The organism is Flavobacterium koreense (assembly GCF_054776075.1).
This window is the reverse complement of the sequence record NZ_BAAHCF010000003.1, coordinates 1-57,671: the sequence shown is the minus strand read 5'-3', so window position 1 is coordinate 57,671 and position 57,671 is coordinate 1. Positions and strand designations below refer to the sequence as shown.

General features: G+C 30.8%; 57 protein-coding genes and 1 tRNA gene (1 of these 58 running past the window's edge). 30 read left to right on the top strand and 28 right to left on the bottom strand.

Annotation, left to right across the window (positions count from 1 at the left end):
• The 6 genes in view from ACYU7A_RS02765 to ACYU7A_RS02740 are tightly spaced (at most 53 nt apart) and all read left to right on the top strand, a layout consistent with a single transcriptional unit that may run on beyond the window.
• Nucleotides 1-79: the final stretch of a glycosyltransferase gene (locus ACYU7A_RS02765; RefSeq protein WP_460574083.1), read on the top strand. 1,043 nt of this gene lie to the left of the window's left edge; the window shows 79 of its 1,122 coding nt (coding positions 1,044-1,122); the start codon falls outside the window, past its left edge; it ends in the stop codon at nucleotides 77-79.
• The gene (locus tag ACYU7A_RS02760) at nucleotides 79-1,119 is read left to right on the top strand and encodes an exostosin domain-containing protein (protein WP_460574082.1); all 1,041 of its coding nucleotides are present in this window, start codon (nucleotides 79-81) and stop codon (nucleotides 1,117-1,119) included. The genes ACYU7A_RS02765 and ACYU7A_RS02760 overlap by 1 nt, the downstream gene beginning before the upstream one ends.
• Nucleotides 1,116-2,189 (top strand): glycosyltransferase, encoded by a 1,074-nt coding sequence (locus ACYU7A_RS02755; RefSeq protein ID WP_460574081.1) that lies wholly within the window; start codon nucleotides 1,116-1,118, stop codon nucleotides 2,187-2,189. The genes ACYU7A_RS02760 and ACYU7A_RS02755 overlap by 4 nt, the downstream gene beginning before the upstream one ends.
• A complete protein-coding gene (locus tag ACYU7A_RS02750) occupies nucleotides 2,189-3,538 on the top strand; it encodes an O-antigen ligase family protein (protein ID WP_460574080.1) in 1,350 nt (449 codons plus the stop codon). The genes ACYU7A_RS02755 and ACYU7A_RS02750 overlap by 1 nt, the downstream gene beginning before the upstream one ends.
• Nucleotides 3,507-4,520, top strand: a complete 1,014-nt coding sequence (locus ACYU7A_RS02745) for a glycosyltransferase family 4 protein (RefSeq protein WP_460574079.1) — start codon at nucleotides 3,507-3,509, stop codon at nucleotides 4,518-4,520. The genes ACYU7A_RS02750 and ACYU7A_RS02745 overlap by 32 nt, the downstream gene beginning before the upstream one ends.
• A 53-nt stretch (nucleotides 4,521-4,573) precedes the next feature.
• A complete protein-coding gene (locus tag ACYU7A_RS02740; RefSeq protein ID WP_460574078.1) occupies nucleotides 4,574-5,968 on the top strand; it encodes a sugar transferase in 1,395 nt (464 codons plus the stop codon).
• 5 nt (nucleotides 5,969-5,973) lie between these two features.
• Here the strand turns inward: ACYU7A_RS02740 and ACYU7A_RS02735 are convergent, their stop codons facing one another.
• Nucleotides 5,974-7,089: a lipoprotein N-acyltransferase Lnb domain-containing protein gene (locus ACYU7A_RS02735; RefSeq protein ID WP_460574077.1), complete on the bottom strand. Its 1,116-nt coding sequence runs from the start codon at nucleotides 7,087-7,089 to the stop codon at nucleotides 5,974-5,976.
• Between the two features lie 5 nt (nucleotides 7,090-7,094).
• Entirely contained in the window at nucleotides 7,095-8,162 is a 1,068-nt protein-coding gene (locus ACYU7A_RS02730) for a putative type IX sorting system protein PorV2 (protein WP_460574076.1), read from the bottom strand.
• 145 nt (nucleotides 8,163-8,307) lie between these two features.
• Here ACYU7A_RS02730 and ACYU7A_RS02725 point away from each other — a divergent pair, with 145 nt between their 5' ends.
• Both ACYU7A_RS02725 and ACYU7A_RS02720 read left to right on the top strand, forming a co-directional pair.
• A complete protein-coding gene (locus ACYU7A_RS02725) occupies nucleotides 8,308-9,033 on the top strand; it encodes a CDP-alcohol phosphatidyltransferase family protein (RefSeq protein WP_460574075.1) in 726 nt (241 codons plus the stop codon).
• Between the two features lie 42 nt (nucleotides 9,034-9,075).
• Nucleotides 9,076-9,918 (top strand): GH25 family lysozyme, encoded by an 843-nt coding sequence (locus ACYU7A_RS02720; RefSeq protein WP_460574074.1) that lies wholly within the window; start codon nucleotides 9,076-9,078, stop codon nucleotides 9,916-9,918.
• Here ACYU7A_RS02720 and ACYU7A_RS02715 read toward each other — a convergent pair.
• The 5 genes from ACYU7A_RS02715 to ACYU7A_RS02695 form a co-directional block, all read right to left on the bottom strand.
• On the bottom strand, nucleotides 9,915-10,145 hold the full coding sequence (locus tag ACYU7A_RS02715) for a DUF5808 domain-containing protein (protein WP_460574073.1): 231 nt from the start codon (nucleotides 10,143-10,145) through the stop codon (nucleotides 9,915-9,917). The two genes, ACYU7A_RS02720 and ACYU7A_RS02715, sit on opposite strands and share 4 nt — an antisense overlap.
• A gap of 4 nt (nucleotides 10,146-10,149) precedes the next feature.
• The gene (gene lptB / locus ACYU7A_RS02710) at nucleotides 10,150-10,917 is read right to left on the bottom strand and encodes an LPS export ABC transporter ATP-binding protein (RefSeq protein WP_298304389.1); all 768 of its coding nucleotides are present in this window, start codon (nucleotides 10,915-10,917) and stop codon (nucleotides 10,150-10,152) included.
• An 82-nt stretch (nucleotides 10,918-10,999) separates the two neighbouring features.
• A complete protein-coding gene (locus ACYU7A_RS02705; protein WP_460574072.1) occupies nucleotides 11,000-11,350 on the bottom strand; it encodes a carboxymuconolactone decarboxylase family protein in 351 nt (116 codons plus the stop codon).
• The gene (gene tatC / locus ACYU7A_RS02700) at nucleotides 11,334-12,158 is read right to left on the bottom strand and encodes a twin-arginine translocase subunit TatC (RefSeq protein WP_460574071.1); all 825 of its coding nucleotides are present in this window, start codon (nucleotides 12,156-12,158) and stop codon (nucleotides 11,334-11,336) included. The genes ACYU7A_RS02705 and tatC overlap by 17 nt, the downstream gene beginning before the upstream one ends.
• Nucleotides 12,158-13,123 carry a KpsF/GutQ family sugar-phosphate isomerase gene (locus ACYU7A_RS02695; RefSeq protein WP_460574070.1) on the bottom strand — a complete coding sequence of 322 codons (966 nt, stop codon included), beginning with the start codon at nucleotides 13,121-13,123 and terminating at the stop codon, nucleotides 12,158-12,160. Before ACYU7A_RS02695 ends, tatC begins: the two co-directional genes overlap by 1 nt.
• 86 nt (nucleotides 13,124-13,209) lie before the next feature.
• On the opposite strand from ACYU7A_RS02695, the gene recQ reads away from it, so the two are divergent.
• Entirely contained in the window at nucleotides 13,210-15,405 is a 2,196-nt protein-coding gene (recQ, locus tag ACYU7A_RS02690) for a DNA helicase RecQ (protein WP_298304381.1), read from the top strand.
• 54 nt (nucleotides 15,406-15,459) lie between these two features.
• Here recQ and ACYU7A_RS02685 read toward each other — a convergent pair whose 3' ends face one another.
• Nucleotides 15,460-15,696 (bottom strand): hypothetical protein, encoded by a 237-nt coding sequence (locus ACYU7A_RS02685; RefSeq protein ID WP_460574069.1) that lies wholly within the window; start codon nucleotides 15,694-15,696, stop codon nucleotides 15,460-15,462.
• A gap of 119 nt (nucleotides 15,697-15,815) precedes the next feature.
• Between ACYU7A_RS02685 and ACYU7A_RS02680 the strand changes: the two genes are divergently transcribed.
• The 3 genes from ACYU7A_RS02680 to ACYU7A_RS02670 all read left to right on the top strand — a co-directional run bounded on the left by ACYU7A_RS02680 (nucleotide 15,816) and on the right by ACYU7A_RS02670 (nucleotide 20,848).
• Nucleotides 15,816-17,333, top strand: coding sequence for a T9SS type A sorting domain-containing protein (locus tag ACYU7A_RS02680; protein WP_460574068.1), 1,518 nt, complete (start codon nucleotides 15,816-15,818; stop codon nucleotides 17,331-17,333).
• A gap of 103 nt (nucleotides 17,334-17,436) precedes the next feature.
• A complete protein-coding gene (locus ACYU7A_RS02675) occupies nucleotides 17,437-18,999 on the top strand; it encodes an NAD(P)/FAD-dependent oxidoreductase (RefSeq protein WP_460574067.1) in 1,563 nt (520 codons plus the stop codon).
• Nucleotides 19,000-19,003: 4 nt separating this feature from the next.
• Entirely contained in the window at nucleotides 19,004-20,848 is a 1,845-nt protein-coding gene (locus tag ACYU7A_RS02670; RefSeq protein ID WP_460574066.1) for a toxin-antitoxin system YwqK family antitoxin, read from the top strand.
• Between the two features lie 41 nt (nucleotides 20,849-20,889).
• Here the strand turns inward: ACYU7A_RS02670 and ACYU7A_RS02665 are convergent, their stop codons facing one another.
• The 3 genes from ACYU7A_RS02665 to ACYU7A_RS02655 form a co-directional block, all read right to left on the bottom strand.
• On the bottom strand, nucleotides 20,890-21,984 hold the full coding sequence (locus ACYU7A_RS02665; RefSeq protein ID WP_460574065.1) for a bifunctional methionine sulfoxide reductase B/A protein: 1,095 nt from the start codon (nucleotides 21,982-21,984) through the stop codon (nucleotides 20,890-20,892).
• Between the two features lie 128 nt (nucleotides 21,985-22,112).
• Nucleotides 22,113-22,895 (bottom strand): DUF1828 domain-containing protein, encoded by a 783-nt coding sequence (locus ACYU7A_RS02660; protein WP_460574064.1) that lies wholly within the window; start codon nucleotides 22,893-22,895, stop codon nucleotides 22,113-22,115.
• Complete coding sequence (locus tag ACYU7A_RS02655) at nucleotides 22,892-23,392, bottom strand: DUF6978 family protein (RefSeq protein ID WP_460574063.1); 501 nt, start codon at nucleotides 23,390-23,392, stop codon at nucleotides 22,892-22,894. Before ACYU7A_RS02655 ends, ACYU7A_RS02660 begins: the two co-directional genes overlap by 4 nt.
• A gap of 132 nt (nucleotides 23,393-23,524) precedes the next feature.
• On the opposite strand from ACYU7A_RS02655, the gene idi reads away from it, so the two are divergent.
• From idi to ACYU7A_RS02625, 6 genes are all read left to right on the top strand, one after another.
• Nucleotides 23,525-24,052: an isopentenyl-diphosphate Delta-isomerase gene (idi, locus tag ACYU7A_RS02650; protein WP_460574062.1), complete on the top strand. Its 528-nt coding sequence runs from the start codon at nucleotides 23,525-23,527 to the stop codon at nucleotides 24,050-24,052.
• 12 nt (nucleotides 24,053-24,064) lie between these two features.
• Nucleotides 24,065-24,475: a 6-pyruvoyl trahydropterin synthase family protein gene (locus ACYU7A_RS02645; RefSeq protein ID WP_298304368.1), complete on the top strand. Its 411-nt coding sequence runs from the start codon at nucleotides 24,065-24,067 to the stop codon at nucleotides 24,473-24,475.
• A 1-nt stretch (nucleotide 24,476) separates the two neighbouring features.
• Complete coding sequence (locus tag ACYU7A_RS02640) at nucleotides 24,477-24,932, top strand: peroxiredoxin (RefSeq protein WP_460574061.1); 456 nt, start codon at nucleotides 24,477-24,479, stop codon at nucleotides 24,930-24,932.
• 111 nt (nucleotides 24,933-25,043) lie between these two features.
• Nucleotides 25,044-26,006, top strand: coding sequence for a type I phosphomannose isomerase catalytic subunit (locus ACYU7A_RS02635; RefSeq protein ID WP_460574060.1), 963 nt, complete (start codon nucleotides 25,044-25,046; stop codon nucleotides 26,004-26,006).
• Nucleotides 26,007-26,061: 55 nt separating this feature from the next.
• Nucleotides 26,062-26,328 (top strand): hypothetical protein, encoded by a 267-nt coding sequence (locus ACYU7A_RS02630; protein WP_345089034.1) that lies wholly within the window; start codon nucleotides 26,062-26,064, stop codon nucleotides 26,326-26,328.
• An 80-nt stretch (nucleotides 26,329-26,408) separates the two neighbouring features.
• Nucleotides 26,409-26,482: transfer RNA gene (locus ACYU7A_RS02625), tRNA-Thr, on the top strand.
• 107 nt (nucleotides 26,483-26,589) lie between these two features.
• Here ACYU7A_RS02625 and ACYU7A_RS02620 read toward each other — a convergent pair.
• Together ACYU7A_RS02620 and ACYU7A_RS02615 are read right to left on the bottom strand one after the other, a co-directional pair.
• Nucleotides 26,590-27,543: a transketolase family protein gene (locus ACYU7A_RS02620; RefSeq protein WP_460574059.1), complete on the bottom strand. Its 954-nt coding sequence runs from the start codon at nucleotides 27,541-27,543 to the stop codon at nucleotides 26,590-26,592.
• A gap of 4 nt (nucleotides 27,544-27,547) precedes the next feature.
• Nucleotides 27,548-28,393, bottom strand: coding sequence for a transketolase (locus tag ACYU7A_RS02615; protein WP_460574058.1), 846 nt, complete (start codon nucleotides 28,391-28,393; stop codon nucleotides 27,548-27,550).
• Nucleotides 28,394-28,554: 161 nt separating this feature from the next.
• Here ACYU7A_RS02615 and tgt point away from each other — a divergent pair, with 161 nt between their 5' ends.
• The 9 genes from tgt (at nucleotide 28,555) to ACYU7A_RS02570 (ending at nucleotide 37,074) form a co-directional block, all read left to right on the top strand.
• Nucleotides 28,555-29,685, top strand: coding sequence for a tRNA guanosine(34) transglycosylase Tgt (tgt, locus tag ACYU7A_RS02610; protein ID WP_460574057.1), 1,131 nt, complete (start codon nucleotides 28,555-28,557; stop codon nucleotides 29,683-29,685).
• 9 nt (nucleotides 29,686-29,694) lie between these two features.
• Nucleotides 29,695-30,780: an LptF/LptG family permease gene (locus ACYU7A_RS02605; RefSeq protein WP_460574056.1), complete on the top strand. Its 1,086-nt coding sequence runs from the start codon at nucleotides 29,695-29,697 to the stop codon at nucleotides 30,778-30,780.
• Nucleotides 30,767-31,648 carry a DMT family transporter gene (locus ACYU7A_RS02600; protein ID WP_460574055.1) on the top strand — a complete coding sequence of 294 codons (882 nt, stop codon included), beginning with the start codon at nucleotides 30,767-30,769 and terminating at the stop codon, nucleotides 31,646-31,648. Before ACYU7A_RS02605 ends, ACYU7A_RS02600 begins: the two co-directional genes overlap by 14 nt.
• Nucleotides 31,649-31,742: 94 nt before the next feature.
• The gene (locus ACYU7A_RS02595; RefSeq protein WP_298304349.1) at nucleotides 31,743-32,696 is read left to right on the top strand and encodes an acetyl-CoA carboxylase carboxyltransferase subunit alpha; all 954 of its coding nucleotides are present in this window, start codon (nucleotides 31,743-31,745) and stop codon (nucleotides 32,694-32,696) included.
• Between the two features lie 151 nt (nucleotides 32,697-32,847).
• Nucleotides 32,848-34,395 carry a replicative DNA helicase gene (gene dnaB, locus ACYU7A_RS02590; RefSeq protein ID WP_298304347.1) on the top strand — a complete coding sequence of 516 codons (1,548 nt, stop codon included), beginning with the start codon at nucleotides 32,848-32,850 and terminating at the stop codon, nucleotides 34,393-34,395.
• Nucleotides 34,396-34,661: 266 nt separating this feature from the next.
• A complete protein-coding gene (locus ACYU7A_RS02585) occupies nucleotides 34,662-34,973 on the top strand; it encodes a hypothetical protein (protein WP_460574054.1) in 312 nt (103 codons plus the stop codon).
• A gap of 3 nt (nucleotides 34,974-34,976) precedes the next feature.
• Complete coding sequence (locus tag ACYU7A_RS02580; RefSeq protein WP_460574053.1) at nucleotides 34,977-35,609, top strand: hypothetical protein; 633 nt, start codon at nucleotides 34,977-34,979, stop codon at nucleotides 35,607-35,609.
• Complete coding sequence (locus ACYU7A_RS02575; protein ID WP_460574052.1) at nucleotides 35,599-36,399, top strand: sensor histidine kinase; 801 nt, start codon at nucleotides 35,599-35,601, stop codon at nucleotides 36,397-36,399. The genes ACYU7A_RS02580 and ACYU7A_RS02575 overlap by 11 nt, the downstream gene beginning before the upstream one ends.
• 3 nt (nucleotides 36,400-36,402) lie before the next feature.
• Entirely contained in the window at nucleotides 36,403-37,074 is a 672-nt protein-coding gene (locus ACYU7A_RS02570) for a response regulator transcription factor (protein ID WP_460574051.1), read from the top strand.
• Here ACYU7A_RS02570 and ACYU7A_RS02565 read toward each other — a convergent pair.
• Nucleotides 37,071-37,652: a ribosome-inactivating family protein gene (locus tag ACYU7A_RS02565; protein ID WP_460574050.1), complete on the bottom strand. Its 582-nt coding sequence runs from the start codon at nucleotides 37,650-37,652 to the stop codon at nucleotides 37,071-37,073. The genes ACYU7A_RS02570 and ACYU7A_RS02565 overlap by 4 nt on opposite strands.
• A gap of 7 nt (nucleotides 37,653-37,659) precedes the next feature.
• Entirely contained in the window at nucleotides 37,660-37,794 is a 135-nt protein-coding gene (locus ACYU7A_RS02560; RefSeq protein WP_460574049.1) for a hypothetical protein, read from the bottom strand.
• Between the two features lie 164 nt (nucleotides 37,795-37,958).
• Here ACYU7A_RS02560 and ACYU7A_RS02555 point away from each other — a divergent pair, with 164 nt between their 5' ends.
• Nucleotides 37,959-39,224 carry an asparagine synthetase B gene (locus tag ACYU7A_RS02555; protein WP_460574048.1) on the top strand — a complete coding sequence of 422 codons (1,266 nt, stop codon included), beginning with the start codon at nucleotides 37,959-37,961 and terminating at the stop codon, nucleotides 39,222-39,224.
• An 845-nt stretch (nucleotides 39,225-40,069) separates the two neighbouring features.
• Here ACYU7A_RS02555 and ACYU7A_RS02550 read toward each other — a convergent pair.
• From ACYU7A_RS02550 to cphA, 7 genes are all read right to left on the bottom strand, one after another.
• A complete protein-coding gene (locus ACYU7A_RS02550; RefSeq protein ID WP_460574047.1) occupies nucleotides 40,070-41,056 on the bottom strand; it encodes a CE1 family esterase in 987 nt (328 codons plus the stop codon).
• A gap of 231 nt (nucleotides 41,057-41,287) precedes the next feature.
• Complete coding sequence (locus tag ACYU7A_RS02545) at nucleotides 41,288-43,420, bottom strand: S9 family peptidase (RefSeq protein ID WP_460574046.1); 2,133 nt, start codon at nucleotides 43,418-43,420, stop codon at nucleotides 41,288-41,290.
• A gap of 73 nt (nucleotides 43,421-43,493) precedes the next feature.
• Nucleotides 43,494-43,976, bottom strand: a complete 483-nt coding sequence (locus ACYU7A_RS02540; protein WP_460574045.1) for a YqiA/YcfP family alpha/beta fold hydrolase — start codon at nucleotides 43,974-43,976, stop codon at nucleotides 43,494-43,496.
• Nucleotides 43,977-44,052: 76 nt separating this feature from the next.
• Nucleotides 44,053-45,915, bottom strand: a complete 1,863-nt coding sequence (locus tag ACYU7A_RS02535) for a peptidase U32 family protein (protein ID WP_460574044.1) — start codon at nucleotides 45,913-45,915, stop codon at nucleotides 44,053-44,055.
• Nucleotides 45,916-46,005: 90 nt separating this feature from the next.
• Entirely contained in the window at nucleotides 46,006-46,464 is a 459-nt protein-coding gene (locus ACYU7A_RS02530) for a DUF1569 domain-containing protein (protein ID WP_460574043.1), read from the bottom strand.
• A complete protein-coding gene (blaOXA, locus tag ACYU7A_RS02525; RefSeq protein ID WP_460574042.1) occupies nucleotides 46,465-47,286 on the bottom strand; it encodes a class D beta-lactamase in 822 nt (273 codons plus the stop codon).
• Between the two features lie 74 nt (nucleotides 47,287-47,360).
• Nucleotides 47,361-49,982, bottom strand: a complete 2,622-nt coding sequence (cphA, locus tag ACYU7A_RS02520; RefSeq protein WP_460574041.1) for a cyanophycin synthetase — start codon at nucleotides 49,980-49,982, stop codon at nucleotides 47,361-47,363.
• Between the two features lie 341 nt (nucleotides 49,983-50,323).
• Between cphA and ACYU7A_RS02515 the strand changes: the two genes are divergently transcribed.
• The gene (locus ACYU7A_RS02515) at nucleotides 50,324-51,196 is read left to right on the top strand and encodes a cyanophycinase (RefSeq protein WP_460574040.1); all 873 of its coding nucleotides are present in this window, start codon (nucleotides 50,324-50,326) and stop codon (nucleotides 51,194-51,196) included.
• Nucleotides 51,197-51,251: 55 nt separating this feature from the next.
• A complete protein-coding gene (locus tag ACYU7A_RS02510; protein ID WP_460574039.1) occupies nucleotides 51,252-52,094 on the top strand; it encodes an isoaspartyl peptidase/L-asparaginase in 843 nt (280 codons plus the stop codon).
• Nucleotides 52,095-52,151: 57 nt separating this feature from the next.
• Here the strand turns inward: ACYU7A_RS02510 and ACYU7A_RS02505 are convergent, their stop codons facing one another.
• The 6 genes from ACYU7A_RS02505 to thrS all read right to left on the bottom strand — a co-directional run bounded on the left by ACYU7A_RS02505 (nucleotide 52,152) and on the right by thrS (nucleotide 57,115).
• The gene (locus tag ACYU7A_RS02505; RefSeq protein WP_460574038.1) at nucleotides 52,152-52,745 is read right to left on the bottom strand and encodes a hypothetical protein; all 594 of its coding nucleotides are present in this window, start codon (nucleotides 52,743-52,745) and stop codon (nucleotides 52,152-52,154) included.
• Entirely contained in the window at nucleotides 52,742-53,671 is a 930-nt protein-coding gene (locus ACYU7A_RS02500) for a GlxA family transcriptional regulator (RefSeq protein ID WP_460574037.1), read from the bottom strand. Before ACYU7A_RS02500 ends, ACYU7A_RS02505 begins: the two co-directional genes overlap by 4 nt.
• Before the next feature lie 199 nt (nucleotides 53,672-53,870).
• Nucleotides 53,871-54,215: a 50S ribosomal protein L20 gene (rplT, locus tag ACYU7A_RS02495; RefSeq protein ID WP_298120274.1), complete on the bottom strand. Its 345-nt coding sequence runs from the start codon at nucleotides 54,213-54,215 to the stop codon at nucleotides 53,871-53,873.
• A 121-nt stretch (nucleotides 54,216-54,336) separates the two neighbouring features.
• Entirely contained in the window at nucleotides 54,337-54,534 is a 198-nt protein-coding gene (gene rpmI / locus ACYU7A_RS02490; RefSeq protein WP_298120276.1) for a 50S ribosomal protein L35, read from the bottom strand.
• A 63-nt stretch (nucleotides 54,535-54,597) separates the two neighbouring features.
• Nucleotides 54,598-55,146, bottom strand: a complete 549-nt coding sequence (gene infC / locus ACYU7A_RS02485) for a translation initiation factor IF-3 (protein ID WP_298120296.1) — start codon at nucleotides 55,144-55,146, stop codon at nucleotides 54,598-54,600.
• Nucleotides 55,147-55,168: 22 nt separating this feature from the next.
• Nucleotides 55,169-57,115 (bottom strand): threonine--tRNA ligase, encoded by a 1,947-nt coding sequence (gene thrS / locus ACYU7A_RS02480; protein ID WP_460574036.1) that lies wholly within the window; start codon nucleotides 57,113-57,115, stop codon nucleotides 55,169-55,171.
• Nucleotides 57,116-57,671: the final 556 nt, after the last annotated feature.

Below are 57,671 nucleotides of genomic sequence, written 5' to 3'. Positions count from 1 at the left end.
AGATGCTATGATTTGGTCACGAAAATATACAACCGATTTTTTTGAAAGTGAAATTAAAACACTATTACAAGTTTATTAATGATAAAAATTTATACTAAAACTGAATTTTTGCTTCCAGAAAAGGATAGGCTATTTTTTCCGCTTTTGGTTGAACTTTATTTGGATAAAACACCACAGATTTTAGAACATTATTGTTTGGTGGATTCACCCGAAGAATCTGATGTTCTAATATTACCATTGGCTATAAATTATTGTTTAGAGAATGGCAAAATCGATTTAGTTAATTACTTTAAATCTAAAGCAAAAGAATTAAAGAAGCACTTATGGGTTTATGCACCTGGTGATATGGGTTTGACCATGAATGAAGATAAAATATTAGTTTTTAGAATGTCCGATTTCAAAAGTTTTCAAAATCGTTCAACGGTAATAATGCCAGCTTTTTTTAGAAATCCGTATCCTACAATATACAATAATCAACCTATTGCTTATCTTTCAAAAACTCAAAATCCTATTGTAGGTTATGTAGGTCATGCAAAAGGAGGTGTTTTAAAATTTATTACCACTTATGTTAATTATTTGAAGGTAAATTTTGAGATATTCATAAAAAAATACCATTCAGACTATTTTATATTCTATCATTCTAGCTTTGAAAGATTAAAATGGTTGAAGAAAATCACTTCAAATAAAAATATTGAATCTCATTTTATTTATCGAGATAAATATAGGGCTGGAGCTATAACAAAAGAAGAGAAGCAAAAAACTACTTTAGAATTTTATGATAATATAAAAAATTCTCAATACACTTTTTGTATGCGTGGTGGGGGAAATTTCTCAATAAGATTATATGAAACCCTAGCATTTGGTAGAATTCCAATTTTTATTGATACCGATTGTATATTACCTTTGGAACAAATTATTGATTGGTCGAAACATTGTCTTATCATAAAAGAAAATGAATTGCCTCAAGTAACAACGAAAATTATTGATTTTCACAATTCTTTAAGCGAAGAGCAATTTATTGATATGCAAAAAAACAATTATCTTCTAAGAGAGAAATATTTAACGCGCTCTGGATTTTTCACCTATTTCCATGATGTTTTTTTAAATAATAAATTATGAGAATAATACAAATCATTGATTCGTTAGATATCGGAGGAGCAGAAAAAATGGCGGTTAATTATGCCAATGCTTTAGCTCAAAAAGTTGAATTCTCGGGTTTAGTTGCCACCAGAAAAGAAGGTTCATTAAAAGTACAAATCGCTGAAGATGTAAATTATCTTTTTCTTAATAGAAAGAGTAAAATTGATTTTGCTGCAACTTTGCGATTGAAAAAATTTTGTAAATCAAATAAAGTTGAATTTGTTCAAGCGCATAGCAGTTCATTTTTTACAGCTTTTTTATTAAAATTAGTTATGCCGAGTATCAAAATTATTTGGCACGATCATAACGGATTAAGTGAATTTAGTAATGCTCGAAAATCTTTTGCTTTAAAGTTGACTTCCTTTTTTTATTTTGGAATAATCGTTGTTAATTACAAATTAAAAAACTGGGCAGAAAAAGAATTGAATTGCAAGAATGTTATTTATCTTCCTAACTTTACCAAATTACAAGATGAAGATAAAAAAGAAACAAATTTGTTTGGGACATCAAATAAAAGAATCCTTTGTTTAGCAAATTTAAGATTTCAAAAGAATCATTTTTTATTAATTGATGTTGCTATAAAGTTGAAAAATTCACATCCCGAATGGACTTTTCATTTGGTAGGAAAAGATTTTGAAGACGAATATTCTAGAAAAGTAAAAAAGGCAATTGCTGAAAATATGTTAGAAAATAATGTTTTCATTTATGGTTCTAAAAGTGATACACAAAATATTATTTCTCAAGTTGATATTACTATTTTGACATCACAATCAGAAGGTTTGCCAGTTGCATTACTTGAATATGGTATGAACAGAAAACCAGTAATTTCAACTAAAGTTGGAGAGATTCCATTTATTATTAAAAATGATGAATCGGGTTTTATAGTTGAAAATTATGATGCTGATGGTTTTTACAATCGTTTAGTTCAGATAATTGAAGATGAGATAAAAAGAGCCGCAATTGCAGAAGGTTTGTATACTTTTGTAATGAAGAATCATTCTGAAAATAGTGTTGTTGAAAATTTCATGAATTGGATAAATAAAAAATAATGCAAAACAAGGATAAAAATTATATCTTATTGATTTTAATTCATGCTGTACTTGGATTTGTAATCTACCTTGCACCAATTTTGTCTAAATTGTATGGAGTTCTCATTTTTTTTGTTTGTATTTATTTTATAATAAAAACTAAAAATAGAAATAATGAAGTACTCTATGCTTCGGCCTATATTGTTGGTAGCGAAGTATTTCTGAGGATGACCGATGGAAATCCGAACCATGAGTTTTCAAAGTATAGCGTAATTATTTTTCTTTCTATTGGAATGATTTATAGCGGTTTTTCTAAAAATGCAATCCCTTATTGGATATATCTTTTTTTACTTATTCCAGGAGTTATTATTGCAACTCAAACATTAAATTTGACAACCGTAGATATCAGGAAAACAATTGCTTTTAATATTTCTGGACCTGTTTGTTTAGGATTTGCTGCTCTTTATTGTTACAACAGAAAGATACGAATTGAAGAAATTAATAATATTCTACTTGTCATGGGCTTGCCAATAATAGCTTGTGCGTCTTATCTAACTTTTTTTACTCCCGATTTGAGTGTTGCATTAACAGGAACGAGTTCTAACGTTGCAACATCGGGTAATTTTGGTCCTAATCAAGTTTCTACAATTTTGGGTTTGGGATTTTTTATCTTCTTTTCAAGATTAATACTTGCATCAAGATCAAAACTTATATTTTTTTTAAATCTTGCCATTACCTTTGTAATGTGTTTTAGAGGACTAATCACATTTTCTAGAGGTGGAATGATAACTGGGCTTGCCATGTTAGTCATACTACTTTTTTTTATTTACATCAATAGTAAAAAAGCGGTTCAGTTAAAATTGATTTATCTTTTTATTGTTTCTATAATTGTGATGGTTGTGATGCTTGCTTATACTGAGATTAGAACCGATGGATTGTTGAGTAAACGATATCAAAATAAAGATGCTTTAGGTAGGGAAAAAGTAAGTAAATTTTCGGGTAGAGAAGATGTAGCAGCATCAGAAATTGAAGCGTTTTTATCACATCCTTTTTTTGGAATTGGAGTAGCAAAAGGAACCGAATATCGACTTGAACAAACTGGTGATATTATTGCTTCCCACAATGAAATAACAAGGCTTATTGGTGAGCATGGTTCGGTTGGAATACTCATTTTGTTAATTCTTTTTTTCACACCAGTCATTTTATATTTAGATAATAAACAAAATATTTTTCTTTTTTGTTTTCTTACCTTTTGGCTTCTAACAATAAATCATGCGGCAATGCGAACGGCGGCACCCTCATTTATTTATGCATTATCACTTTTAAAAGTCTATTTTAATGAAGAAGAAATTTCTTTACATAGGGAATAAACTTTCCAAACACGGAAATACAGCTACTTCAATTGAAACTTTAGGCGGTTTTCTTGAGGACGAAGGTTTTAAGGTTTATTATGCTTCCTCCAAGAAAAATAAAATCTTTCGTTTGTTGGATATGCTGATAACAACCATAAGAGTTTCTTCTAAAGTGGATTATGTGCTAATTGATACTTATAGTACACAAAATTTTTGGTTTGCATTCTTTGTAAGTCAACTGTGCAGAGTTTTAAATTTAAAATATATTGCCAAATTGCATGGCGGTGATTTGCCTAATAGATTAAAAAAGAGTCCTTTTTTATGTGATTTAATATTTAATAATGCCTATAAAGTAACAGCTCCGTCACTTTACTTATTGGATGCTTTTAAGGATAAATATTCAAAAAACTTAATTTACATACCTAATACAATCGAACTTAAAAAATATGAGTATTTTGTCAGGGATTTTGATGTGCCAAAAATTTTATGGGTAAGGTCTTTTTCTAAAATTTATAATCCAAAAATGGCAATTCAAGTGGCTGCAGATTTAAAAAATGAGTTTCCGAATGTTACTCTTTGCATGGTTGGACCAGATAAAGAAAATCTCATTAATGGTTGTAAAGAATTAGCTAATAAACTTAATGTTCCTGTAACTTTTACAGGAAAATTATCAAAAGAAGAATGGGTTATTTTATCAAAAGATTTTAATGTTTTCATAAATACTACTCATTTCGACAATACTCCAATAAGTGTTATTGAAGCAATGGCTTTAGGTTTGCCTGTCGTTTCAACCAATGTTGGAGGAATTCCATTTCTAATATCTGATAAAGAAAATGGACTATTAATTACAGACAATGATACCGAAGGAATGACTAATGCAATTCTTGAAATTTTCAATAATGAAATTTTAAGAGAAAAAATTACTACAAATGCAAGAAATACAGTAGAATCCTTTGATTGGAATGTAATAAAGCAAAAATGGTTTGAAATATTGAAATAGTGTTTAAGTTTGTATAGATTTTACTAACTTGCGTCACAGTTGTAAACGTACTAATGAAAAGCAATAAGAAAATACATTTTGAGGTATCAGAACGAAAGGTTCTTCTGAAGATTTTTGATGTAATCTTTGTATTACTATCATTGTATGTTATAAGTTCTATTTTTGATTTTAAATATTTTACTTTTTCTACTACAAATTATTATTGGGCAATTGTATTAGCTATCTATGTTAATATTTTTGGATCTGTTTTTGAAATGTACAATTTGCAGGTTGCAAGTAATCAATTTCAAATTATAAAAAGTATAATACTTGCTTCTTCTACAACAGTATTAATTTATCTTTTAACTCCAATTTATACACCGGTTTTACCTTCTAATAGATTGCAAATTATTATATTTTTTGTAGCTATTTTCGGCTCCTTATTAGCTTGGAGAATTTTTTATGTAAAATTTTTAGCATCCCATCGATTTGTAAAAAAAGCCATTTTGGTTTGTGATAAGGAGCAATTGCAAGAACTTGTTACTGGTCTTGAAAATGCTGATCCACATTATAAAATAATAGCATTTGTTAATTCTGATGGAGAAGATTCTTTTAATTTTAAATACAAATCAATAAAGAATATTCATCCCAATGATTTAGAAAATTTTGTTAGAAATAACTCTATTTCTGAAATAGTTATTGCCTCTCAAAAAACAGAAGGAATAACTGTTAGTTTATATAATCAACTAATTCATTTATTAGAAAATGGTTTTATAATTAGAGAGTATACACAAGTATATGAGGCTATTACACAACGAATTCCTGTGCAGTATGTCTCACGAGATTTTTACAGATATTTTCCATTTAGTAGAAGTAATCAAAATCATTTGTATTTATTGGTATCTAGATTGATTGAAGTAATTTTTTCTGTAATTGGGTTGTCTATTGGGTTGTTGTTTTTTCCAATAATTTTAATTGGTAATCTCATTGGAAATAGAGGTGGCTTATTTTACACACAAGAGCGTGTTGGTAAAAATGGCGAAGTATTTAAAATTTTTAAATACAGAACTATGGTGAAAAATGCTGAGGCAAATGGAGCTGTATTTACAACCGCCAACGATAGTAGAATTACACCTTTTGGTAAGTTTATGCGTAAAACTAGATTAGATGAATTCCCTCAATTTATAAATATACTAAAAGGTGATATGGCAATTATAGGACCAAGACCAGAACGTCCTATCTTTGTTAATGAAATCGCAGAAATGATGCCATTCTACGAAACTAGGCATGTTGTAAAGCCAGGATTAACAGGTTGGGCACAAGTAAATTATGCTTATGGTGATTCTATTGAAGATAGTTTGGTGAAGCTACAATATGATTTATATTACATCAAGCACAGAAGTATTTTTCTTGATATCAATATTATTATCAAAACGTTTAGTACGGTATTGTTTTATAGAGGACAATAAGTTTCTTAAATGCTTTTAGGCTCTAATTTTTTATTTCGTTTTAGTAATTTCAACAAAATATAATTGTTGGCTAAAATAAATGGAATCATTAATGGTAAATGTGGTTTACCAATCATAATTGCTATATAAACTAAGGTCATTGCAAAACATACATTAGCCATTTTTCTAAACCAAGTGCTTCCCAAAAATCCTAAGATTATATATATTGGATTAAACAGCAAAGCATTATAATTCCACAAAACTTCTTTGTGTTCTGAGTATAATCCTACTAGGCAAAGAAAAACCCCTAATAATCCTGATAGGAATAGATAGGACAATGAAACATACTTATTATTGATTAAAGCTATTACTAGTAGAATAAGAGCTATGAAATAGATACTATTTATAAAAGAAAAGGAAGAAGTAAGCTCAGCTCCTTTAATTAAGGTTTCTTTTTTTGCTACCAAAGGTCTATTGTCAATTTTGGCTTTGTCTAAACTATTTAACAGCTCAATAGGAAGAAATAGTTTTTCAGCTTTTGCATCTGTTTTTGCTCCGAAAATTATGTTTATACCCAATTTATAATAAAAGTGATTATCAAAATAAGGATAAAGTAATTCTCTATATGAAATGGATTTATCATCCACTTTTTCGATTAATTTTTGACCTACAATGGCATTAATTTTATCCACAACCATTGTGGTGCAATTACGATCTATAAATTTGTAGGTATAATTTCTTTCTTCAGAATAAAGAGAAGCATTTAAAAGTTCAAATAGTTCTTGTTTTTTTATTAATGGAAATGATAAAGTCTGTTCGATAACTTCGCGATTATCACTTTGATATTCAAAAATGAAGTCTTCATAAGAAGTTGCATTTATAAAATATTGTAAGTCACCTTTTACAAATTTTAGATAAAAATTTTCAGTTCTAAAATCGAAAGCACCATAGTTATAAACTACATCTAAGTTATTTATGGAATCTTTTATTCGTATGGCTGTATGACCAAAAGTGGAGTAAAGTTCATTTCCTCTTCCACAAGTAAAAATACTTACAGAAGCATTTTCTGATAGCGCTGGATTTTGAGAAAAACCAATGGTTTGAAAAAATAAGATAAGTAGAAGAAGTAATTTTTTAATCATAACGGTTATCTAAAAACACTAAAATCAACTTTCACAGAAAAAATATTTGAATATAATGCAGCACTTTGATCACCTAAATCGGTCAAAGCATAATCAACTTGAATTCCTTTGTATTTAAAACCAAGTCCAATATTAGGTTGAAAACCTACTTTTTTGGAACCATCCAATTGTGTGATGTTTTGAAAATTTCCCACACCAGCTCTTAGAAATACTAAATCAGTATAATTGTATTCAAATCCTAAGGCAGGGTCGATACTTACAAAGCTCGTTGCCAATATGTCATTGGTTCTAGCAAATTGCATGTTCAAATTTCCAGAAGCTTTTAAATACGTTTCATTGTGAAAATCGAATGTTTTAGACATTCCAAGTTGTGCTTTTGGTAGTGTAATTTCTGAACTTTCAGGTAAATCTTGATTTTCACCCGGAATGGCATTTTTTATTTTAGCATATTCTTCCTCATTGATAGCCCATACATTATAAGTAGTAGTAATATCTCTCAACATTAAACCAAATTTCCAATCGTCTCTTTCAAATTGAAGACCTAAATCGAAACCAAATCCCCATGAATTTGCAAAATCTCCAATGACACGTCGAATCACTTTTGCATTAACTCCATATTGAAAACCAGGAATTTTAAGTCTTCTGGCATAAGATAAAGTCAATCCATAATCTGCAGTTGAAAATTTGCTGATTCTATTGTAATCAATATTTCCATCACCATCAATAAGTTGTGTGGTGTTTAATATGTCATCTACTCCAAATCGTATCAAAGAGATTCCCCAAGCACTGTCATCATCAATAGGTTTAGCATAAGCAGCATAATCATATTGAGCAATATTTGCAAAATAACTTGCATGCATCAACGACGCTTGACTATCTTCTAAACCTAGTAAACCTGCTGGATTCCAGTATCCAGAATTCACATCATTTGTATGCGCGACAACAGCATTAGACATTCCCAATGCAGCAGCATCTACACCTATGTTCATAAACTCGTTAGAATATTTTCTAACAGCTTGACTATGAGATAAAGTGCAGCCTAAAATGAAAGTTAAAAAAAGAATTTTCTTCAAAGCAAATATTTTTTCAAAAATAGAAATTTTTATTGAGCTAACTTCATATACAATTCATAATAATATCTCAAATAAAAACTCTAATTACAAACGTACTTATGTATAAACTTATTGTATTACATTTGTCTTTAGAAAAATTAAAAGCATGAACATCAAAAAACACATTCCTAATATACTTACTTTATTAAATTTATTATGTGGTTGTATCGCCATAGTTTTTGTCTCTAAATTGAGGTTTGACTTAGCTTTTTATTTTGTTTGCTTGGGAATATTTTTTGATTTTTTTGACGGTTTCTTCGCCAGAAAGTTTGGTGTAGCCGGACCTTTAGGTGTTCAGTTAGATTCCTTAGCAGATATGGTTACAAGTGGTGTAGTGCCTGGATATGTAATGTGTCAAATGTTGTCGTTTGATGGAAGTTTTATGCAAATTACAAATGATTTGTCTTTTTTTCAAGTCTCTTTTTTAGGTTTTATTATCACACTTGGCGCTTGTTATCGTTTGGCAAATTTCAATATCGATACAAGACAATCTGATTCATTTATTGGTTTGCCAACTCCAGCAAATGCACTTTTTATAATGAGTTTACCATTGGTTATTGAAGAGTGTCATTTTCTTACCTTAAGTGAACTTCTAAATATAAAATGGGTTCTTTTAGCCATAACTATGATAAGTGCTTACGTTATGAATGCTGAAATTCCGTTGTTTTCATTGAAAATAAAGAATTTTAGTTTTCAAAAATATAAATTGCAAATTGGATTTTTAGTTCTTTCAATAGTAATGATTGCTACTCTGCAATATCTTGCAATACCTTTAATCATAATGACTTATGTTTTATTGTCGGTTGCAAATAATATGTTGGCAAAAAAGTAGTTATTTAGTTTTAAGATTTTAGTAGTATGTATCAAGACTTTTATGGCAAAAGCTACCACGAGAAAAACACCAATTCGAAAAAGAGCTACCAAGAAAAAGCAAACTTTTTTTTCTTTAAAGTTTATTATTATATCGCTTTTGATTATTCTATTTTCTTTAGGAATATATCACTATCGTAATGCTATTCTATATTATTTTAGTTTCAAAACAGATAAAGTTTTAAAAGAAGATAAAGTGGCTCAAGCTAGAATTTATCAAATTTTGAAAGCTCATAAAGAATTGACTTTCGGGTTTGATGTTTCTCAATATCAAGGCGAAATAGATTGGGAACAAATAGATTCTGTTGAAAATAAATTTCCATTACATTTTGTACTTATTAGAGCAACAGCCGGAAATAATAAAGAGGATTCGGAGTTTGATGACAATTGGAAAGCAGCCAAAAAGCATAATTTTATTCGTGGAGCTTACCATTATTATCGTCCAAACGAAAATTCAATCGAACAAGCCGAAAATTTTATTAAGACAGTAACTTTGAAAAAAGGTGATTTGCCTCCAGTTTTAGATATAGAACAATTGCCAAAAGAACAATCTATTGATAGTTTGAAAGTAGGATTGAAACGGTGGTTGAAAAAAATTGACGCACATTATAAGGTGAAACCTATTATCTATACCGGCGAAAAATATTATGAAGATTTTCTAAAAGAGGAATTTAAAGGATATACTTTTTGGGTAGCCAATTATAATTTCTTTGTAGAAAATATAAAAGAAGATTGGCTTTTTTGGCAATTCACAGAAAAAGCAACAATAAAAGGAATCAACGAACGAGTTGATTTGAATATTTATAACGGTACGCCCAAGATGTTGGAATATTTGACTTTAAATTAATTTCCGTTTAATGAAATCATATAAATTATAAGTCCGAAAAAGCAAGCTATGCCTACTAAAAATAAATAGGATTTTGGATGAGCAAAATTTATAGTTGCACCAAGATTAGGATTTCGTTTGTCAACTAATAATCTGTTGTCTTCTTTGTTGTAATAAAACAAACCCCATTTCCAATTATTAGGATCTTTATGCCATTTATCTAATGTCTCTTTCGATGGTTTTTCCATTTTTTTAAACGTCTAAATCTACTTTTGGTGCGTTGAAGTCAATTTTGGTTTTACGTAATTCAAAATTCTGACCTAAATAAACTCTTCTAACCATTTCATCTTCAACTAATTCTTCAGGTTTTCCAGCTTTTAGAATTCCTCCTTCAAACATTAAGTAGGTTTTATCAGTAATAGCCAAAGTTTCTTGAACGTTGTGGTCAGTGATCAAAATTCCGATGTTTTTATTTTTTAACTGAGCCACAATTCTCTGAATATCTTCAACTGCAACAGGGTCAACTCCTGCAAAAGGTTCGTCAAGTAAGATAAATTTTGGATCAGTTGCTAAAGCTCTAGCAATCTCAGTTCTACGACGTTCACCTCCTGAAAGTAAATCACCACGATTGGTTCTAATGTGTTCTAAACTGAATTCATGAATTAAGCTTTCCATTTTTGCAATTTGCTCTTCTTTTGTGTGATTTGTCAATTGCAATACACTCAAGATATTATCTTCAATACTTAATTTTCTAAAAACAGAGGCTTCTTGAGCCAAATAACCAATACCATTTTGAGCACGTTTGTACATTGGAAACTCAGTAATATTCATATCATCAAGATAAATATTTCCAGAATTTGGTTTTACCAATCCAACAATCATATAGAAAGAAGTAGTTTTTCCAGCACCATTTGGTCCCAAAAGCCCAACGATTTCTCCTTGATTTACTTCAACAGAAATTCCTTTTACAACACTTCTACCTTTGTAGGTTTTGATTAAATTTTCGGCTCTTAGTTTCATATCTAGATTATTAGATTTTTAGAAAGTTAGATTTTTAGACAAATTAACGAATAAACATATAACCTAATTGATGATTTAACAATTATTTAGTTTCTTCCTCTAATGCTTCCCAAAATTCGTAAGCTCTTCTTAAATGAGGAATAACTATAGTTCCACCAACTAAAGTAGCAATTCCCATAGCTTCCATCATTTCTTCTTTTGTAATACCTTCTTTGTGTGAGGTTTCCAAATGGTATTTTATGCAATCATCACATCTAAGAACAGTTGAAGCTACTAAACCCAAAAGTTCTTTAGTTTTTACATCCAAAGCACCTTCTGCATAAGCATTAGTGTCTAAATTAAAAATACGCTTTACAATTTTATTATTGTCAGCCAATAACTTTTCGTTCATTTTAGAACGATATTCATTAAATTCTTTAACTTGATTGCTCATCTGCTTTTAAACGTCTTTTTACTACGAAAGCCGATATAAATATACTGACTTCATAAATTAATAACATTGGAATTGATACTATAATTTGGCTTACCACATCTGGTGGCGTAACTATTGCTGCTACAAAAAGAATAATTACGATGCCATATTTTCTGTATTTTCTAAGAAACTGTGGAGTAACTAAACCTAATTTTGTTAGGAAATAAATAATAATTGGTAATTCGAAAAACAAACCACATGCAATTACAGATGTTTTTATCATACCTATATAGGAGTCAACATTGAATTCATTTTTAATAACACTACTTACAGTAAATGTGGCAAAAAAGTTTACCGACATTGGAACAATTATGTAGTAACCAAATAAAACGCCTAGAAAGAATAAAATAGAGGCAATAAAAATAAAATATTTAGCATTTTTTCGTTCTTTTTCATAAAGCGCCGGACTAATAAAACTCCATAACAACCATAATATGTAAGGAAAAGCAAAAATAAATCCAGCCGTTATACAAGTCCAAATTAATATAGTGACTTGACCTTCCATATCTGTATTTTGAATCACAAAAGGTAATTCAGTAACACAAATACTTTCCTGAAATCCAACATAGTTTGATAACTCACAAAACAAACGATAAGTTATAAAATTTGGATTTGTTGGTCCGAAAATAATATTGTCAAATATAAAATCACTTATGAAAAAAGTTGCTGTTGCTCCAATTAGAACAGCAATTGTACTTCTTACCAACAACCATCTTAATTCTTCAAGATGTTCCATAAAGGACATTTCCTTCATTTCTTTTTTAGCCATTATACAATTCCTTCTTTTAAAATATCGTGTAAATGAATTACTCCTTTATATTCATTATTATCAACTACAACTAATTGTGTAATTGAAAAATCTTCCAATATGTTTAGTGCATCAACTACCATATCAGATGTTTTTATTGTTTTTGGATTTACCGTCATAATATCTTTTGCAGTTAATCCTGTAATGGTTTCTGTTTTATTTAGCATTCTTCTGATGTCGCCATCAGTTATAATACCAACTACTTTGTCATTTTCAATAACAGCTGCAACACCAAGTCTTTTCTCAGAAATTTCAACAATTACATTTTTGATACTTGAGTCTGGACTTACAAACGGTTTTCTGCTGGTATCCAACATATCTTGAACTCGCATTAATAATTTTTTCCCTAAAGCACCACCAGGATGATATTTTGCAAAATCTTCTGCTTTGAAATTTCTCATTTCCATTAAAGCAACTGCCATAGCATCACCCATAACTAACTGTGCTGTTGTGCTATTAGTTGGTGCCAAATTATTTGGACAAGCTTCACTTTCTACATAAGTATTTAAGGTAATATCAGATTCTTTTCCTAAAAATGAAGTTATATTACCAGTAATTCCAATTAGTTTATTACCAAATCTTTTTAATAACGGAACCAAAACTTTTATTTCTGGACTATTACCACTTTTTGAGATACAAATAACAACATCTCCATCTTGAACCATGCCTAAATCACCATGAATAGCTTCAGATGCATGTAAAAACATAGAAGGAGTTCCAGTTGAATTCATTGTAGCAACAATTTTTTGTGCAATAATGGCACTTTTTCCAATTCCTGTAACAATTAAACGTCCTTTGGTATTGTATATAATTTCAACGGCTTCTACAAAGCTATTGTCAATGAAATCAGTAAGTTTTGCAATTGATTGGCTCTCTGATAAGAGTGTTTTTTTAGCCGATTCAATGATATTTTCTTTAGTTATCAAAATAGATTTGTTATAAAATTTGTATGAATAAAAGAAAGTTGTATATTTATGGTTGCAAATTTATGTAAAAATACTATTAAGTAAGAATGAATTCAAACGAAATTGACATACACAAAGAATTAAAAAAATATTTTGGTTTTAACCATTTCAAAGGTTTACAAGAAAAGGTTATCAAAAGTATTTTGGCAAAAGAAAATACATTTGTAATTATGCCAACAGGTGGCGGAAAGTCATTGTGCTATCAACTGCCTTCGCTTGTTCAAGAAGGAACTGCAATTGTGGTTTCTCCTTTGATTGCACTTATGAAGAATCAAGTTGATGCTATTAGAAGTGTTTCAACAAATGATGGCATCGCGCATGTATTAAATTCGTCATTGACCAAAACCGAAATCAATCAGGTTAAAAAGGATATTACTTCTGGTATAACCAAACTATTATATGTAGCACCAGAATCATTAACAAAAGAGGAATATGTTGAGTTTTTACAATCTGTTCCAATCTCTTTTGTAGCTATTGATGAAGCGCATTGTATATCAGAATGGGGTCATGACTTTAGACCTGAATACAGAAATTTACGAACTATTATTAAGCAACTTGGGAATGTTCCTGTTATTGGATTAACCGCTACAGCAACTCCAAAAGTTCAAGAAGATATACTTAAGAATTTAGATATGTCTGATGCTACTACTTACAAAGCATCGTTCAATCGTCCGAATTTATTTTATGAAGTACGAACAAAAACCAAGAATATTGAAGCTGATATAATCCGATTTATAAAACAAAACAAAGGTAAATCAGGAATTATATATTGCTTAAGCCGAAAGAAAGTTGAAGCAATCGCTGAAGTTTTACAAGTAAACGGAATCAGTGCTGTTCCTTATCATGCAGGTTTGGATGCAAAAACTAGAGCAAAACATCAAGACATGTTCCTTATGGAGGATGTTGAAGTTGTTGTTGCAACAATCGCCTTCGGAATGGGAATTGACAAACCAGACGTTCGTTTTGTAATTCATCATGACATTCCTAAATCTTTAGAAAGTTATTATCAAGAAACAGGTCGTGCTGGTCGTGATGGAGGAGAAGGACATTGTTTAGCGTATTACTCTTATAAAGATGTAGAAAAGTTAGAAAAATTTATGTCAGGTAAACCAGTTGCTGAGCAAGAAATTGGTTATGCTCTTTTACAAGAAGTAGTTGCCTATGCAGAAACTTCTATGTCAAGACGTAAGTTTTTATTACATTATTTTGGTGAAGAGTTCGATAGTGAAACTGGTGAAGGTGCAGATATGGACGACAATGTTCGTAATCCAAAAGCTAAAGTTGAAGCTAAAGACAATGTCAAAAAATTATTAGAAGTTGTTCGCGATACCAAATATTTATATAAATCTAAAGAAGTTGTTTTTACCTTAATTGGAAGAGTAAATGCAACCATAAAAGCTCATAGAACTGATACTCAATCTTTTTTCGGTTGCGGAAAAGACCAAGAAGAACGTTATTGGATGGCTTTAATTCGTCAAGTTTTAGTAGATGGCATGCTTACAAAAGACATTGAAACCTACGGAATTTTGAAAGTTTCAGATAAAGGGCACGACTTCATTAAGAATCCTACATCGTTTATGATGTCAGAAGATCATGAATATAATGAAGCAGAAGATGATGCCATTGTAACTGCAGCTAAATCTTCAGGAACTGCTGATGAAGCTTTGATGGCGATGTTACGTGATTTACGTAAAAAAGTAGCTAAAAAATTGGGTGTTCCACCTTTCGTTGTTTTTCAAGATCCATCTTTAGAAGATATGGCTTTGAAATATCCAATTACTATGGATGAATTGATAAATATTCATGGAGTAGGTGAAGGTAAAGCGAAGAAGTATGGAAAAGAATTTGTTGAATTAATTAGCAGATATGTTGAAGATAACGATATCATTCGTCCAGATGATTTAGTTGTAAAATCTACAGGAGCTAATTCGGCAAATAAATTATATATCATTCAAAATATAGACAGAAAACTTTCTTTAGAAGATATTGCTTCTGCCAAAGGAATGAAAATGGATGATTTGCTAAAAGAAATGGAGCAAATTGTATATTCAGGAACAAAATTGAATATCAAATATTGGATTGATGAAATACTAGATGAAGATCAACAAGAAGAGATTCACGATTATTTCATGGATTCAGAAACTGATAAAATTGAAGATGCTCTAAAAGAATTCGACGGCGATTATGATATCGAAGAATTACGATTAATGAGAATCAAGTTTATTAGCGAAGTAGCTAATTAGTAAACAGTGTTCAGTGTTCAGTCGACAGAACTGATTACTGAACACTGATTACTGTTAACTGTAAATTTCTCCTCGATGCGGTTTCAAAGCATCACGAACTTGAATCATATTTTCGTCAGTAACTACCATAAATGCTATGGCATACATTTCATTTAAAACTTCAAATCCAGTGATGTTAATTGGTAGTTTTTCTATTGCAATATATTCTTTCAAATGAATTTCGTGATGTTCAGCTGTTTTTGCTGCAACTTCACCACGAAAATCCCATATAAGTTTTATTTTTCTTGACATAGTTTTGGTAAAATTGCAAATTTAGTTGGTTTTAGATTTATTAAGCAACCTTATTATTATATTTGTATCAAATTATTAATTAGGTATTTATAAATCAATCACTTCTAAACAATATAGCAATGAGAAAAAGCTACTTTCAAACTATTTTTTTACTTATAATTTCTCTTCAAACATTTGCACAAAGTAATTACACAGTTGCTTCAATTCCTTTTCAGCCCTATTCAGGATCATTACCAGTATTATCAACTTCTGATGATATGTGTTCAGGATTAATTAATCTGCCTTTTAGTTTTGATTTTTATGGCACAGCATACAATCAAGTTGTTGTAAGTACCAATGGTTATGTTGACTTTAGAAGTAGTTCTGCCAATTCTTTTTCTCCGTGGAGTTTTAATTTAACTATTCCTAATGCAAATTTTCCGGTTAAAAATTCAATTTTAGGATGCTATCATGATATGAATAATTCGGATGCTCAAGGAACAGTAAATTATGGTGTTTATGGAACTGCACCTTACAGAAAGTTTATTGTGAGTTTTTATAACAATTCGCATTTTTCATGTAATGCCGCTGCCAAAAGTAGTTTTCAAATGATTTTGCATGAAACATCCAATTTAATAGATGTTCAAGTAATAAATAAGCAAATTTGTGCCTCATGGAATAGTGGCAATGCTGTTATTGGTTTAATAAATTCAACAGGAACTTTGGGTATTACTGCTCCAGGAAGAAATACTGGCGCATGGACGACTTCCAATGAAGGATGGCGATTCTCAAGACCAGGTTATTTGAACGTGTATTCCTTTGTGAAATGTGATGCCAATACTGATGGAATTGAAGAATTTAATTTGCAAGTGGTTCAAAATGATTTATCACCATCAAACCCATCTGCAATAACATTTTATTTAACTCAAACAGATGCACAAACACAATCAAATCCTATTTCAAACTTAATGTATACTAATATATCTAATCCTCAAACTATCTATGCAAGTGGGAATGGAGTTATAAAACAAGTTATTTTAAGTGGAATTGATTGTTCAATAGATAATGATAACGATACTGTTAGCACTGATTTAGAAGATGTTAATGGTGATACTAATTTAGCATATGATGATACTGATGCTGATGGAATTCCAAATTACTTGGATAATGATGATGACGGTGATTTTGTTTTAACTAGTTTAGAATATGTTTTTAATAGAAGTGCTACCACTACAATTTTAGATACAGATTCTGATAGTATTCCAAACTATCTTGATAATGATGATGATGGAGATGGAGTTTTAACTATCCTTGAAGATTACAATGACGATGGAGATCCTTCAAACGACGACACTAATTCAAATGGAACACCCGATTATCTTGAATCTGCTGTAGCTCTTGGCTTGGAAGGAAATACAATAAATAATACTATTAATTTATTCCCTAATCCTGCATCAGATGTTTTAAATATTGATAATAAAACTAATGAAATTGTATCTAATGTTTCTATTTATTCTATAAGTGGTGCATTAATTAAAGAAGTGAAATCAACAAATAGTATCGAATCAATTTCTGTTTCAGATTTACAAACTGGAATTTATTTTGTGAAACTTTCCGTTAATGATGAGGTTAAAAATTATAAGTTTATAAAGAAATAATCGTTCATTTATTTCATAAAAAATTAGAGGTTTAGTTTATGCTAAACCTTTTTTATTATTAGACTTTGCTGAAATTATTTTAAGTTTGTCAAAAATTACCTTTATGCCTCGCGAAATTCAAACTCAAGTCTCACCAGAAGTAGCACACAATGAATCATTAATTAATGAGCATGTTGCAAGATTATTAAATACTTCTGTGAAGGAAATTCAAAAGGTTGTGGTTTTAAAACGTTCAATTGATGCTCGTCAAAAAGCTATCAAATTCAATATAAAAGCAACTGTTTATTTTAAAGGTGAAGATTTTATTGAACAAAAAATTGAACTTCCTGAGTACAAAAATGTATCTAATTCACAAGAAGTAATAATTGTTGGTGCTGGTCCAGCAGGACTTTTCGCGGCTTTACAGCTTGTAGAACTTGGTTTAAAACCTATTGTAATTGAAAGAGGAAAAGACGTTCGTGGCAGAAGAAGAGATTTGAAAGCCATAAACGTTGACCATATTGTAAATGAAGATTCCAACTATTGCTTTGGTGAAGGTGGCGCTGGAACTTATTCTGACGGAAAATTATATACGCGTTCCAAAAAACGTGGCGATGTTGACAGAATTTTGAGATTATTAGTAGGTTTTGGAGCTTCAGATGATATTTTGGTTGAAGCGCATCCACACATCGGAACTAATAAATTACCTCAAATTATTCAAGATATACGAGAGAAAATTATTGAATGTGGCGGACAAGTTTTGTTTGAAACTCGCGTAACTGATTTCATTATAAAAAACAATGAAGTGCAAGGAATAGTAACCCAAAATGGCGATACTATTTCGGCAAATAAAGTAATTCTTGCAACAGGACATTCAGCTAGAGATATTTTTGAATTATTAGATAAAAAGAAAATTTTCATTGAAGCTAAACCATTTGCATTAGGTGTTCGTGCAGAACATCCACAGGAATTGATTGATAAAATTCAATATTCGTGTGATTTCCGTGGTGAATTTTTACCGCCATCACCATATTCTATTGTAAAACAAGTCAATGGTCGCGGAATGTATTCATTTTGCATGTGTCCAGGTGGCGTAATTGCTCCTTGTGCTACAAGTCCTGGCGAAGTTGTTACTAATGGTTGGTCACCATCAAAACGTGATCAAGCTACTGCCAATTCGGGAATAGTTGTCGAATTGAAATTAGAAGATTTCAAACCCTTTGCTAAATTCGGAGCACTTGCCGGAATGGAATTTCAAAAAGCTATAGAACAAAAAGCATGGCATTTGGCTGGACAAACTCAAAAAGTTCCTGCGCAACGAATGGTTGATTTTACTCAAAATAAAGTTTCGAGTTCCATTCCAAAAACTTCTTACGTTCCTGGAACGACTTCTGTAGAAATGGGACAAGTTTTTCCAGGATTTCTATCTCAAATTATGAGGGAAGGATTTAACGAATTTGGAAAAACAATGCGCGGATATTTGACAAATGATGCCATTCTTCATGCACCTGAAAGCAGAACATCATCTCCAGTCAGAATTCCGAGAGATAATGAAACATTGGAACATGTTCAAATAAAAGGTTTGTATCCGTGTGGTGAAGGAGCAGGTTATGCCGGCGGAATTATTTCTGCTGCCATCGATGGCGAAAAATGTGCTTTAAAAATAGCAGAAGCTTTAAAAATTTAATATCATGAAGAAAATCATTTTCTTGTTTTTAATGGTTTTTTCTTTTCAAATTGCTTTTGCACAAGTGGAACATGTAAATCAATTGTACAGCAATGGCAAACCCAAAGAAGTTGGTACATATGTCGACGGAAAGAAAAATGGTGAATACATTACTTATTATGAAAATGGTAATATGAGATCTTATGCTAATTATATTTTTGGAAAACGACAAGGCATACAGAAAGACTATTTTTCTAATGGTCAATTGAGAAACGAGTTAGAATGTGTTAATGATGTTTGCCACGGAATAAGTCGAACCTATTATATAGACGGAAAATTAGAATCTTCTTCACGCAATAAAAATGGGGTTAAAGATGGAAAAGTTGTCGGTTACAACAAGGATGGGGTATTGACTGTGAAGGAAGAATGGGATAACGGTAAACTTGTAGGAGAGAGTGTTTATTATTACGATTCAGGTCAAATTAGAAGAAGAGTAGTTTTAGACAAAAAAGGAAATGTAAAAACAACAGAGTCTTACTACGAAAATGGGAAGAAAAACTTTTTTTCTGATGTTGATAAAAATGGAAATGGCGTTAATTATTCCATATATCCAAATGACACTATAAAGTCTAGAAATTATGTAAAAAACCATAAAATAGTTAAAGAAGAAACATTTACAGAGCAAGGAAAACGCAAGAAAATCATTGAATATAACGAAGATAATACTTATAAGAATATCAAAGATTTTGATGAATATGGAATCTTAAAAAGTGATTCAAATTACGAAAAACACAAAATGGTTAATTCCATAGTATATAATGGTGACATAATTGAAAAAGCGAAACATAAAAATGGCCATCGTGATGGCGATTTTGAGTCTTTTTATTTGAATGGTACTTTAGCAGAAAAAGGAACTTATTTTAAAAGCGAAAAAATAGGAAAGTGGAAATCCTATTATGAAGATGGTGCTATTAAATTTATTGGGAATTACGTAAAAACTAGTGATAGAGGCAATTTTAAAGATAGTATTCATACCTATTATTTCAATTCAGGTCAAATTGAAAAATTTGAAAATTATTACATCGCAAAGATTAATAGAAGTAGTACTAGACCGGATGATTTTTATGAAAGAACCTATAAAACTGGGCAATGGAAAACCTTTTATGAAAATGGTAAATTGAGTCAAATTGCCAATTATAATGAAGATAAATTGCACGGTGAATTTATTGAATATTTTAACGACGAAACCAATTCTGTAAAGTACAAATGCACTTATCGCAACGGACTGAAAATTGGTTTAGAACAAGAATATTATGAAAACGGAAAACTTTACAAGTCTAAAGAAAAAGACAGTAATGGTTATCAAATAGGAAAAGATGTTGTCTATTTTGAGAATGGTATTGTAAAAGAACTAATAGAATATTTAGAAAGCCAAAAACAAGGAAAATATCTTCAGAATTTTGAAAGCGGAAAGCCAAAAGTAGTAGGAAGTTATAACTCTGGACAAGAAATTGGCACATGGAATTATTACTACAACAACGGAAAATTGTTCAAGTCAATAAAGTATGATGAAGGTGTGAAAGAGAAAACATTCTTTTATAATGATGGAGTAAAATTTGCAAATATTTTGTACGATTATGACGAAGATAGCGCCAATGAAACGTTTACTTTTTACAATAAATTTGGAGCAACTATTTCTTTTCAAGAGTTATTCAATAAAGAGTGTGATAATTGTAAAATAATCGAATTTAATGTAACTATCAACATAGAAGAAGATGATATCTATTTTGTAAATTTAAGTGCATTGGATGAAGTTCAGAAAAGATCAATAAGTTCAAATTTTACTTTCAATTCAGTCAATCATAAATAAAAAAAACCGCTCATTTTCACAAGCGGTTCTTTAATTAACAATTAATTCTTTTTCAATCTATCTTTAAAAACCTTTTCAAACTTTTCAATTTTGGGTTGAATTACCATTTGGCAATAAGGTTTGTCTTTGTTATTTTCATAATATCCTTGGTGATATTCCTCGGCTTTGTAGAACTTTTTCAAAGGTTCTAAAGTCGTTACAATTTTATTTGCAAATACTTTTTCATTCAATTCAGCAATCAAATTTTGAGCCGCTTTTTTCTCGTTTTCGTTTTTATAAAAAATCACTGAACGGTATTGTGTTCCTGAATCAGCACCTTGACGATTTAGTGTTGTTGGGTCGTGAACGGTAAAAAACACTTGAAAGATTTCATCTAAGTTGGTTTTAGTTTTATCGTAAGTGATTTCTACAACTTCTGCTGCACCAGTTCTACCAGTACAAACTTGCTCATAACTTGGATCTTCTACCATGCCACCAGCATAACCAGAGTAAACACTTTTCACACCTTCAAGGTTTTGATAAACAGCTTCTACACACCAAAAACATCCACCACCAAGAACAATAGTTTCTAGATTTGCAGAATTTATAGCTACACCATCTGGAACAAAATCTAACGAAATAGCATTCATGCAATATCTTTTACCTGTTGGCTCCGGACCATCATCAAATAAATGTCCTAAGTGCGAATCACATCGTCCACAATTGGCTTCAATTCTTCTCATTCCATAAGAATTGTCATCTTTAAAAGTGATACTTTCTTTGTTTTCTTGTTCAAAAAAACTTGGCCATCCGCAACTACTTGTAAACTTTTGATTGGATTTAAAAAGCTTATAACCACAAGCAGCACAATAATAAGTTCCTTTGGTTTCATCTTTCCACATGGTTCCTGTAAAAGCTCTTTCGGTATCTGCTTCTCTCGCTACAGCATACAAATCAGGTGATAAAACTTTTTTCCATTCGGCATTTGAAACATTTAGTTTCTTAGTATCCGTATTTGAATAGTAAGGATTTTCGGGTTTACTAATTACATTTTCCATAGCTGAAGTATCTTTTTTTGAAATTTTTTTGTTTGATTGTCCACAAGCCGTTAGCGTAAGCAAAGGAATCAAAAACAAAATAGTGATTATTTTTTTCATAACAATTAAATTAATTGATGTACAAATTTACAATAGAAGTACGTTGCAAAATGTCATACAGTTTACAAATTGAGATGATTTAAGGAAAGTTTAACGGTTGTTCAGAATTGAAAATACTTGATATTTTTTTAAGCAACTAAAAGTTTTTTATTTTCATCAGAATCTTTTTCCGACCATAAAATAAAATTTGCATTTTTAGATTTTAAAGCATCAATAAACTCATTCTTGATTTCTTTATCAACATCATTTATTATTGCAATTGCTGTTACTTCTTTTTTTGTAATTTTCTCTCTAACTGGTTTAATATCTTCCCACGAAAATAAAAATGTTGGTAAGTTCGATTTATTAATAGTATTAAAGGATTTGATTACTATCTCTTTATTTTTTTGAGCAATTTGAAAATCAAAATTAAATTCTAATCCTGTAACGCCTTTTGAAATAAAATCAGGAGTATATATTATATCTTGATTATCTAAATAAGTTCTCACATCTTCTTTGAAAATTGAGGAAACATTATTTTTAGATAAAACGTACAAATCATTTATTTCTATTATTGCAGATAATAAATTATGTTTAGATTGTGAAAAATTTTCAAAATCAGCTTCAATTATCAATTCATCATTTGAAAATTTTACTCCATAATTTAAAAGAATGGTATCTAATATGTATCTTCTTCTTTTTGAACCTTGTATATGTAAACCTTGCAATTCCAAATTGGTTATTGTTTCGCCATTATCACTTAAAATAATTTTGTTTAATTTCTTTTGAGCATAAATTTCAATTGTATCATTAAAAGCACCTAGGAATGGTGTATTTATTAAAAACCAATCCGTAGTTTCTCCTTTCTGAATTACGGTTTTTTCTCGTAACCAGTCATAATAGCCATCAACATATGTATTTATCCAATTCAAAGTATTGTCTGTTGTATGTGTAATTTAGAATTTAGATTTATTTCTTTCGCAAAATTAACTATTAAATTTGTTAAATCACTAATTTCATTTATTTCAGTTGTTTCAAAATTAGTTTCTTTAATTGGTACAGCCCAAGACAATGGTTTATATCCTTCAACATAAACATGTAAATGAGGTTCGTCAATATTGAAAAATTTACCTTCATATTGTCTTAAATAAAGCGGTAATGTCTCACTTATACCAAAAGGATTTTGATGTCTACCATTAAAATCAACCCTAAGTAAACCAATAAAAGAGTTACTTTCCAAATGGTGAATTGAAGTTTTTAATATTATTTTTGAATTTGATGTTATTTCTAACCAAAATTTATAATCATTATCTTGATGTGAAATAAGATCTAATCTATTTTTTTTATTGCGAAGATCTATTACTTGATTTGGGTCAAATAATACTTTTTCTAACTTTAATAGATATTTTGCTTCCTCGTTTGTTAACATAATTAATTTTAAACTTGTTCAAATATAACAAAATAAACCATTCAACTTCAACACACGTTAAACTTTTCACAAACTCCAAAATCACTTTATTACCAATTCTTTTTTCGTATTTTTGACCATCATAAAAAATATATGAAAGAAGAACAAGTAATTTTAGTCAACGAAAAAGACGAACCAATAGGTTTAATGAATAAACTTGAAGCTCACGAAAAAGCAGTTTTGCATCGTGCGTTTTCGGTATTTGTTTTAAATGATAAAAATGAAGTCATGTTACAGCAACGTGCACATCACAAATATCATTCGCCTTTACTTTGGACAAACACTTGTTGCAGTCATCAACGTGCTGGTGAAACCAATATTGAAGCCGGAAAACGTCGTTTGTATGAAGAAATGGGATTTAAAACTGAATTGAAAGAGTTGTTTCATTTTATTTACAAAGCGCCTTTTGACAATGGTTTGACCGAACATGAACTCGATCATGTAATGATTGGTTATTCAAACGAAGAACCCAATATCAATTGTGATGAAGTTGAAAGTTGGAAATGGATGACCATTGAAGATATTAAAGAAGATATGATTCAAAATCCAGATATTTACACCGTTTGGTTCAAAATAATTTTTGATGAATTTTATCATTATCTAGAAGATCATAAATTATAAACTCATAACTAAATGAAAGTTACCGTTTCAAGAAAAGCACATTTCAACGCAGCACATCGATTGTATCGAAAAGATTGGTCTATGGAGCAAAACGATTTGGTTTTTGGAAAATGCAATAATCCCAATTTTCATGGACACAATTATGAATTAATTGTTTCTGTAACAGGAGAAATTGATCAAGAAACAGGTTTTGTAATTGATGTAAAAATTTTATCAGATTTGATAAAAGAACATATCGAAAATGCTTTTGATCATAAAAATTTGAATCTTGATGTTCCAGATTTTGCTGATTTAAATCCAACTGCTGAAAATATTGCTGTTGTGATTTGGAATAAATTAAGGAAATACATTGATACTAATAAAGAATTAGAAGTGGTTCTTTATGAAACACCAAGAAATTTTGTAACCTATAAAGGAAACTAATATGTCTTTAAAAATAGGAGATAAGCTTCCCAGTTTTTCAGCAAAAGATACTAATGGAAACATTTTTAATTCACAAGACTATATTGGAAAACAACCACTTGTAATTTACTTTTACCCAAAAGATGATACACCTGGATGCACAGCGCAAGCTTGTAGTTTTAGAGATAATTATCAAGAATTTAAAGATTTAGGAGCTGAGGTAATCGGAATTAGTGCTGATACAGTGACTTCTCATTTAAAATTCAAAAGCAAATTCAATCTTCCGTTTATTTTACTTTCAGATAATGATAAAAAAGTGCGAAAGCTTTTTGGTGTTCAAAACAGTTTGTTTATAATTCCAGGTCGTGAAACCTTTGTAATTGATAAACAAGGTGTGGTGATAATGGTTTTTAATAGTATGTCATCTGAAATTCATATTACAAAAGCACTAAAAGTTTTGAAAAAATTGACAAATTAGTTTTGGGTTAGCTATACTTTTTAACCATTCACCGAACTTGCTATGTAATTGATAGAAATTATTGATTCATTACGTTAAAAATATCCATCTTTGCATTCAAAATTATAACAAATGAAATTTTATCCCTTGCAATTTCAACCTATTCTTAAAGATAGAATTTGGGGCGGAACAAAACTGAAAGATTATTTAAACAAACCAATTTCATCAGAAATCACAGGTGAAAGTTGGGAAATTTCTACTGTAGAAAACGATGTCAGTGTTATTGCTAATGGAGTTTTTGCAGGAAAATCGTTAAACGAATTAATAAATGAATTTCCAGAACAAGTTTTAGGAACAAAAGTTTATGAAAAGTTCGGAAAACAATTCCCGCTACTTTTTAAATATCTTGATGCTCGCGAAGATTTGTCTATTCAAGTGCATCCAAATGATGAATTGGCGGCTAAACGACATAATTCATTTGGTAAAACCGAGATGTGGTATGTTATGCAAGCCGACCAAGATGCAAGATTAATTGTTGGTTTTAAAGAAAAATCCTCTCAAAAAGAATATTTAGAGAATCTTGAAAACAAAACTTTAATTGATATTCTGGATACCAAAAAGGTAAAAAAAGGAGATGTTTTCTTCTTAGAAACTGGAACGGTTCACGCCATTGGAGCAGGAACAGTAATTGCAGAAATCCAACAAACATCTGACATTACTTATAGATTATACGATTTTGATAGAGTAGATGCAAATGGAAATACACGCGAACTTCATGTTGATTTAGCTTTAGATGCCATAAATTATGATGTAGTTGATGCTGAAAAAAGCTATTCGAAAATTGAAAACGAAGCTAATGCAATAGTTGATTGTCCTTATTTCACAACAAATTTTATTCCTCTTGATGGAAGTTTAGAAGTTGTAAATGATGAAAATTCATTTTTAGTTTATATGTGTGTTGAAGGAAGTTTTGAATTAAAACATGATGATGTAACCTATTCTTATAAAACTGGTGATACGGTTTTAATTCCTGCAAAAATGAGCGAATTTGAAATTCACGGAAAAGCATCTATGTTAGAAATTTACATTTCTTAACTTGTATTCAAAAGATTATGTGTAATTTTGCACCTGAATTTAAAAAATAAAGAAAATGCCAAGCGTTAAAAATTTAAAAAAAGACATCAACTTCGTTTTAGGAGATATTATTGAAGCAGTTTATATTCACGAAATGACTAGCGAAGGAAAGCCAACAGCAGCTACCAATGCAGTTATAGATGAAGCAATTACATCTTTTGATGCTTTAATCGTTAAGGTTAATGCTAAAAAAGTAGAAAATAAAAAAGCGCATTTCAAACAAATCAATGCAGAATTAGAACAAACTGCTAATCAATTGATTGAAAAAATCAACGCACTTTAATTAAAAAAATCATCAAAAAAGTGTAAAAAAGTTTTGGAGATTTAAAAATCACTATTATATTTGCACCAGAAATGAGACCGGCCAGCGTAGCTCAGTTGGCTAGAGCAGCTGATTTGTAATCAGCAGGTCGTGGGTTCGAGTCCCTCCGCCGGCTCTTCGTAAAACCATCACAGCAATGTGGTGGTTTTTTTATTTGTATTATATTCATAAAAAAATCCGCCTTGTTTGTACAAGACGGATTTTGTATTTATATAAGAAAAATTACTTTCTTTTAATTACTCTTTCTACAGCTTCAACAATTGCTTCGTTGTTAAGTTTGTATTTATTCATTAATTGCTCTGGAGTTCCGCTTTCACCAAATGAATCTTGAACAGCAACAAATTCTTGTGGTTTTGGATTATTTAATGCTAATGTTCTAGCAACACTTTCTCCTAAACCACCAAGAATATTATGTTCTTCGGCAGTTACTACACAACCAGTTTTTGCAACAGATTTTAGAATTGCTTCTTCATCCAAAGGTTTAATAGTGTGAATGTTGATTACTTCAGCAGAAATTCCTTTCGCTTCTAATGCTTCTGCAGCTATTAAAGCTTCCCAAACTAAATGGCCTGTAGCGATAATAGTTACATCAGTTCCTTCGTTTAACATAATTGCTTTTCCAATTACGAAAGGTTCGTCAGCTGGCATAAAATTAGGCACCACTGGACGACCAAAACGCAAATAAGCCGGACCATGATGATCAGCTAAAGCAATTGTTGCAGCTTTGGTTTGATTGAAATCGCAAGTGTTGATTACAGTCATTCCTGGTAACATCTTCATCAAACCAATATCTTCTAATATTTGGTGTGTTGCTCCATCTTCACCAAGTGTCAAACCTGCGTGTGAAGCACAAATTTTCACATTTTTATCTGAATAAGCTACAGATTGACGAATTTGATCGTAAACTCTTCCTGTTGAAAAGTTAGCGAAAGTTCCTGTAAATGGTATTTTCCCACCAATAGTTAATCCAGCTGCAATTCCAATCATATTTGCTTCTGCAATTCCGATTTGGAAAAAGCGTTCTGGATGATTTTTTTTGAAATCGTCAAACTTTAATGAACCAATTAAATCGGCGCAAAGTGCAACAACATTTTCGTTTTTTTGTCCCAATTCGGTCATTCCAGCACCAAATCCTGAACGTGTATCTTTACTTCCTGTGTTTGTATATTTTTTCATAATTCTAGTAGTCTCCTAAAGTTGCTGCGTTTTGTCCTAAAGCATTTGCTAATTGTTCGTCACTTGGTGCTTTTCCGTGCCAAGCATGAGTATGCATCATGAAATCTACACCATTACCCATTTCGGTATGAAGAATTACGCAAACCGGTTTTCCTTTTCCAGTTCTTGATTTAGCTTCGTTCATTCCAGCGATAATTGCTTCAATATTGTTTCCTTCGGTAATCTCTAAAACATCCCAATCGAAAGCTTCAAATTTTGCTTTCAAGTTGCCCATGTTCAAAACGTCTTTGGTAGAACCATCAATTTGTTGTCCATTGTAATCAACAGTTGCAATTAAATTGTCTACATTTTTTGCAGAAGCGTACATAATAGCTTCCCAATTCTGACCTTCTTGTAATTCGCCATCACCAGTTAGAGCGTAAACTAAATGATTGTCGTTATTAAGTTTTTTGGCTTGAGCAGCGCCAATTGCAACAGATAAACCTTGTCCTAATGAACCAGAAGCCATTCTAATTCCAGGTAAACCTTCATGAGTTGTTGGATGACCTTGCAAACGCGTGTTTAATTTTCTGAACGTTGCTAATTCAGAAACAGGGAAATAGCCACTTCTTGCTAAAACGCTATAAAAAACTGGAGAAATATGACCGTTTGACAAGAAGAAAATATCTTCATTTGTTCCGTTCATTTCAAATCCTTCGTTGCGTTTCATTAGGTCTTGGTAAAGCGCTACTAAAAATTCTGCACAACCAAGAGAACCTCCTGGATGACCTGAATTTACGGCATGAACCATGCGAAGAATGTCTCTTCGTACTTGTGTTGTAAAATCTTGTAGTTGTTGAATGTTAGACATTTTATGTAGTTATAAATTATAATGGTGTAAAAGTAAATCTATTTTTTTGGTGAGGCAAAAGATTTTGTTACAAGTTATTAATAGTTTAGAATCACAAATAAATCTAAAATCTAAAATCTAAAATCTAAAATAATTTATCTTTGCCAACTGAAAATGCCTATATGAAATTCGATTTATTACAAAAAGATGCCCACTCTAAAGCTAGAGCTGGAAAAATTACAACAGACCATGGAGTTATTGAAACTCCTATTTTTATGCCAGTTGGAACTGTTGCCTCTGTAAAAGGAGTGCACCAACGCGAGTTAAAAGAAGAAATTAATCCTGATATTATTTTAGGGAATACTTATCATTTATACCTTCGTCCACAAACAGAAATTCTTGAAAAAGCTGGTGGTTTGCATAAATTTATGAATTGGGATAGAAATATCTTAACTGATTCTGGCGGATATCAAGTATATTCGCTTTCGGCAAACAGAAAAATTAAGGAAGAAGGCGTAAAGTTCAAATCGCATATTGATGGTTCATACCACTTTTTTACTCCAGAAAATGTGATGGAAATTCAACGTACTATTGGTGCTGATATTATCATGGCATTTGATGAATGTACACCTTATCCATGTGATTATCGTTATGCACAACGTTCCATGAAAATGACGCATCGTTGGTTGGATAGATGTATTAATCATTTGGAAAAAGTTCCAGTAAAGTATGGTTATGATCAAGCATTTTTTCCAATAGTTCAAGGAAGTACTTATAAAGATTTGAGAATGCAAAGTGCCGAATATATTGCCAATTCTAATCAAGTTGGAAATGCTATTGGTGGACTTTCAGTTGGTGAGCCAGCCGAAGAAATGTATGCAATGACAGAGGTTGTTTGTGATATTCTTCCAGAAGATAAACCACGTTACTTAATGGGCGTTGGAACTCCAATTAATATTTTAGAAAATATAGCACTTGGTGTAGATATGTTCGATTGTGTAATGCCAACGCGTAATGCAAGAAACGGAATGTTATTCACTGCAAACGGAACCATAAACATCAAAAATAAGAAGTGGGAAGATGATTTTTCTCCTTTAGATGAAATGGGAATCACTTTTGTTGATACCGAATACACAAAAGCTTATCTTCGACATTTATTTGCTGCCAATGAGTATCTTGGAAAACAAATTGCAACTATCCACAATTTAGGTTTTTATATGTGGTTGGTTCGTGAAGCAAGAAAACATATTATTGCTGGCGATTTTAGAGTTTGGAAAGAAATGATGGTTAAGCAAATGAGTCAACGATTATAAAATTTATTGATGCTTACAATATTAGATAAATACATATTAAAACGTTATTTAACCACATTTTCTGTAATGTTGTTGATGTTTATTCCTATTGGGATAACCATTGATGTATCTGAAAAGGTCAATAAAATGATTGAGAACAAAGTGCCTTTTAGTGCTATTGCTCAATATTATGTAGATTTTACTATCTATTTTGCTAATTTACTTTTTCCTATATTTTTATTTCTATCTATTATTTGGTTTACTTCAAAACTTGCTAATAATACTGAAATTATAGCCATATTAAGTTCAGGAATTTCATTTACAAGATTTTTGAGACCTTATATTATAGGAGCAACAATAGTTTCAATATTTGCTTTGTTGATGGGATTCTTTTTGGTTCCAAAAGCCAGTGAAGGATTTAAAAACTTTAGATACATGTACCTTATTGGAAACGGACAAAATGAGATGCGAGACAACTCAGATGTTTATCGTCAAATCAATAAAGAAGAATACATTTATGTAAGTAGTTTTAATTCGGTTTCTAAAATGGCGTTCAATTTTTCTATGGAAAAATTTGAAAAAGACAAATTAAAATACAAAGTATCTGCTAGTAGAATAAAATGGAATCCAAGAGATAGCTCCTATACTTTATTTGATTTCAAAAAAAGAAAAGTTGGTGAGTTAGGCGATGTTATTATTTCTGAACAAAGGAAAGATACGGTTCTTAATTTTGATTTAGAAGATTTAACACCTGTTGTTTACATTGCAGAAACATTGTCTTATTTTGATTTGATTAAATTTATTGAAAAAGAAAAAACTAGAGGTTCTACTAATATCAACACTTATTTAGTGGTTTTATATAAAAAATATAGCATACCTGTTTCTGCTTTTATTCTTACAATTATTGCTGTTGCCGTTTCTTCAATGAAGCGAAGAGGTGGAATGGGAATTAATCTTGCTATTGGTATTTTGCTTGCTTTTGCTTTTGTGTTTTTAGATAAAGTTTTTGGCGTTTTGGCAGAAAAATCATCAGCACCACCAATAATTGCTGTGTGGATTCCGAATATACTTTTTGGAATCTTAGCAATATATTTATTACGTAATGCTAAGCGATAACAACAAAAGTTATTTACACCTTCATTTGATAGTTTTCATTTGGGGTTTCACGGCAATTCTAGGAAGACTAATTACTCTTGATGCTTTACCATTGGTTTGGTATCGAATGTTGTTTGCTGTCGGATTTATTTTTATTTACATCAAATACAAAAGAATGCCTATAAAGATTCCTAAGCGAATTCTTTTGAAGTTTCTTGTTGCTGGATTAGTAATTGCGCTTCATTGGTTTACTTTTTTTAGAGCCATCAAAGTGTCAAATGTTTCTATTACGCTTGCTTGTTTATCAACAGGTGCATTTTTTACTTCACTTATCGAACCTATTTTCTTCGGAAAAAAAATTATTTGGTACGAAATTTTCTTCGGATTGATTGTAGTTTTCGGACTTTCAATCATATTTAATGTAGAAGGAAGATATGTTGAAGGAATTGTTTTAGCATTGACTTCTGCCTTTCTTTCTGCTTCTTTTGCAGTAATCAATAGTAAGTTTGTTAAAGACTATGATCCAACGGTAATTTCTTATTACGAATTGGGCGGAGGTGTTTTGTTTTTCTCAATATTCCTACTTTTTACCAATAGTTTTAATTCTGAATTTTTTCAACTGACTACTTCCGATTTTATTTATTTATTGATATTAAGTTCGGTTTGTACAGCATATGCTTTTATTGCCTCAACAGCGGTTATGAAATTTTTAAGTCCTTATACAGTGATGCTTACCATTAATTTAGAGCCTATTTACGGAATCATTCTTGCGGTTCTAATTTTTGAAGATAAAGAACAAATGAGTCCACAATTTTATGTTGGAGCTGTAATTATCTTATTAACTGTTATTTTAAACGGAATTATAAAAAGCAGATTAAAAGCAACTTAGCTTTTGTTTACAACTTATCGTGTAAAATTACTTTTACAAAAGATTTAAAATTTTATCTTTGTAGTTCGAATTTTAATTAAAACGCACAAATCCTATGGAATATTTAGATTTTGAGCTTCCTATTAAAGAGTTGGAAGACCAATTAGACAAATGTCAGATTATTGGTCTAGAATCAGATGTTGATGTAACCAATACTTGCAAACAAATCGAGAAAAAACTTGAAGAAACAAAGCGTAAAATATACAAAAATTTAACAGCTTGGCAACGTGTTCAACTTTCTCGTCATCCTAATAGACCTTATACTTTAGAGCATATTACAACTTTAACTAAAGGAACTTTTTTAGAGCTTTTTGGAGACAGAAATTTTAAAGATGATAAAGCCATGATTGGTGGTTTAGGTCAAATTGACGGACAATCATTCATGCTTATTGGTCAACAAAAAGGAATCAATACCAAAATGCGTCAGTATAGAAATTTTGGAATGGCAAATCCTGAAGGCTATAGAAAAGCACTTCGATTGATGAAAATGGCCGAAAAATTTGGAATTCCTGTAGTTACTTTTATTGATACTCCTGGAGCATATCCTGGTTTAGAAGCGGAAGAAAGAGGTCAAGGAGAAGCAATTGCAAGAAATATTTTTGAAATGTGCCGTCTGAAAGTGCCAATTATTTGTGTAATTGTTGGTGAAGGTGCTTCTGGTGGAGCTTTAGGAATTGGTGTTGGTGATAGAGTTTTAATGATGGAAAACACCTGGTATTCTGTAATTTCTCCTGAATCTTGTTCTTCTATTTTATGGAAAAGTTGGGAATATAAAGAGCAAGCTGCCGATGCATTGAAATTGACTTCAGCTGATATGAAAAAGCAAAAATTAGTCGACGATATTATTCCAGAACCACTTGGTGGTGCTCATTATGATAAAGAAACAACTTTCAAAACGGTAGAGCAATATATAATGAAAGCTTTTAATGAATTGAAAGATTTATCAACAACTGAATTAGTGTCACAGAGAATGGACAAATACAGCAAAATGGGCGAATATAAAGAGTAAAATCTTACAAAATTAATCAAAATCCGTCTCGTCCTAAAAGCTAGGATTAGACGGATTTTTTTTAGGTTGTTAACAAAAAATACTTAGTTATAAACAATAAATAGTAATAACTAAAGTTCATAAAAATTACAGAATTGGTTACTTTCGCTACATGGAAAATCTCAAAAATATAAACCCAATTAAAGTAGATAAAACTACTATAATCAATCTAGAAAAAGGGAAGTTACCTCCACAAGCATTAGACCTTGAGGAAGCAGTTCTTGGTGCGATGATGATTGATAAAAAAGGTGTTGATGAGGTTATTGATATTCTGCAATCAGATGCGTTTTATAAAGATGCTCACAAGCACATATTTGAAGCTATTTTTCAGTTATTCACAGATTCTCAGCCTATTGACTTGTTAACAGTTTCGGCTCAGTTAAAAAAGAATGCCAAACTAGAATTAGCTGGAGGCGATTTTTACCTTATTCAGCTTACACAAAAAATATCTTCTTCTGCACATATTGAATTTCACTCGAGAATTATTTTACAAAAATACATTCAAAGAAGTTTGATAAGAATATCTTCAGAAATCATTGAAGAATCTTACGATGAAACTACAGATGTATTCGATTTGCTTGACAAAGCCGAATCTAAATTATATGAAGTTACTCAAGGAAATATCAAACGAAGTTCAGAAACTGCTCAAAGTTTAGTAATTCAAGCTAAAAAACGAATTGAAGAAATAGCCAACAAAGAAGGTTTATCCGGAATTGCAACAGGTTTTGATAAATTAGATAAAGTAACTTCGGGTTGGCAACCATCAGATTTGGTTATTATTGCTGCTCGTCCTGGTATGGGTAAAACAGCATTTGTACTTTCAATGGCAAGAAATATGGCTATTGATTTCGGTCATCCTGTTGCATTGTTTTCTCTTGAGATGTCTTCTGTTCAGTTGATAACTCGTTTGATTTCATCAGAAACTGGTTTGTCTTCTGAAAAACTACGTACAGGAAAATTAGAAAAACATGAATGGGAGCAGCTTTCTGTAAAAGTAAAAGATTTAGAAAAAGCACCTTTATATATTGATGATACTCCATCGTTATCCATTTTTGATTTACGTGCCAAAGCAAGACGTTTATCTTCTCAACACGGAATAAAACTAATTATTGTTGATTACCTTCAATTGATGACAGCAGGAGGGAACGGAAAAGGTGGTGGAAATCGTGAGCAAGAAATTTCAACAATTTCAAGAAACTTAAAAGCTTTAGCAAAGGAATTGGAAGTTCCAGTAATTGCGTTATCACAATTATCTCGTGCGGTTGAAACTCGTGGTTCTAGTAAAAGACCATTGCTTTCTGACTTACGTGAATCTGGAGCAATTGAGCAAGATGCCGATATTGTATCGTTTATTTATCGTCCAGAATATTATAAAATTGAAGAATGGGATGATGATGAACAATCGCCAACTGCTGGTCAAGCCGAATTTATTATTGCAAAACACAGAAATGGTTCTTTAGAAAATGTTCGTTTAAAATTCATCGGAAATCTTGGAAAATTCGATAACCTTGAAGAATATGGTGGCGGATTTGACGATTTACCTTCTAAAATGAATCTTGGTGATGACAATCCATTTTTCACCAAGAACTTACCTTCTGCAAATGAAGCATTTGGAAGTAGTTCAAATTCAAATGACGACGATAGTGATGTTCCATTTTAAAATATTGAAAGTTCTGAGAAATCAGGACTTTTTTTTATATTAAAAAACACGTAGTTTTACGTGGTTTTAAACCAAAACATTATTATAATTTTATGCACTTCAAAGTAAGGCATAAATTATATGATTGATAATAATTTAAATGGTGAGCAATTTATTAATTTGATAAAGATTCTCTTTACGGTCTCTTTGTCAATGGCTCTTTTAATTATTATAATATTTCATTATTACAGAAATAAGTATTTAACCTTAACTAAATATAAATAATCATGGCAGAAAACACAATTACATTAGAGCAAGCTCAAAAATGGGCACAAAATTGGATCGATAATCCAAATAAAGATATTAGAGCTTTTTTAATTCCAGAAGTCGATTTAACTCAAGTAATGGCTGAAGAAAGTACAGTAAATGTTCGTTCTTATTTAGGTATAGATGATAATGGTAATTGTAAATTGATGATTGTTGGAGTAGATGTTGATGGTAAAGATTTAATTGACGATAATAATGGCCAGTATATCTATGATTTTACTACAGGATGTCCAAGTCTTTGTGATGTAGATAGTCCATTATTTAAATTGTAATTAATGTTCAAGATATTTGAAATTAGTGCCAATATACTTTTGTTTATAAATTTTATACTTTTTCTTCTTCGTTTCAACAAAGAAAATAAAGCTTACAGAATTTATACTATTTATTTGGGAGTAATTGTTACAATTCAAATAGCTTTAAAATCATTTATTTATTTTGGATATGAAAATTTAGTTTTATCACATGCTTATTTTTGTGGTCAGTTTATTATGTTGAGTTTGTTTTATTTAGAACTTCTCAAAGAAAAATATCAGCAACAAATAATTAAATGGAATTTAGGAATAACCATTAGTGTTGTAGTTTTAAGTTTTAGCTTAAATCCTTCTTCACTATTTAATTACAATCCAATTGAAATATTATTTACTTCAATATCATTGATAGTTTACAGTACTTTTCATTTCTATAATATGTTGTCAAATAAAAAAGAGTTTTACTACATAAATTGTGGAATTTTGATTTATTTATTTGGAAGTACTGTAACTTTTTTACCAAGAAATCTTCAATATAAATTTGATTTTCCTTTTGATAATATTTTACAATCGTTAAACATTGGTTTGTATATTACTTATTTGATTTTAGTTTTTATTGAATGGTATAAACTTAACTCTAAAAGGTTAGATGAAAAATAATATTTTTTTAGCATTTTATAATAATGATATGAATCTTGCAATTGGTTCAATCTTTATGGCATTTTTGCTAATGTCTTTCATCGTAATTTTGTTTTTTTATTTTTCTAGAAAGAAAATCATCCAAAAAGAAATTGAAAAAAAAAATCTAGAAATTAATCATCAAAAAGAACTTTTACGTTCAGTAATCCTTACTCAGGAAGCTGAAAGAAAAAGAATTGCTCAAGATTTACATGATGATATAAGCTCTAAATTGAATGTAGTTTCTTTAAATACTCATCTTCTTAAAACACCCAATTTATCTGAAGAAGAATTGTTAGGAATTACAAACAACATAACAGAATTAACTCAAAAGGCTTTAGAAAATTCAAGAAGAATAGCTCACGATTTATTACCTCCAGTGCTTGAGAAGTTTGGACTTCATGCTGGTGTTGAAGAGTTGGTTGTTGAATTTAATAGCTCTAAGGTCGTTCAAGTGAAATATACTAATGACTTGAATTTTAATATTGATGATATTGATAAGCACCTTCACATTTTTAGAATACTTCAAGAGTTGCTAAACAATTCAGTTAGACATGGAAAAGCTACTGAAATTTCAATAGCTTTTAAATCAATAAATAATCAAAATACTTGTGTTTATTCAGATAATGGAATTGGATTTGATAGTAATTCTGATTCTGCTCAAAAAGGATTAGGTATGAAAAACATTGAAAGTAGGATCAATTTTTTAAATGGAACTTTTTCTTTGAATTCATCTTTAAATAATGGTGTTAAAATCAATTTTACATTTTAATCTATGGATAATATTATCAAAATAGTTTTAGCTGATGATGAAGAATTATTCCGAAAAGGAATTTATTTTTTGTTACAAAGAGAAAAAAATATTGAAGTAGTTTTCGAAGCTTCTAATGGTGCTGAAATAATTGATTATTTAAAAGCATGCGAAACTCAACCCGATATTATTCTAATGGATTTAAAAATGCCTGGAATAAATGGAGTGGAAGCTACTAAAATTATTCATAAAGAGTTTTCGGATGTTAAAATTATCGCTTTAACTAGTTATAATACAAAATCATTTATAGCTAACATGATCAATGTTGGAGCTGTTTCTTATTTGGTAAAAAACGCTTCTCCATCCGAAATGGTTGAAACAATTAATGAGGTTTCAAAAAAAGGGTTTTATTATAATGATATAGTTTTGGAAGTAATTCAAGATGATATTTTATCAGGTAATAAATCTAATAAAAGTGCTTTTGATGATGAATTTTTGACTAATCGTGAACGAGAGGTTTTAACTTTAATTTGCCAACAATTGAGTACTAATGAAATTGCCGAAAAGTTATTTATAAGTTCAAGAACTGTAGAAGGGCATAGAACTAATTTGATGTTGAAAACAGAATCAAAGAATATTGCAGGTTTAGTTGTATATGCAATACAAAATAAATTATTATTAACAGACGAGCTTTAACTTGCTAAAGAGTGACCGCCCCAACCAATAATTTCAAACAAATTTGGGCTAAATGAATTTTCATTTCCAAGAACACTATTTATACCATTAGCAACTGAAGAAAATCTTGTTGCTTCACTTAAAGTAATAATTAATCTTGCAATCGAATCATATTCAGCTTGACCAATTTCTTCACTATTTTTAACATTATTCAGAATATTAATACTGTCAAATAGGTTTTTATCTGTTATTACAGGTAATTTCATTCCAAAGCCTAAACTTTTGTAAGTTCCATTAACAGCTAATTTTTCTGCTTTAATTGTAGTTTCTTCACACGGAAAAGGATTTATATTAAATATAAATTCTTGATTGTTTTTTGTTTTAAAACCTAAGATATTTAATGAAGCAATTATTGGAGGATTTTTCGAATTAGTTTCCAATCCAAAATTCATTAGAAGTGTAATTTCAGCACCATTGGGATGCGAAACATTGATTGAATCACATGTGACTTTATTACCATTTAATTTTATTGAATTAATAATGGTTTGAATATCAGAAATATAAATTCCTTTTGAATCAAGTCTTAGTCTATAATTCATTTAATGATTAGCTTAAAATGAATTTTATAGATAAAGCAAAATAAGCTAATAACATTACTAATAATAATGTAAGTCCTAATTTTTTAAAAATATTCATGCTTTTAAAAGAATTACTCATGGTTATTGTTTCGTTTATGTTCATGTTAAATTGTATTTAATTGTTAATCCAAAATTAGCTACAATAAATTTCTCTCATATACGTAGTTTTACGTGTTTTTAGTTTTAATGTAAAATATTTAACAAAACATTATATTTGACTATATAATCTAAAAATAGTATCTTCGAAGATAAATTTATTCATTCAATATGAAATTATTAAAGTCAGTTTGTCTAATGCTTCTTTTGGTTTGTGTAACCAAGGTTCACGCTAATTTTATATTATTACCAATGGATGATGTTTCTCAAAAAAATCATCTAAAAGCTTATGGTATAACTTATTGGTGTCTTGATAAACAATATAAAGCCAGTTGGTTGTTGAATTATAGAGGAGGTTCTTTTTTATTACCTGATGCTCCTGAAATAAGAAAAGAATGTCAAATTAGAGGTGTAAGTTTTGAAGTTCTTTCTGATGGTGAAGCCAATCAAATTCTTGACGAAATTTCTTCACCTTCTCAAAATATGGAAACTGTTGTTTTAGAAAAAGCACCAAAGATTGCAGTTTATACACCAAAAGGTAAGCAACCTTGGGACGATGCAGTAACTATGGTTTTGACTTACGCTGAAATTCCTTTTACACCAATTTATGATGAGGAAGTTCTTAGTGATCAATTGATATTATATGATTGGTTGCATTTACATCACGAAGATTTTTCTGGTCAATATGGTAAGTTTTATGGTATTTACAGAAATGCTCCATGGTATATAGATCAAAAAAAGGAAGCCGAAACTTTGGCAGCAAAACTAGGTTTCTCTAAAGTTTCTGAAGAGAAATTGGCTGTAGCAAAAAAGATTAGAGATTTTGTAATTGGTGGCGGTTTTATGTTTGCAATGTGTTCTGCAACAGATAGTTTTGATATAGCACTTGCAGCTGAAGGTGTTGATATCTGCGAACCAATGTTTGATGGCGACGATAGTGAAGCAAATTATCAATCGAAAATTGACTATGCTAAAACTTTTGCTTTCAAAAATTTTATTTTGGATAGAAAACCTGAGCATTATGAGTTTTCAGATATTGATATGACCGAAAAAAGAAGAATTCCAATGGAGAAAGACTATTTTACATTGATGGAATATTCTGCAAAATGGGATGTAATTCCTAGTATGTTATGTCAAAATCATACCCAATTAGTAAAAGGTTTTATGGGACAAACCACTTCATTTGAAAGAGAATTGATAAAATCTAATGTTTTAGTTTTAGGTCAGAATGAATTGAATGAAGAGGCAAGATATATTCATGGTCAAAAAGGTAAAGGATTTTTTACTTTCTTTGGAGGACATGATCCTGAAGATTATCAGCATAGAGTAGGCGATGCACCAACAGTTTTAGATTTGCATCCGAATTCTCCTGGTTTTCGATTGATATTAAACAATGTATTATTTCCTGCAGCGAAAAAGAAAAAACAGAAAACTTAAAAAAAATATGCTTTTTTCCTTTACAATTAGTTTAATTGGTCTCTTCCTTTTATTTATTAATAGTGTCTTGTTTTTTAAATCTAGAAAAGCTAAAGATATTATTTATAGATACATTATGTATTATTTAATCGTTCAATTTGTTGTTGAATTATGCTGTAATATAATAGGTGTTTTATATCCAAATAAAAACTTTTTCCTATCACATTATTATTTCGTGATACAGTTTATAGTGTTGAGTTTATTCTTCTATCAACTCTTTAAAAATAAATTATTAAAGCGATTAGTTTACATTAATTTAGGAATAGTGTTACTTCTTTTATGCTTTCAATATTATAAAACACCTTCATTATATTGGGAATTCAATAATTTTGAAATTGGGACAACATCAATTCTTTTAATTTTATATTCATTCGTTTACTTCTATGAAAATTTAAAAGAATCTTATAAGTATCATTTCTTTTGCTATGGATTGACATTCTATTTAATGAGCAGTTGTTTGATTTTTTTAACAGGAAACACACAATTAGTTTTTATGAACGAACCAGTTTATCTCGATATTTGGATTTTTAACTCGTTGTTTTTTATTCTATTTCAAATACTCATTTACAAGGAGTGGAAATTGTTAAAATCTAATGTTATTAAAATTTAATCATAAAAAATCCCAAACTCCATAAGTATTGAAATTTGGGATTTTATGGTAGTAGTTGAAAGTTATTTTCATTGATATATTTTGAAAATTTAGTTTTGAACGTTTTGGTATATTGTATAAGTAATTGATTTATAATTATTTATTTTTAATTTAGCACTAAACCCACTATTTTCCAAACTGCTATTGTGTGCTGTTTTTATTGAAGTCCTTTAAAAAAGTTCCAAACTTCTTCAGCATATTCTATATCTCTATTTTGAACTCCACTTGCAGGTGAAGAATTGGTATAAACGGTCTTACTTGGCACAGCATGACCAGCGTTATTTAGAACAAAATAAATCAATGGTTTTGCACCACTGTAAATTCTTTTTTCTATGTTGCCAGCATCTGTTGTGTTCAGGTTAAAAGTTGATATGGTTGGATTAATATTTTGTAAACCATTTCTTTGTAACCAATAATCTAAGGTTGCAGTTTGTGATATTACTTTTCCTCGATTACAATTGCCTCCAATATTAGCAACACAACCACCATTTGCAGGCATTGCAGGATCACTTGTTCCGTGAGTTATCAAGATTGGTAATGGTAGATTAGAGCCATTTGTACAAAGCCCGCTTTCAGGAAACTCTGGTAAATTCCCACTTGAAACAGCTATCGCTTTGATAGTTTCAGGAAATTGAAAAGCATAGGAATACGTCATTAAAGCACCATTACTTGTTCCTGTTAAATACATTTTGTTTGAATTAATATTTAACTCTGAGATTAATTTTGAATTTAACTGATACAAAAAGGAAATGTCGTCACCTTGACTTCCTGATATATCATCACTTCTACAATCATTCCATCCAGGATTTCCTTGAATGTCGAGTGAACCTTCTGGATAGACTACTAAAAACTTTTCATTGTCTGCAATTGTTCGAAAAACGGATAATGGGTGAGTACCAATTTCTGAAACTCCAACACCAAGACCACCGCCACCGTGCAAAACTGTTACAACAGCATTTACAGTTGTCATTCCTAGTGGTCTATAAACTAAATATTTTCTTGTAATGTTGTTAATTGTTATAAAATTTGTTGTCAAACCTTCTTGGTAAGGAATAACATTAGGATTTGAAGGATTTTGATTGTCGTCATCCTTGTTACAACCAAGGGTAAAAATCACGACAAATAATAAAAATGTTCTAATCATATTTTGTTTATTTTGATAGTCATACATGGTTAGATATTATTTTCATTAAAAGGTTTAATCTTGGTACGCTATTTTTTAATATAGTACATAACTTGAATATATGTATGATAAATTCAATTCATTTAACAAGTATATCAAAAAGCAATTACGACTTTATTTTAAATTTTTCAATAAAAAATCCCAAACTCCATAAGAATTGGAATTTGGGATTTTAAATTTTGGAATTTGAAATTACTTATTGTTTTCTATAATATAATTCAAAACTTTAGTCATCAAATGTACTCTGTCTTTTCCAATGACATTGTGTTTGTGCATTGGATAAGGGAAATAATCTACTTGTTTTCCTGCTTCAACAAATTTCTTTACTAATGATAAATTGTGTTGTTCTACAACTACATCATCATTAGTTCCATGAATTAAAAGTAGTTTTCCTTTCAAATCTTTAACATAAGTAAGCAAACTTGCTTCTTCAAAACCTTTAGCATTTTCTGTTGGTGTGTCCATATAGCGTTCGCCATACATTACTTCATACCATTTCCAATCTACAACTGGTCCACCAGCAACTCCAACTTTGAAAGCATCTGGTTTTCTTAGCATTAACGAATTGGTCATAAATCCACCATAACTCCAACCGTGAACTGCTAAACGATTTCCGTCAACATAAGGTAATGATTTTAAGTATTCTACACCTTTTATTTGATCTTCAATTTCGTTAGTTCCACATTTTCCATGAATCACACTTTCAAAAGCAAACCCACGATTGTCAGAACCACGATTGTCTACTGTAAATACTAAATAACCTTGTTCAGCCATCCAATACATCCACAAATTAGCACCATCTAAATAAGAATTCGTAATCATTTGCGCATGAGGTCCACCATAAACATAAACCATTACTGGATATTTTTTTGAGGCATCAAAATTACTTGGCTTGATTAATCTTGTATATAAATCAGTAGTTCCATCGGCAGCTTTTATTGTTTTAATTTCAGCTGTTCCCATTTCGTAACCTTCGTATTTATTTTTACTTTCTAAAAGAGTAATTGCCTTACCTTTTTTATCGTAAAGTAACGATTTTGAAGGTGTTGAATGATTAGAATATTCGTCAAAAATCCAATTGTAATCAGATGAAATGGAAACATTATGAACGCCTTCATCTTTAGTAATTAAAGTTTGTTTTCCTTTCAAATCAACTTTATAAACTAACATGTTCGTCGGATTCGGACCTGTTGCTTTAAAATAAATTTCAGTTCCAGCAGGATTTGCTCCTAAAATATCTCTTGTTACAAATTTGTTACTAGTCAATTGTTTAATCAATTTTCCATCGATTGTGTAATAGTATAAATTTTGAAAACCATCTTTTTCGCTATGCCAAACAAAATTATTGGATTTTTCACTTGGAAAAAAGGCATCGTGTTCTGGTTCAACCCATTTATCACTAATTTCGTTTAAAAGAGTTTTAATAAATGCACCTGAATTTGCATCATATAAATTCAAACACATATCATTTTGACCACGATTTAATTCAGCAATTAAGATAAATTTTTCGTCTGGAGTCCAAGAAAGATTGGTTAAATAATCGTCAGCATTATTTCTAGGTTTGATGAAAACAGTTTTTCCTGTTGAAAGATTATAAATTCCAACTCTAGGTTTTTCCGATTTTTGACCAATCATTGGATATTTTATAGAAACCAATTTTCCTGGAGTTTCATTAATATCTAATAAAGGATAGTCTGCAACATCCGTTTCATCTTTTTGATAAAAAGCTAAATAAGATGATTTTGGTGACCAAAAAATACCACCAGAAATTCCAAATTCGTTTCTAGAAATAGATTGTCCCGAAACAATATTTTTATCAGTATTATTAGTAACAGCTACTTTTTCTTTGTTTTTATTTATAAGAAATAAATTGTTAGCTTCTGTAAAAGCTAAATTTTGTTTTGATTTGTCAAAGGTTTGATTTTCGGCAGCTTCAGGAGTTTGTAATTGTTCCTTTCCTGATTTAGAAGTCAAAGAATAAGTGAAATACTTTCCGTTTTCTGAAACTAAAATTGTAGAAGCATCTATCCATTCAATACCAAAGAAGTTTCTCAATTTTGTTCCTAAAGCGGTGTTTACATCTGCTAAAGTTACTATTTCTGAGGCTTTTTTATCTATAGTATTTGCCGACATCATTTTAGTCCAAACATCGGTATAATACGCATATTTGTTTGTGTTTGGAATCCATTGAAAACCTGTCATTTTATCGGCTCCAAATTTTCTTCCTTGTTGCAAAACGCCGTCTTCTAATGTAATTTTCTTCAATTGCGCTTGAGAAACAATAGCAATAAATAAACTGAAGAATAGTATAATTTTTTTGTTCATAATGTAATTTGTTTGTTGTGGTAAAGGTATAAAAAAAGGATAATGTTAGTTAGACTAAAATCATTATCCTTTGTTACAATTTGTTCTTGATGTATTTAGTGATTTCTGACTGAAATAACGTTATTGATGTATCATGCCCGTGATTTAAAAGACTATAATTATCAGATGAATACCCTTCATTTGTTATGATTTCAATTGTTCTGAATGGATTAATGATTGAATCATTTTTACCTAAAATAAAATGCATGTATGGATTAAAATTTCCTTTTACATAACCATGCATATCAGGTTCAAAACTCCTTGAATGTAATGCTGGATTAAACAAAAGGGCTTTTATGTTTTGGGCTTTAGCAATTTCATAGCCAAAAAAACCACCCATTGAAGAACCAATAATTATATCTGGATTAAAATCTTTAATTCGAGATTTAATTTTTTGATAAATATTTTTTTCTCTGTAATCAATTAAAGGATCATAAACTTCAGAAATTTCTTTTAGCCATTCATTTTTTGGACCTAAATTTTTTGAATCTAATCCATGTAAATAAGCTATTTTCAAAATTTTAATTTATTAATTATTGTTGGTAAAATAATATTGCTTTTGATAGACAAACTTAATTTAAAAAATCTGAAAACTAATCTTCTTCAATCTCAAACTCGGCATCTTTTTCCCAAATTTCCATTTCACATGGTTTGCAGTTGAATTTCAGTTTGTATTCTAGCTCACCTTGTTTCAATACTAATGGTTCTTTTAGTTTACCATCCATAGTGTCTTTATGATATTTAGGACATTTTTCTAATTCGTATTTGATGCAATATTTGGTAGTCATAACTCGAGATTTCCCTGGATCCCATTGCAATTCAAAGGCTTGTTCTATTTCGGTTACACCATGTCTTTCGTAGAATTTACGTGCTGTTTTATTGGCAACATTGTACATGAAATCCAATTTACTTTCAGGATAGGGATGTGATGTTTTAACCATTTGATGTTCTTCACGAATGTAATTTGCCAAACGAATTTCAGTCAATTGCTCATAAACTGTTCTACGCATTTCATTAATTTTAGAAATAGGTAAAAACCAATTTTGAGAGAATTCAATTGTAATTTCATCTGCATTATAAGGTGTAAAACCTGTTTTAGCTAAATTGATTTTGAAATTTTCCTCAATCGATTCGTTATTTTTTGTTTGCTCTTTCGGATGAACTAAAGTTACAACGCTAACATTTCCGTCTTCATCAGTAGCTTTTAATTCAAAACCATTTTCATTTTCAGAAAGAAGTAAAGTAGTGCTAATTTTACGAACAGCACTGTCTTCACGCTCTACAATTTTGATAAAAGCAGCATCGTTATTTCTATAAATGAAAGTTCCGTCTTTAATTTCTTTAAGAACATTTGGATACACAAAACCATTCTCTGCGCGATTTACATAAATTCCGTCGGCTTCGTTGTTTTCGTTTATAAAACACAAACCATCACCATTATTAAGCAATTCGCCATTTTCAATTTGATACGAGTTTCCAACAGTTTTAATCAGTTTTCCTATGTATTGACCTTTTGATTTTGGACTTTCCCAAGAACCAATGGCTTGATGTCTTTCGTTTACAAAATAATCTGTATAACCACGATTAAAAGATTTATCTAATGAAGATTCAAAAGTATAAGTAGATTTCCCTGATGATGCTTTGATATATCGGTCACTATTTTGTTCTAGAAAAGCATCCAATTTTTGACGTAAATACGATACATTATTTTTTACATAAACGATATCTTTCAAACGTCCTTCAATCTTAAACGAACAAATTCCAGCTTCAATTAAATTTGGAATTTGATCTGAAACATCAAAATCTTTTATAGAAAGTAAATGGCTATTCTTAATTAAAGTATCGCTATTTCCATCAATTAAATTATAAGGTAATCGACAGTTTTGCGCACACGAACCACGATTAGCAGAACGTTCGCCATTGGCAACACTCATATAACAGTTTCCGCTAAACGAAACACAAAGTGCTCCAGTTACAAAGAATTCCAATTCAACATCACTAGCTTCACTGATTTCTTTTATTTGATGCAAATTCAACTCACGCGCTAAAACTACACGTTTCATTCCGGCATCTTTTAGGAACTTTATTTTATCTGCGTCACGATTATTGGCTTGCGTACTTGCGTGCAAAACTATTGGAGGCAAATCCATTTCCATGATTGCCATATCTTGAATGATTAAGGCATCAACACCTATGTCATATAATTTCCAAATTAATTGACGGCACGTTTCTAATTCATCATCATATAGTATCGTATTGATAACTACAAAAACTTGTGCATTAAAAAGGTGAGCATATTTCACTAACTCAGCAACATCTTCAATAGAATTGTGTGCGTTAGAACGAGCTCCAAATTGCGGTGCACCAATATAAACAGCATCGGCACCGGCATTTATAGCTGCCATTCCGTGAATTAAATCTTTTGCAGGAGCAAGAATTTCTATTTTCTTCTTCATATAATTCCTTAAATAAAAGTGTGCAAAGGTCTTACATTTATTGGAGAAATCTAAATTAAATTGATTTTTTAATCATTTTATGATTTGAAATTATGCTTTACAAATATCATTTACAATTTTCAAATGATGGTTGGTATGCAAATTCAAAAACCATTCTGTTGATTTTTTATTCAAATTCCCAAAAAATGGATGTGGAAAATAGGCGTTTTTATCAAACGAATCCCATTCTTGAAGTGCTGATTTTACTTTTTGCAAACTTAACAATAGTGATTCTTCGGAAATATTTTCATCAGGTAGAACTACTTTTGGAGCTTTGGCTTTGCCTCTTGGAATGAAACCAATGATTGAAATAAACAATTTACTTTTATTAAACTTCCATTGGTATTCTTGAGGATTGGAATTTTTAACAGCTAAAGCAATTTGATAAATGGTTTTCAAACTATGCTCAATCTGCCAACCAACTGTAGCATTTGAAATAGAAGGATTGGTCTTTTCGTGAAAAGGAATTTTAGATTCCAGTTGTGAAATGAGGTTTTGTAAGTTTTGCATTTAATTTAGAATATTTAATTTTTTAAAAGCTTCTTTAGTTGCGTTTAATCTAATTACAGGAAATTCATCCATATTTGTTTCTTCTTTTTCAATGTTTGTTGCAAAAAAGTACACAGAGTTATTGGTTTCCAAATATCCTACTAACCAACCATTGTTGACGTCATTTCTCATTCCCCAACCTGATTTGCCACTTAATGTGTATGCAGATGTTTCTTCGATTTTCATAATGTCTTTCATAATATTTTCCGTTCTTTTGGATATGGTTAGTTCTGAAAAATATAATCGTTTTAAAAAATCAATTTGTTGCATTTGTGAAATTCTTGATTTTCCTTCTAGCCAAAAATTATCTATTGTTAGTGTGTCGAAAACCATTCCTTTATAGTTTAGTTTTTTTAAATAAGATTTCATTCTTTTTACACCAACTTTTCTTGCAATCTCTTGATAGCAAGGAACACAAGAGACTTGAAAAGCTTTTTTTAGGGTTAAATCTTGTTCCCATTTTTTAAATCTTCTTTTTTCTCCATTCCATTTAAAAACAGTAGAGTCACTCTCAATAACTCCTGTCTCTAAAGCAATTATTGAATTTGGTATTTTAAACGTTGAAGCAGGAATAACTCCCATTTTTGCCCAAGAAAAATTATTAGAATAATAGATGTTATTTTTCAAATCGTAAATTAATACTGAACCTTTTACATTCAAACTATCTAAAATTTTATCAAATTCAGGTTTAATGATTTCGTTAGATTTAGTATCTTTTTTTTGACAAGAAGCATTTATAAACAATAAAAAGAGTAAGCAAAATGTAAATATTTGTTTTTTCATTTTTTCTTTCTTGATTTAAAAAAATCCCAAAAACCATTTGGAATTTGGGATTTTATGTATTAGAAATTTATCTATTAAACAGTTTCTTCTTGTTCTTTATCTAAATAGCTTTGAACAATTTCAATAGCATTAGTAACTACATCACTTAATGCTGTGATAAATGTTCCATCTTCGGCAGTGTCAATGGCGTGTTTGATAGCTTCGGTTTCTTTAGAAATTATTTCGTGAGTTATAGTTCTACCTGAAGCGGCAATTCCTTCCATGATTAAACCAATGATTTCTTCTTCGGTTCTTCCACGTAAATATTTTTCTTGACGAATGATGATGTGATCAAACATTCGAGCAGCAATTGTTGCACATTCTTTAATATCTTCGTCACGTCTATCACCAACTCCAGCAATAATTCCGATTTTTTTGGTAGCTTCAACACTACTTAAATATTCTTCAACACCTTTATATCCTGCAGGATTGTGAGCAAAATCAATCAATACTTTGAATTTTTTGAATTCGAAAATATTCATTCTTCCTGGAGTTTGAGCCGCACTTGGAATGAATGTTTGTAATGACAAACTAATATCTTCTGTTTTAAATCCTTGTAAATAAGCTGCTAAAGTAGCTGCCAAAACATTGGCAATCATAAATTTAGCTTTTCCGCCCATTGTTAACGGAACGTGAGTGGCTCTTTCTACACGGATTTTCCATTCACCTTTTTTGATGGTGATGAATCCGTTTTCATAAACGGCTACGATTTTTCCTTCCTTAGCAAATTGAACTACTTTTGGATTGTTTTCATCCATTGAAAAATAAGCAACATTGCAACTTAATTCGTTTGCAATTTTCAAACATTGGTCGTCTTCAGCATTTAGAATTGCCCAACCATCTTTTTTGATGCTACGAACAACCGTAGCTTTTACACGAGCTAAATCATCTAAAGTATGAATATCTGATAATCCTAAATGGTCTTCTTGAATGTTGGTAATAATTCCGATATCACAACGACTGAAACCTAAACCTGAACGAAGAATTCCTCCACGAGCTGTTTCTAGAACTGCAAATTCAACCGTTGGATCTTTCAAAATATATTCAGCAGAAATTGGTCCTGTGGTGTCACCTTTTTCCATCAAATGGTTTTGAACATAAATTCCATCAGAAGTTGTAAAACCAACACGATAACCATTGTTTTTTACAATGTGCGCTATCAAACGTGTTGTGGTTGTTTTTCCGTTAGTTCCTGTAACGGCAATAATCGGAATTCTACTAGGTTTTCCTGGAGGATATAGCATATCAATAACTGGAGCAGCTACGTTTCTAGGCAAACCTTCACTTGGTGCTAAATGCATTCTGAAACCAGGAGCAGCATTAACTTCAAGAATACAACCGCCTGTTTCCTTTAATGGTTGCGTTAAATTTTCTGCCATGATGTCAACTCCGCAAATATCTAATCCGATTACTCGAGAAATTCTTTCGCAAAGGAAAATATTTTCTGGATGCATCATGTCGGTAATATCTACAGAAGTTCCACCTGTACTCAAATTAGCAGTTGATTTTAAATAAACGACTTCATCTTTTCTTGGAACTGTTTCTAATGTATAACCCAGTTTTTCTAGTAAATCAGTGGTATCTCTATCAACATCGATTTGTGTTAAAACATTTTCATGGCCATAACCACGTCTTGGGTCAAGGTTGGTTTCTTCAATTAATTGTTGAATGGTTTGTTTTCCATCTCCTTTTACGTGAGCTGGTTCTCTTTTTGCTGCAGCAACTAATTTATTATCAATGATTAAAACTCTAAAGTCATAACCTGTGATGAATTTTTCTACAATAACTCTGTGACTGTATTTTTTAGCATAAGCCAAACCTTCTACAGCATCTTCCCAAGTTTTTACGTTTATTGATGCTCCTTTTCCGTGATTTCCGTCTAGTGGTTTTAGTACAATTGGGTAACCAATTTTCTTAACAACTGCTTCTAAATCTTCTTCATCAACACAGATTCCGCCACTTGCGACAGGAATAGATGCTGCGTCTAACATTTTTTTAGTTTGTTCTTTATTACAAGCAATGTCTACAGCGATGCTGCTTGTTTTACATGTAATCGTAGCTTGAAAACGCATTTGGTTTACACCATAACCTAATTGTACTAATGAATTTGTCCCAAGTCTAATCCAAGGAATATCTCTTGCAACAGCTTCTTCAACGATGCTTCCTGTAGAAGGTCCAAGACGAACACGTTCACGAATTTCACGCATTTTTTGAATGTCTTCTTCAGGATTGTAGTCTGTTCCATCTATTAAAGCTTCAGCAATTCTCACTGCCGCTTCTGCTGCGTATAAGCCTACATTTTCTTCTGTATAACTGAAAACTACATTATAAATTCCTGGAGTTTTAGTTTCACGAGTTCTTCCGAAACCGGTTTCCATTCCGGCAAGAGTTTGAATTTCTAAAGCAATGTGCTCAATAACGTGTCCCATCCAAGTTCCTCTGTCCACACGAGAGAAGAATCCACCACGACATCCTTCTGAGCAACGATGTTCAATCATTGTAGGAAACATGGCTTCAATTCGTTCACGAAAACCTTCAATTTTATTTGTAGGACGTTCTTCTAAATCTTCTAAATCTAATCGCATTTGGATTAGCTTTTTTCTTTGTACACTCCAAATATTTGGTCCACGTAACGCTTGAATTTTATCGATCTTCATATTCTATTGGTATTTTGTTTTGTATTGATTGTAATGGATTTGTTAAAAATAGAAAATATTTATTATTATGAAACATTTTTTATGAGAAAAAGTTTGATTTTTATTTGATTTATTATCGTTGTGTTGATTTTTAGGGATTTGCTTTGCCTTTTGAAAGCTTAATTAATAGAAATTCTTTTGAAAAAATGAATAGAAATGCAATACAAATGCCGTTTAGCCCTGATTGAAGCGGCACCTTGTAGAGCGTAAAGCAGGAACATGGTTGATAAGTAGTCAATAAGTTTCGCTTCAAAAAGCAATAAAACGTTTGCGAAATATTATGAAATAGTTATTTTTACCGCATGAAAATACAAGGAAAACTAATAATAATAGGTGGCGCTGTTGATAAAGGCAGTTTTACCGAAACAAATCTAGATAAAGACGCTCTAAAAAATTTAAACTTTTTTGAAGAGGGAATTTTGAAAAGAATCATAAAAGAATCCGCTAAGAAAGAGTTATCTAGGATTGAAGTTATCACTACGGCATCGAAAATTCCAAGAGAAATTGGTCCTGAATATGTAAAAGCTTTTAGCTATTTGGGTGCAAATAATGTTGATGTTTTATATATTGAAAAACGTGAACAAGCAAGCGAACCTGAAGTTTTAGAGCGTTTGAAAGCTGCAGATGTAGTTATGTTTACTGGTGGTGATCAATTGCGATTGACTTCTATTTTAGGTGGAACTCCTTTTGACGATATATTGATTGAAAAGTATAGAAATACTGATTTTATTTACGCTGGAACTTCTGCAGGAGCAGCAGCGGCAAGTAATAATATGATTTATCAAGGAAGTAGTCATGAAGCTTTGTTGAAAGGTGAGGTGAAAATTACTTCTGGTTTAGGATTAATTGATGATGTTGTAATTGATACGCATTTCGTTCAACGCGGTAGAATTGGAAGGTTATTTCAAGCTGTTGTTGGAAACCCAAAAGTTTTAGGTATTGGTCTTGGAGAAGATACAGGTTTGTTGATTTTGAACGGTCGACAAATGGAAGCTATCGGTTCTGGACTTGTAATTTTAGTAGATGGAAGAGAAGTGAAAGATACTAATTTGACTCAGGTTGAACTTGGTAAACCAATATCTATTAATCATTTAGTAACTCACGTGATGAGCAAAAATGATACTTTTGATTTGGATACTTTTAAAATGACTATTAATAGTTCGCAATACGTTTAATTCCATATTAAATATTAGATAGCTGATATCAAATATTTAAAATCTAATATCTAAAATGAAAATAATAATTCACGGCGGTTTTTTTTCTGAATCTTCAACAAGTCATGAGACTAAAGTTGCTAAACAAAATGCTTTATTGAGAATTGTAAAGGATTCTTATGAGTATTTGAAAACACATTCGGCTGTTGAAACGGTAGTTTATGCTGTTTCGTTATTAGAAGATGACGAATTGTTTAATGCCGGAATTGGTTCGCAGATTCAAAGTGATGGAAAAATTAGAATGAGCGCATCTTTGATGGATGGAACTACGCAGAAATTCAGTGGCGTTATTAATATTGAAGAAGTTAAGAATCCTATACATGTGGCTTTAGAATTGATGAAAGTTGATGATAGAGTTTTGGGTGGAAGTGGAGCAACCAACTTTGCAAGACAACACGGATTTGAAAAATTTTCTACTGAAATTACTCAGAGAAGAGCCGAATATGAAGCAAAATTAGCCGCAACAGGAACAGGAACTGTAGGTTGTGTGGCTTTAGACTCCAATGGAAATCTTGCTGCTGCAACTTCAACTGGAGGAAAAGGATTTGAAATTCCTGGAAGAATATCAGATAGTGCTACGGTTGCTGGAAATTATGTGAATGAATTTTGTGGTGTAAGTTTGACTGGAGTTGGAGAAGATATTGTAAGTAATGCAACTGCTGCCAAAATTGTTACACGTGTTACTGATGGATTTTCATTAGATAAAGCATTCGAAAAAACTTTCGCAGAATTGAAACCTTATGATGGTTTTGCTGGAGCAATTGCTATTGATAAAGACGGAAATATGTTTCATCAAGATTCGCATCCAAGTATGGTTTTTGCGAGTTATGATGGTGAGAAGGAAGAAGTTTTTGGTTAGAAATATTTATATGCATAAGAAATCCCAATCGAAAGGTTGGGATTTTTAATTTTATAATTATTCAATTTTTGATAGTGTCATATGCCAATTCCATTCCCATGACTTTCCATTATCTATTGAAAAGGCTTGTGACCATTTTGGATGGTTAATATTTGTTGCATCCCATTGATATAATACTAAAATTGGATTTTCGTTAAATGTATCTCTTGCATAAAATTTTCCAACACCATTTTCGAAAGAGCCTGTAACTGGATTTTCATCCATTGTACCATTATTACTATCCATCCAATAGACTTTCCACAACCTTGTTTTTGGATTAAATAATCTTACAGCCATTCCTTCAAATGGTTGGTTGTTAAATGTTGAATAATAATTTTCAACATTTCCGATGCCATTAATAGCTTTTCTCAAGTGTAATTCAGATTCAAATTCCATCCATTCATTGGAATTATTGAGACGTTCTTTTAACATTCTGTTTTCTACTTTCCATTTTCCGACTAAAAAATCAAAATCTTTTTCAGAAGAGGTGATTGATGGTTTTATTTCTAATTGATTGTTTGTTGTCATAATGTTTTCTTTTTTATTTTGACCATAATTACAGATAGAAATAGTAAATAACAGAAGTGCAATTAGTTTTTTTGAAGTATTCATAGTTTAGTTTTTTTATTGATTAATCGACTAAGTTGTCGTTCGCTTTGAAGTCCTATTTTGTTTGCAATCTCTAATCTAGTTTGGTCAGGGTTTTTTATTAATTCATTAATTTTTTCTTTTCTAATAAGTGTTATAAAATCATTTACGGTTATTTGAGTTTCTTTTTTAAAAGTTCGAGTAAAATTTCTTTCACTCATATTAGCAATTTCAGATAGTTCAAATAGGTTTGTTTTTAAATGAATATTCTCTATAATCCAATCCTGTGCTTTGTGAATTCCTGAGTGAATATGATTTCTAAATTGAAGTAGTTCACTTTCTTGTTTTGCATTTCCATTTCGACGCTTGTAAACAACTAATTCACGAGCAACTAAATGAGCAAAATGACTTCCCTTTAATTTTTCAATTATGTGTAACATTAAGTCAATACCAGAAGCTATTCCTGCACTTGTATAGATTCCATCAGTTTCAGTGAATAGTATATTTTCAATTACTTTAGTTTTTGGATACAATTCTTGAAGTTGTTTTGTTCTTTTAAAATGTGTTGTAGAAGATATGTTATCTAATAAGCCACATTCAGCCAATACAAATGCTCCTGCACAAATACTGCAAATATTTATTCCATCGAAATAATTTTTTTTAATCCAATTTAGTAAATCTGTTTGCTTTTTAAATCTTTCTGACAAAAGAAATGATGCATTAGAGCCCGGAATAATCAAATAGTCGTTCTTATTTATTTTTATATTTGTAAAATGATTAATATTACCAAAAGGCAGTCCAGATGAAGAATAAATATTTTCTTCTAAAACACAGTAATCAATTTCAAAATTTGCACCATAATCTATGGCCTCAAGAATAGCTTGGTCTGGTCCTGCAAGATCCATTAAATGAATTTCAGGTAATAGGAGGAAGACAAATTTAGTTTTCATGTTTCTAACTTAATAGATCAAATTTATATAATAATGTTTACAACCAACAGCCATATTGATGACATTTTCAGCCATTAAGATTCTAGAGATTGTATTTTGATTAATTTTTTATTCTGAGTTTTGTTTAAACAAAAAATCCCAACCTTTCGATTGGGATTTTCTATATGTAAGTAAGTTAAACGGGTTGTACAAACGTTTTTTATTTCACTTTTTTCACAACAGCTTTGAAAGCTTCTGGGTGATTCATTGCTAAATCTGCTAATACTTTACGGTTCAATTCGATACCGTTTTTCTTAACTAATCCCATGAATTGAGAGTAAGACATTCCTTCTAATCTAGCTCCAGCGTTAATACGTTGAATCCATAATGAACGGAAGTTTCTCTTGTTTTGTTTTCTATCGCGATAAGCGTAAACCATCGCTTTTTCAACTGCGTTTTTAGCTACAGTCCAAACGTTTTTACGACGACCAAAGAATCCTTTGGCTTGCTTCATTATCTTTTTTCTTCTTGCTCTTTTAGCAACTGAATTTACTGATCTTGGCATAATTTTCTTGTGTTTTTGTAGCAGGCGTCCTGAATTTAATCAAAGGAACTTTATAGCCATACTCCAAGGTTATTAAAATTGTTTTAACCTAAAGAATTATTCTTTAATTGACAAAAGTCGATTAGATAATTCTTAATTGTTGTTTAATGCTTTTTTCATCTACTTTAGCAACTAAAGCAGAGTGAGTTAAAGCTAATTTACGCTTCTTAGACTTTTTAGTCAAGATGTGGCTTTTGAAAGCGTGTTTTCTTTTAATTTTTCCAGAACCAGTAACTTTAAAACGTTTCTTAGCACTAGATTTTGTTTTCATTTTAGGCATAATTTCCCTAATTTATTTAAATTTAACTTACTTACTTATTTTTAATATCAGAATAAATTCTGTTTACTTTTTCTTCTTCGGAGCAATATACATTATCATTCTCTTTCCTTCAAGAACAGGTAAAGCTTCTACTTTTCCGTGTTCTTCTAAGTCTTGAGCTAAACGTAATAATAATATTTGTCCTTGCTCTTTATAAATGATTGATCGTCCTTTGAAGAATACAAATGCTTTTAATTTTGAACCTTCTTTAAGGAATTTTTCAGCATTTTTTCTTTTGAACTCATAATCATGTTCGTCTGTTTGAGGACCAAAACGAATTTCCTTAACCACAATTTGCGTTGATTTTGCTTTAAGCTCTTTTTCACGCTTTTTTTGCATGTAAACAAACTTTTTATAGTCGATAATTTTACATACTGGTGGTTCAGCATTTGGAGAAATCTCTACCAAATCTAATTCTAATTCATCCGCAAGACGCATAGCATCTGCAGTTTTAAAAATACCTGGTTCTACATTGTCTCCAACAAGACGTACTTCAGGTACACGAATAAAATTATTTATTCTGTGTTCATCTTTTTTTTCTACTCGAGGTTGATAACCTCTGTTGTTTCTAATTGCTATGGCTTTATTATTTTAGTTAAACTTCAAATGTTTTTAATGTTTTGGCAATTTCTTCGTTCACAATTTTAGCAAATTCTTCAATTGTAACCGTGATATTACCTTTTCCTTCTTGACCGTGACGTCGTACAGAAATGGTTCCGTTTTTTTCTTCTTCCTCACCAACTATCAACATATACGGCATTTTCTGAACCTCGGCATCTCTAATTTTCTTACCTATTGTCTCGTTGCGGTTGTCAATTAGGGCGCGAATTTCGTGATTTTCTAGCAATTCTAAAACTTTTTTCGCATAATTTTCATATTTCTCACTCAAAGACAAGATAATAGCTTGTTCTGGCATCAACCAAAGTGGGAAGTTTCCTGCGGTATGTTCTAGTAAAATTGCAATAAAACGCTCCATCGAACCAAATGGTGCACGGTGAATCATAACTGGACGGTGTAATTTATCATCTGCACCTTTATAAGTTAATTCAAAACGCTCTGGTAAGTTATAATCAACCTGAATTGTTCCAAGTTGCCAACTTCTTCCTAAAGCATCTTTTACCATAAAATCCAACTTAGGACCATAGAAAGCAGCTTCACCATATTCAACTACAGTATTCAAACCTTTATCAGCAGCAGCATTGATAATTGCATTTTCAGCTTTTTCCCAATTCTCATCACTTCCAATATATTTATCTCTGTTTTCTTGATCGCGTAATGAAATCTGAGCAGTAAAGTTTTCAAAACCTAATGAACCAAATACATATAATACAAGGTCAATTACTTTTTTAAACTCACTATCCAATTGATCTGGAGTACAGAAAATATGGGCATCATCTTGAGTAAATCCTCGCACACGTGTCAAACCATGTAATTCACCACTTTGCTCATATCTATATACAGTTCCAAATTCAGCATAACGTTTTGGTAAATCTTTATACGACCATGGTTTTGTATTGTAAATTTCACAGTGATGAGGACAGTTCATAGGTTTCAATAAAAACTCTTCGCCTTCAGCAGGAGTTGTTATTGGTTGGAAACTATCAGCTCCATATTTAGCATAATGTCCAGAAGTAACATAAAGTTCTTTTTGACCAATATGTGGAGTAACAACTTGTTCGTAACCTGCTTTTTTCTGTGCTTTTTTCAAAAACTGCTCTAATCTATCTCTCAAAGCAGCTCCTTTTGGTAACCATAAAGGTAAACCTTGACCTACTTTTTGTGAAAAAGCAAATAAGTCTAATTCTTTCCCAAGTTTTCTGTGGTCACGTCTTTTTGCTTCCTCAAGTAATTCAAGATAGTCAGTTAAATCTTTTTGTTTAGGAAATGAAACTCCATAAACACGTGTCAACTGTTTGTTTTTTTCGTCACCACGCCAATAAGCACCAGCAACACTCATAATCTTCATGGCTTTAATAATTCCGGTATTCGGAATATGCCCACCACGACACAAATCAAAGAAATTAGAATGATCACAAAATGTAATCGTTCCGTCTTCTAAGTTAGAAATCAACTCCGTTTTATATTCATTATCTTTATAGGTAGCCAATGCTTCTGCTTTAGAAACAGCACGCATCTTAAATTCATGCTTCTCTCTAGAAATTTCTAAAACTCTATCTTCAATGGCTTTAAAGTCAGCATCAGTTATTTTGTTATCACCAAAATCAACATCATAATAAAATCCATTATCAATAGCAGGTCCGAGAGTCAATTTAATACCATTGTATTTTTCCTCCAAAACTTGAGCCATAACATGTGATGTAGAATGCCAAAAAGCTTTTTTACCTTCTTTGTCATTCCATGTATATAATATAAGTGAACCATCGGTCGTTAATTCCGTAGAAGTTTCTATAGTTGTACCATTAAAAGCTGCCGAAATCACATTTCGCGCTAATCCTTCACTGATGCTTTTTGCAACATCCATTGGAGTTGTACCATTTGCAAACTCCTTAACCGAACCGTCAGGTAGAGTAATCTTTATCATTCCTTAAATTTTATGGACTGCAAATATAGGAGATTAACAAAACACATACAATATATATAGGTATAATATCTTAAAGTATTTTTTAGCAGCGAACCATCAGCGCTTTCTTGTGGTCGGTATACCCGCTTTCCACTATACAAGGTACCGTTCCAATCGGGGCTAGATTGTAGTCTGTATTGATTAGATGTAGTATTTCAAAAGATGTTTTTGTTTACTTCAGTTGTTTTCTTTAGAGATAAAAAAAACTTTCATTATCAACAATCACAAAACCAGTGTATTAAAAAATACTTTCAAAAAAGGGTGTAAATAAGTTTGCGAGATTCAAAAAGATGAGTACTTTTGCACCCGCAATACGGCAGACGTTCTTTAACAAATACTGAAAAAAACTTTAAAAAAGATTTGCATGGAATAGATAAAGGTTTTACTTTTGCCCTCCGCAAAACGATGAAGTTTTTTGAAAGAATGAGCAAGGGAAAAAAGAAAAAAAATATTTTTTTTCGATTTACTTGCGAGTTAAGAAAAAAGATGTACTTTTGCACCCGCTAAACGAGAGAAT

Excerpts from the sequence above, each read along its gene's own strand:
- ACYU7A_RS02760 (WP_460574082.1), top strand. The coding sequence starts at position 79 with ATGATAAAAATTTATACTAAAACTGAATTTTTGCTTCCAGAAAAGGAT.
- ACYU7A_RS02755 (WP_460574081.1), top strand. The coding sequence starts at position 1,116 with ATGAGAATAATACAAATCATTGATTCGTTAGATATCGGAGGAGCAGAA.
- ACYU7A_RS02750 (WP_460574080.1), top strand. The coding sequence starts at position 2,189 with ATGCAAAACAAGGATAAAAATTATATCTTATTGATTTTAATTCATGCT.
- ACYU7A_RS02745 (WP_460574079.1), top strand. The coding sequence starts at position 3,507 with ATGAAGAAGAAATTTCTTTACATAGGGAATAAACTTTCCAAACACGGA.
- ACYU7A_RS02740 (WP_460574078.1), top strand. The coding sequence starts at position 4,574 with ATGAAAAGCAATAAGAAAATACATTTTGAGGTATCAGAACGAAAGGTT.
- ACYU7A_RS02735 (WP_460574077.1), bottom strand. The coding sequence starts at position 7,089 with ATGATTAAAAAATTACTTCTTCTACTTATCTTATTTTTTCAAACCATT.
- ACYU7A_RS02725 (WP_460574075.1), top strand. The coding sequence starts at position 8,308 with ATGAACATCAAAAAACACATTCCTAATATACTTACTTTATTAAATTTA.
- ACYU7A_RS02720 (WP_460574074.1), top strand. The coding sequence starts at position 9,076 with ATGGCAAAAGCTACCACGAGAAAAACACCAATTCGAAAAAGAGCTACC.
- ACYU7A_RS02715 (WP_460574073.1), bottom strand. The coding sequence starts at position 10,145 with ATGGAAAAACCATCGAAAGAGACATTAGATAAATGGCATAAAGATCCT.
- lptB (WP_298304389.1), bottom strand. The coding sequence starts at position 10,917 with ATGAAACTAAGAGCCGAAAATTTAATCAAAACCTACAAAGGTAGAAGT.
- ACYU7A_RS02705 (WP_460574072.1), bottom strand. The coding sequence starts at position 11,350 with ATGAGCAATCAAGTTAAAGAATTTAATGAATATCGTTCTAAAATGAAC.
- tatC (WP_460574071.1), bottom strand. The coding sequence starts at position 12,158 with ATGGCTAAAAAAGAAATGAAGGAAATGTCCTTTATGGAACATCTTGAA.
- recQ (WP_298304381.1), top strand. The coding sequence starts at position 13,210 with ATGAATTCAAACGAAATTGACATACACAAAGAATTAAAAAAATATTTT.
- ACYU7A_RS02685 (WP_460574069.1), bottom strand. The coding sequence starts at position 15,696 with ATGTCAAGAAAAATAAAACTTATATGGGATTTTCGTGGTGAAGTTGCA.
- ACYU7A_RS02680 (WP_460574068.1), top strand. The coding sequence starts at position 15,816 with ATGAGAAAAAGCTACTTTCAAACTATTTTTTTACTTATAATTTCTCTT.
- ACYU7A_RS02675 (WP_460574067.1), top strand. The coding sequence starts at position 17,437 with ATGCCTCGCGAAATTCAAACTCAAGTCTCACCAGAAGTAGCACACAAT.
- ACYU7A_RS02670 (WP_460574066.1), top strand. The coding sequence starts at position 19,004 with ATGAAGAAAATCATTTTCTTGTTTTTAATGGTTTTTTCTTTTCAAATT.
- ACYU7A_RS02665 (WP_460574065.1), bottom strand. The coding sequence starts at position 21,984 with ATGAAAAAAATAATCACTATTTTGTTTTTGATTCCTTTGCTTACGCTA.
- ACYU7A_RS02655 (WP_460574063.1), bottom strand. The coding sequence starts at position 23,392 with ATGTTAACAAACGAGGAAGCAAAATATCTATTAAAGTTAGAAAAAGTA.
- idi (WP_460574062.1), top strand. The coding sequence starts at position 23,525 with ATGAAAGAAGAACAAGTAATTTTAGTCAACGAAAAAGACGAACCAATA.
- ACYU7A_RS02645 (WP_298304368.1), top strand. The coding sequence starts at position 24,065 with ATGAAAGTTACCGTTTCAAGAAAAGCACATTTCAACGCAGCACATCGA.
- ACYU7A_RS02640 (WP_460574061.1), top strand. The coding sequence starts at position 24,477 with ATGTCTTTAAAAATAGGAGATAAGCTTCCCAGTTTTTCAGCAAAAGAT.
- ACYU7A_RS02635 (WP_460574060.1), top strand. The coding sequence starts at position 25,044 with ATGAAATTTTATCCCTTGCAATTTCAACCTATTCTTAAAGATAGAATT.
- ACYU7A_RS02630 (WP_345089034.1), top strand. The coding sequence starts at position 26,062 with ATGCCAAGCGTTAAAAATTTAAAAAAAGACATCAACTTCGTTTTAGGA.
- ACYU7A_RS02620 (WP_460574059.1), bottom strand. The coding sequence starts at position 27,543 with ATGAAAAAATATACAAACACAGGAAGTAAAGATACACGTTCAGGATTT.
- ACYU7A_RS02615 (WP_460574058.1), bottom strand. The coding sequence starts at position 28,393 with ATGTCTAACATTCAACAACTACAAGATTTTACAACACAAGTACGAAGA.
- tgt (WP_460574057.1), top strand. The coding sequence starts at position 28,555 with ATGAAATTCGATTTATTACAAAAAGATGCCCACTCTAAAGCTAGAGCT.
- ACYU7A_RS02605 (WP_460574056.1), top strand. The coding sequence starts at position 29,695 with ATGCTTACAATATTAGATAAATACATATTAAAACGTTATTTAACCACA.
- ACYU7A_RS02600 (WP_460574055.1), top strand. The coding sequence starts at position 30,767 with ATGCTAAGCGATAACAACAAAAGTTATTTACACCTTCATTTGATAGTT.
- ACYU7A_RS02595 (WP_298304349.1), top strand. The coding sequence starts at position 31,743 with ATGGAATATTTAGATTTTGAGCTTCCTATTAAAGAGTTGGAAGACCAA.
- dnaB (WP_298304347.1), top strand. The coding sequence starts at position 32,848 with ATGGAAAATCTCAAAAATATAAACCCAATTAAAGTAGATAAAACTACT.
- ACYU7A_RS02585 (WP_460574054.1), top strand. The coding sequence starts at position 34,662 with ATGGCAGAAAACACAATTACATTAGAGCAAGCTCAAAAATGGGCACAA.
- ACYU7A_RS02580 (WP_460574053.1), top strand. The coding sequence starts at position 34,977 with ATGTTCAAGATATTTGAAATTAGTGCCAATATACTTTTGTTTATAAAT.
- ACYU7A_RS02575 (WP_460574052.1), top strand. The coding sequence starts at position 35,599 with ATGAAAAATAATATTTTTTTAGCATTTTATAATAATGATATGAATCTT.
- ACYU7A_RS02570 (WP_460574051.1), top strand. The coding sequence starts at position 36,403 with ATGGATAATATTATCAAAATAGTTTTAGCTGATGATGAAGAATTATTC.
- ACYU7A_RS02565 (WP_460574050.1), bottom strand. The coding sequence starts at position 37,652 with ATGAATTATAGACTAAGACTTGATTCAAAAGGAATTTATATTTCTGAT.
- ACYU7A_RS02560 (WP_460574049.1), bottom strand. The coding sequence starts at position 37,794 with ATGAACATAAACGAAACAATAACCATGAGTAATTCTTTTAAAAGCATG.
- ACYU7A_RS02555 (WP_460574048.1), top strand. The coding sequence starts at position 37,959 with ATGAAATTATTAAAGTCAGTTTGTCTAATGCTTCTTTTGGTTTGTGTA.
- ACYU7A_RS02550 (WP_460574047.1), bottom strand. The coding sequence starts at position 41,056 with ATGATTAGAACATTTTTATTATTTGTCGTGATTTTTACCCTTGGTTGT.
- ACYU7A_RS02545 (WP_460574046.1), bottom strand. The coding sequence starts at position 43,420 with ATGAACAAAAAAATTATACTATTCTTCAGTTTATTTATTGCTATTGTT.
- ACYU7A_RS02535 (WP_460574044.1), bottom strand. The coding sequence starts at position 45,915 with ATGAAGAAGAAAATAGAAATTCTTGCTCCTGCAAAAGATTTAATTCAC.
- ACYU7A_RS02530 (WP_460574043.1), bottom strand. The coding sequence starts at position 46,464 with ATGCAAAACTTACAAAACCTCATTTCACAACTGGAATCTAAAATTCCT.
- blaOXA (WP_460574042.1), bottom strand. The coding sequence starts at position 47,286 with ATGAAAAAACAAATATTTACATTTTGCTTACTCTTTTTATTGTTTATA.
- cphA (WP_460574041.1), bottom strand. The coding sequence starts at position 49,982 with ATGAAGATCGATAAAATTCAAGCGTTACGTGGACCAAATATTTGGAGT.
- ACYU7A_RS02515 (WP_460574040.1), top strand. The coding sequence starts at position 50,324 with ATGAAAATACAAGGAAAACTAATAATAATAGGTGGCGCTGTTGATAAA.
- ACYU7A_RS02510 (WP_460574039.1), top strand. The coding sequence starts at position 51,252 with ATGAAAATAATAATTCACGGCGGTTTTTTTTCTGAATCTTCAACAAGT.
- ACYU7A_RS02505 (WP_460574038.1), bottom strand. The coding sequence starts at position 52,745 with ATGAATACTTCAAAAAAACTAATTGCACTTCTGTTATTTACTATTTCT.
- ACYU7A_RS02500 (WP_460574037.1), bottom strand. The coding sequence starts at position 53,671 with ATGAAAACTAAATTTGTCTTCCTCCTATTACCTGAAATTCATTTAATG.
- rplT (WP_298120274.1), bottom strand. The coding sequence starts at position 54,215 with ATGCCAAGATCAGTAAATTCAGTTGCTAAAAGAGCAAGAAGAAAAAAG.
- rpmI (WP_298120276.1), bottom strand. The coding sequence starts at position 54,534 with ATGCCTAAAATGAAAACAAAATCTAGTGCTAAGAAACGTTTTAAAGTT.
- thrS (WP_460574036.1), bottom strand. The coding sequence starts at position 57,115 with ATGATAAAGATTACTCTACCTGACGGTTCGGTTAAGGAGTTTGCAAAT.